The organism is Acinetobacter ihumii (assembly GCF_900625095.1).
In the GTDB taxonomy this organism is placed as follows: domain Bacteria; phylum Pseudomonadota; class Gammaproteobacteria; order Pseudomonadales; family Moraxellaceae; genus Acinetobacter; species Acinetobacter ihumii.
Window position 1 is genome coordinate 465,823 of sequence record NZ_LR130760.1, and the last position, 57,671, is coordinate 523,493.

56 protein-coding genes, 6 tRNA genes and 1 pseudogene (2 of these 63 only partly in view) are annotated in these 57,671 nt (G+C 40.0%); 29 read left to right on the forward strand and 34 right to left on the reverse strand.

Translation table 11 applies throughout. The features are described 5' to 3' along the window. On the reverse strand, positions 1–543 hold the beginning of the coding sequence (locus E0D95_RS02120) for a multidrug effflux MFS transporter (RefSeq protein WP_130802324.1). It extends 663 nt beyond the left edge of the window; the window shows 543 of its 1,206 coding nt (coding positions 1–543); its start codon is at positions 541–543; its stop codon lies off the left edge, out of view. Between the two features lie 160 nt (positions 544–703). Between E0D95_RS02120 and yccS the strand changes: the two genes are divergently transcribed. From yccS to E0D95_RS02140, 4 genes are all read left to right on the forward strand, one after another. After that, complete coding sequence (gene yccS / locus E0D95_RS02125) at positions 704–2,878, forward strand: YccS family putative transporter (protein WP_130802325.1); 2,175 nt, start codon at positions 704–706, stop codon at positions 2,876–2,878. An 85-nt stretch (positions 2,879–2,963) separates the two neighbouring features. After that, positions 2,964–3,524, forward strand: a complete 561-nt coding sequence (locus E0D95_RS02130) for a YcxB family protein (RefSeq protein ID WP_130802326.1) — start codon at positions 2,964–2,966, stop codon at positions 3,522–3,524. A 163-nt stretch (positions 3,525–3,687) separates the two neighbouring features. Further along, positions 3,688–6,354 carry a PepSY domain-containing protein gene (locus tag E0D95_RS02135; RefSeq protein ID WP_130802327.1) on the forward strand — a complete coding sequence of 889 codons (2,667 nt, stop codon included), beginning with the start codon at positions 3,688–3,690 and terminating at the stop codon, positions 6,352–6,354. A 149-nt stretch (positions 6,355–6,503) separates the two neighbouring features. Further along, a complete protein-coding gene (locus E0D95_RS02140) occupies positions 6,504–7,289 on the forward strand; it encodes a YdcF family protein (protein ID WP_130802328.1) in 786 nt (261 codons plus the stop codon). 2 nt (positions 7,290–7,291) lie between these two features. Here the strand turns inward: E0D95_RS02140 and E0D95_RS02145 are convergent, their stop codons facing one another. From E0D95_RS02145 to E0D95_RS02185, 9 genes are all read right to left on the reverse strand, one after another. Continuing rightward, positions 7,292–7,750, reverse strand: coding sequence for a DUF2750 domain-containing protein (locus E0D95_RS02145; protein ID WP_130802329.1), 459 nt, complete (start codon positions 7,748–7,750; stop codon positions 7,292–7,294). 74 nt (positions 7,751–7,824) lie between these two features. Beyond that, positions 7,825–7,900, reverse strand: a tRNA-Val gene (locus E0D95_RS02150). Positions 7,901–8,050: 150 nt separating this feature from the next. After that, positions 8,051–8,127 (reverse strand) — tRNA-Asp (locus E0D95_RS02155). 34 nt (positions 8,128–8,161) lie between these two features. Beyond that, positions 8,162–8,237 (reverse strand) — tRNA-Val (locus tag E0D95_RS02160). A gap of 20 nt (positions 8,238–8,257) precedes the next feature. Next, a tRNA-Asp gene (locus E0D95_RS02165) sits at positions 8,258–8,334 on the reverse strand. 45 nt (positions 8,335–8,379) lie between these two features. After that, positions 8,380–8,456, reverse strand: a tRNA-Asp gene (locus E0D95_RS02170). Between the two features lie 23 nt (positions 8,457–8,479). Next, positions 8,480–8,555: transfer RNA gene (locus tag E0D95_RS02175), tRNA-Val, on the reverse strand. Between the two features lie 225 nt (positions 8,556–8,780). Then, positions 8,781–9,305 (reverse strand): cell wall-recycling L,D-carboxypeptidase ElsL, encoded by a 525-nt coding sequence (gene elsL, locus E0D95_RS02180; RefSeq protein WP_130802330.1) that lies wholly within the window; start codon positions 9,303–9,305, stop codon positions 8,781–8,783. A 369-nt stretch (positions 9,306–9,674) separates the two neighbouring features. Continuing rightward, a complete protein-coding gene (locus E0D95_RS02185; RefSeq protein ID WP_130802331.1) occupies positions 9,675–10,034 on the reverse strand; it encodes a YbaN family protein in 360 nt (119 codons plus the stop codon). 90 nt (positions 10,035–10,124) lie between these two features. On the opposite strand from E0D95_RS02185, the gene E0D95_RS02190 reads away from it, so the two are divergent. The 3 genes from E0D95_RS02190 (at position 10,125) to dapE (ending at position 12,505) form a co-directional block, all read left to right on the forward strand. Continuing rightward, positions 10,125–10,979 carry a DUF1853 family protein gene (locus E0D95_RS02190; protein WP_130802332.1) on the forward strand — a complete coding sequence of 285 codons (855 nt, stop codon included), beginning with the start codon at positions 10,125–10,127 and terminating at the stop codon, positions 10,977–10,979. 128 nt (positions 10,980–11,107) lie between these two features. Further along, positions 11,108–11,251: an entericidin A/B family lipoprotein gene (locus E0D95_RS02195; RefSeq protein ID WP_130802333.1), complete on the forward strand. Its 144-nt coding sequence runs from the start codon at positions 11,108–11,110 to the stop codon at positions 11,249–11,251. 120 nt (positions 11,252–11,371) lie between these two features. After that, on the forward strand, positions 11,372–12,505 hold the full coding sequence (gene dapE / locus E0D95_RS02200) for a succinyl-diaminopimelate desuccinylase (protein ID WP_130802334.1): 1,134 nt from the start codon (positions 11,372–11,374) through the stop codon (positions 12,503–12,505). A 106-nt stretch (positions 12,506–12,611) separates the two neighbouring features. On the opposite strand, the gene omp38 is transcribed toward dapE, so the two are convergent. After that, entirely contained in the window at positions 12,612–13,658 is a 1,047-nt protein-coding gene (gene omp38 / locus E0D95_RS02205) for an outer membrane protein Omp38 (RefSeq protein WP_130802335.1), read from the reverse strand. A gap of 383 nt (positions 13,659–14,041) precedes the next feature. On the opposite strand from omp38, the gene E0D95_RS02210 reads away from it, so the two are divergent. From E0D95_RS02210 to E0D95_RS02220, 3 genes are all read left to right on the forward strand, one after another. After that, on the forward strand, positions 14,042–14,569 hold the full coding sequence (locus E0D95_RS02210; RefSeq protein ID WP_130802336.1) for a GspH/FimT family pseudopilin: 528 nt from the start codon (positions 14,042–14,044) through the stop codon (positions 14,567–14,569). Between the two features lie 101 nt (positions 14,570–14,670). Further along, positions 14,671–15,846: a thiolase family protein gene (locus tag E0D95_RS02215; RefSeq protein WP_130802337.1), complete on the forward strand. Its 1,176-nt coding sequence runs from the start codon at positions 14,671–14,673 to the stop codon at positions 15,844–15,846. Between the two features lie 127 nt (positions 15,847–15,973). Beyond that, positions 15,974–16,420 carry a VOC family protein gene (locus E0D95_RS02220; RefSeq protein WP_130802338.1) on the forward strand — a complete coding sequence of 149 codons (447 nt, stop codon included), beginning with the start codon at positions 15,974–15,976 and terminating at the stop codon, positions 16,418–16,420. 32 nt (positions 16,421–16,452) lie between these two features. On the opposite strand, the gene E0D95_RS02225 is transcribed toward E0D95_RS02220, so the two are convergent. After that, complete coding sequence (locus E0D95_RS02225; protein WP_130802339.1) at positions 16,453–16,995, reverse strand: M23 family metallopeptidase; 543 nt, start codon at positions 16,993–16,995, stop codon at positions 16,453–16,455. 507 nt (positions 16,996–17,502) lie between these two features. Between E0D95_RS02225 and E0D95_RS02230 the strand changes: the two genes are divergently transcribed. Continuing rightward, complete coding sequence (locus tag E0D95_RS02230) at positions 17,503–18,849, forward strand: outer membrane protein transport protein (protein ID WP_130802340.1); 1,347 nt, start codon at positions 17,503–17,505, stop codon at positions 18,847–18,849. A gap of 68 nt (positions 18,850–18,917) precedes the next feature. Here E0D95_RS02230 and thrH read toward each other — a convergent pair whose 3' ends face one another. Continuing rightward, positions 18,918–19,535, reverse strand: coding sequence for a bifunctional phosphoserine phosphatase/homoserine phosphotransferase ThrH (gene thrH / locus E0D95_RS02235; RefSeq protein WP_130802341.1), 618 nt, complete (start codon positions 19,533–19,535; stop codon positions 18,918–18,920). 161 nt (positions 19,536–19,696) lie between these two features. Here thrH and E0D95_RS02240 point away from each other — a divergent pair, with 161 nt between their 5' ends. Beyond that, positions 19,697–20,317: a phosphoadenosine phosphosulfate reductase domain-containing protein gene (locus tag E0D95_RS02240; protein WP_130802342.1), complete on the forward strand. Its 621-nt coding sequence runs from the start codon at positions 19,697–19,699 to the stop codon at positions 20,315–20,317. Between the two features lie 284 nt (positions 20,318–20,601). Further along, on the forward strand, positions 20,602–21,999 hold the full coding sequence (locus E0D95_RS02245; RefSeq protein WP_130802343.1) for a WS/DGAT/MGAT family O-acyltransferase: 1,398 nt from the start codon (positions 20,602–20,604) through the stop codon (positions 21,997–21,999). Positions 22,000–22,032: 33 nt separating this feature from the next. Here E0D95_RS02245 and E0D95_RS02250 read toward each other — a convergent pair whose 3' ends face one another. The 6 genes from E0D95_RS02250 to E0D95_RS02275 form a co-directional block, all read right to left on the reverse strand. Then, on the reverse strand, positions 22,033–22,209 hold the full coding sequence (locus E0D95_RS02250; protein WP_130802344.1) for a PA1571 family protein: 177 nt from the start codon (positions 22,207–22,209) through the stop codon (positions 22,033–22,035). A gap of 138 nt (positions 22,210–22,347) precedes the next feature. After that, positions 22,348–23,802 (reverse strand): ribonuclease G, encoded by a 1,455-nt coding sequence (rng, locus tag E0D95_RS02255; protein WP_130802345.1) that lies wholly within the window; start codon positions 23,800–23,802, stop codon positions 22,348–22,350. Positions 23,803–23,882: 80 nt separating this feature from the next. After that, positions 23,883–24,449 carry a Maf-like protein gene (locus E0D95_RS02260; protein ID WP_130802346.1) on the reverse strand — a complete coding sequence of 189 codons (567 nt, stop codon included), beginning with the start codon at positions 24,447–24,449 and terminating at the stop codon, positions 23,883–23,885. Next, positions 24,437–24,928 carry a rod shape-determining protein MreD gene (gene mreD / locus E0D95_RS02265; protein WP_130802347.1) on the reverse strand — a complete coding sequence of 164 codons (492 nt, stop codon included), beginning with the start codon at positions 24,926–24,928 and terminating at the stop codon, positions 24,437–24,439. The genes E0D95_RS02260 and mreD overlap by 13 nt, the downstream gene beginning before the upstream one ends. Continuing rightward, positions 24,915–25,772, reverse strand: coding sequence for a rod shape-determining protein MreC (gene mreC, locus E0D95_RS02270; protein ID WP_130802348.1), 858 nt, complete (start codon positions 25,770–25,772; stop codon positions 24,915–24,917). Before mreC ends, mreD begins: the two co-directional genes overlap by 14 nt. Before the next feature lie 20 nt (positions 25,773–25,792). Beyond that, the gene (locus tag E0D95_RS02275; RefSeq protein ID WP_130802349.1) at positions 25,793–26,833 is read right to left on the reverse strand and encodes a rod shape-determining protein; all 1,041 of its coding nucleotides are present in this window, start codon (positions 26,831–26,833) and stop codon (positions 25,793–25,795) included. 131 nt (positions 26,834–26,964) lie between these two features. On the opposite strand from E0D95_RS02275, the gene gatC reads away from it, so the two are divergent. The 4 genes from gatC to E0D95_RS02295 all read left to right on the forward strand — a co-directional run bounded on the left by gatC (position 26,965) and on the right by E0D95_RS02295 (position 31,168). Next, positions 26,965–27,276, forward strand: coding sequence for an Asp-tRNA(Asn)/Glu-tRNA(Gln) amidotransferase subunit GatC (gene gatC / locus E0D95_RS02280; RefSeq protein ID WP_130802350.1), 312 nt, complete (start codon positions 26,965–26,967; stop codon positions 27,274–27,276). Between the two features lie 71 nt (positions 27,277–27,347). Next, complete coding sequence (gatA, locus tag E0D95_RS02285) at positions 27,348–28,826, forward strand: Asp-tRNA(Asn)/Glu-tRNA(Gln) amidotransferase subunit GatA (protein WP_130802351.1); 1,479 nt, start codon at positions 27,348–27,350, stop codon at positions 28,824–28,826. Continuing rightward, the gene (gene gatB, locus E0D95_RS02290) at positions 28,826–30,316 is read left to right on the forward strand and encodes an Asp-tRNA(Asn)/Glu-tRNA(Gln) amidotransferase subunit GatB (protein ID WP_130802352.1); all 1,491 of its coding nucleotides are present in this window, start codon (positions 28,826–28,828) and stop codon (positions 30,314–30,316) included. The genes gatA and gatB overlap by 1 nt, the downstream gene beginning before the upstream one ends. An 84-nt stretch (positions 30,317–30,400) precedes the next feature. Further along, positions 30,401–31,168, forward strand: coding sequence for a hypothetical protein (locus E0D95_RS02295; RefSeq protein WP_130802353.1), 768 nt, complete (start codon positions 30,401–30,403; stop codon positions 31,166–31,168). A 293-nt stretch (positions 31,169–31,461) separates the two neighbouring features. On the opposite strand, the gene E0D95_RS02300 is transcribed toward E0D95_RS02295, so the two are convergent. The 4 genes from E0D95_RS02300 to sbmA all read right to left on the reverse strand — a co-directional run bounded on the left by E0D95_RS02300 (position 31,462) and on the right by sbmA (position 35,324). Next, positions 31,462–31,968, reverse strand: a complete 507-nt coding sequence (locus tag E0D95_RS02300; RefSeq protein ID WP_130802354.1) for a hypothetical protein — start codon at positions 31,966–31,968, stop codon at positions 31,462–31,464. An 81-nt stretch (positions 31,969–32,049) separates the two neighbouring features. Further along, positions 32,050–32,820 (reverse strand): hypothetical protein, encoded by a 771-nt coding sequence (locus E0D95_RS02305; RefSeq protein WP_130802355.1) that lies wholly within the window; start codon positions 32,818–32,820, stop codon positions 32,050–32,052. A gap of 97 nt (positions 32,821–32,917) precedes the next feature. Then, positions 32,918–33,922, reverse strand: coding sequence for a hypothetical protein (locus E0D95_RS02310; RefSeq protein WP_228258822.1), 1,005 nt, complete (start codon positions 33,920–33,922; stop codon positions 32,918–32,920). 208 nt (positions 33,923–34,130) lie between these two features. After that, positions 34,131–35,324: a peptide antibiotic transporter SbmA gene (sbmA, locus tag E0D95_RS02315; RefSeq protein WP_130802356.1), complete on the reverse strand. Its 1,194-nt coding sequence runs from the start codon at positions 35,322–35,324 to the stop codon at positions 34,131–34,133. 530 nt (positions 35,325–35,854) lie between these two features. Between sbmA and E0D95_RS02320 the strand changes: the two genes are divergently transcribed. Further along, positions 35,855–36,049, forward strand: a complete 195-nt coding sequence (locus E0D95_RS02320; RefSeq protein WP_130802357.1) for a hypothetical protein — start codon at positions 35,855–35,857, stop codon at positions 36,047–36,049. Positions 36,050–36,503: 454 nt separating this feature from the next. On the opposite strand, the gene E0D95_RS02325 is transcribed toward E0D95_RS02320, so the two are convergent. Then, positions 36,504–37,391, reverse strand: a complete 888-nt coding sequence (locus E0D95_RS02325; RefSeq protein ID WP_130802358.1) for a DMT family transporter — start codon at positions 37,389–37,391, stop codon at positions 36,504–36,506. Positions 37,392–37,537: 146 nt separating this feature from the next. Next, entirely contained in the window at positions 37,538–37,681 is a 144-nt protein-coding gene (locus E0D95_RS02330; RefSeq protein ID WP_130802359.1) for a zinc ribbon-containing protein, read from the reverse strand. A gap of 444 nt (positions 37,682–38,125) precedes the next feature. Between E0D95_RS02330 and E0D95_RS02335 the strand changes: the two genes are divergently transcribed. The 4 genes and pseudogenes from E0D95_RS02335 (at position 38,126) to E0D95_RS02350 (ending at position 40,758) form a co-directional block, all read left to right on the forward strand. Then, on the forward strand, positions 38,126–38,848 hold the full coding sequence (locus E0D95_RS02335) for a CAF17-like 4Fe-4S cluster assembly/insertion protein YgfZ (RefSeq protein WP_130802360.1): 723 nt from the start codon (positions 38,126–38,128) through the stop codon (positions 38,846–38,848). A 6-nt stretch (positions 38,849–38,854) separates the two neighbouring features. Beyond that, a pseudogene (locus E0D95_RS15795) lies at positions 38,855–38,944 on the forward strand (protein tyrosine phosphatase); the annotation flags it as partial. A 101-nt stretch (positions 38,945–39,045) separates the two neighbouring features. Further along, complete coding sequence (locus E0D95_RS02345; protein ID WP_130802361.1) at positions 39,046–39,753, forward strand: DsbC family protein; 708 nt, start codon at positions 39,046–39,048, stop codon at positions 39,751–39,753. A gap of 195 nt (positions 39,754–39,948) precedes the next feature. Next, positions 39,949–40,758 (forward strand): tetratricopeptide repeat protein, encoded by an 810-nt coding sequence (locus E0D95_RS02350; RefSeq protein ID WP_130802362.1) that lies wholly within the window; start codon positions 39,949–39,951, stop codon positions 40,756–40,758. A 45-nt stretch (positions 40,759–40,803) separates the two neighbouring features. Here the strand turns inward: E0D95_RS02350 and E0D95_RS02355 are convergent, their stop codons facing one another. The 3 genes from E0D95_RS02355 to E0D95_RS02365 all read right to left on the reverse strand — a co-directional run bounded on the left by E0D95_RS02355 (position 40,804) and on the right by E0D95_RS02365 (position 45,059). Next, positions 40,804–41,727, reverse strand: a complete 924-nt coding sequence (locus E0D95_RS02355; protein ID WP_130802363.1) for an AEC family transporter — start codon at positions 41,725–41,727, stop codon at positions 40,804–40,806. A gap of 61 nt (positions 41,728–41,788) precedes the next feature. Next, entirely contained in the window at positions 41,789–42,904 is a 1,116-nt protein-coding gene (locus tag E0D95_RS02360) for an NADH:flavin oxidoreductase/NADH oxidase (protein ID WP_130802364.1), read from the reverse strand. Positions 42,905–42,932: 28 nt separating this feature from the next. Beyond that, a complete protein-coding gene (locus E0D95_RS02365; protein ID WP_130802365.1) occupies positions 42,933–45,059 on the reverse strand; it encodes a TonB-dependent receptor family protein in 2,127 nt (708 codons plus the stop codon). 368 nt (positions 45,060–45,427) lie between these two features. Between E0D95_RS02365 and mutM the strand changes: the two genes are divergently transcribed. Then, positions 45,428–46,252 (forward strand): bifunctional DNA-formamidopyrimidine glycosylase/DNA-(apurinic or apyrimidinic site) lyase, encoded by an 825-nt coding sequence (gene mutM, locus E0D95_RS02370; protein WP_130802366.1) that lies wholly within the window; start codon positions 45,428–45,430, stop codon positions 46,250–46,252. Between the two features lie 33 nt (positions 46,253–46,285). After that, positions 46,286–46,573, forward strand: a complete 288-nt coding sequence (locus E0D95_RS02375; protein ID WP_130802367.1) for a peptidylprolyl isomerase — start codon at positions 46,286–46,288, stop codon at positions 46,571–46,573. Between the two features lie 123 nt (positions 46,574–46,696). Here E0D95_RS02375 and E0D95_RS02380 read toward each other — a convergent pair whose 3' ends face one another. The 4 genes from E0D95_RS02380 to E0D95_RS02395 all read right to left on the reverse strand — a co-directional run bounded on the left by E0D95_RS02380 (position 46,697) and on the right by E0D95_RS02395 (position 51,168). Then, on the reverse strand, positions 46,697–47,044 hold the full coding sequence (locus tag E0D95_RS02380) for a gamma-glutamylcyclotransferase family protein (RefSeq protein ID WP_130802368.1): 348 nt from the start codon (positions 47,042–47,044) through the stop codon (positions 46,697–46,699). A gap of 138 nt (positions 47,045–47,182) precedes the next feature. Further along, positions 47,183–47,614: a large conductance mechanosensitive channel protein MscL gene (gene mscL, locus E0D95_RS02385; protein ID WP_130802369.1), complete on the reverse strand. Its 432-nt coding sequence runs from the start codon at positions 47,612–47,614 to the stop codon at positions 47,183–47,185. A gap of 255 nt (positions 47,615–47,869) precedes the next feature. After that, the gene (gene typA, locus E0D95_RS02390) at positions 47,870–49,705 is read right to left on the reverse strand and encodes a translational GTPase TypA (RefSeq protein WP_130802370.1); all 1,836 of its coding nucleotides are present in this window, start codon (positions 49,703–49,705) and stop codon (positions 47,870–47,872) included. Between the two features lie 275 nt (positions 49,706–49,980). Continuing rightward, positions 49,981–51,168 (reverse strand): FAD-dependent oxidoreductase, encoded by a 1,188-nt coding sequence (locus tag E0D95_RS02395; RefSeq protein WP_130802371.1) that lies wholly within the window; start codon positions 51,166–51,168, stop codon positions 49,981–49,983. Between the two features lie 132 nt (positions 51,169–51,300). Between E0D95_RS02395 and E0D95_RS02400 the strand changes: the two genes are divergently transcribed. The 5 genes from E0D95_RS02400 (at position 51,301) to E0D95_RS15645 (ending at position 56,974) form a co-directional block, all read left to right on the forward strand. After that, the gene (locus tag E0D95_RS02400; RefSeq protein WP_165443226.1) at positions 51,301–52,233 is read left to right on the forward strand and encodes a LysR family transcriptional regulator; all 933 of its coding nucleotides are present in this window, start codon (positions 51,301–51,303) and stop codon (positions 52,231–52,233) included. Between the two features lie 128 nt (positions 52,234–52,361). After that, complete coding sequence (locus tag E0D95_RS02405; protein ID WP_130802373.1) at positions 52,362–53,750, forward strand: uracil-xanthine permease family protein; 1,389 nt, start codon at positions 52,362–52,364, stop codon at positions 53,748–53,750. A 62-nt stretch (positions 53,751–53,812) separates the two neighbouring features. Next, positions 53,813–54,832, forward strand: coding sequence for a methyltransferase (locus E0D95_RS02410; RefSeq protein ID WP_130802374.1), 1,020 nt, complete (start codon positions 53,813–53,815; stop codon positions 54,830–54,832). A gap of 13 nt (positions 54,833–54,845) precedes the next feature. Further along, entirely contained in the window at positions 54,846–56,309 is a 1,464-nt protein-coding gene (locus tag E0D95_RS02415) for an amino acid permease (RefSeq protein ID WP_130802375.1), read from the forward strand. A 503-nt stretch (positions 56,310–56,812) separates the two neighbouring features. Further along, positions 56,813–56,974, forward strand: coding sequence for a hypothetical protein (locus E0D95_RS15645; protein ID WP_165443227.1), 162 nt, complete (start codon positions 56,813–56,815; stop codon positions 56,972–56,974). A 137-nt stretch (positions 56,975–57,111) separates the two neighbouring features. Here E0D95_RS15645 and E0D95_RS02420 read toward each other — a convergent pair whose 3' ends face one another. Both E0D95_RS02420 and E0D95_RS02425 read right to left on the reverse strand, forming a co-directional pair. Further along, complete coding sequence (locus E0D95_RS02420) at positions 57,112–57,564, reverse strand: hypothetical protein (protein WP_130802376.1); 453 nt, start codon at positions 57,562–57,564, stop codon at positions 57,112–57,114. A 14-nt stretch (positions 57,565–57,578) separates the two neighbouring features. Beyond that, on the reverse strand, positions 57,579–57,671 hold the final stretch of the coding sequence (locus tag E0D95_RS02425) for a hybrid sensor histidine kinase/response regulator (RefSeq protein ID WP_130802377.1). Its footprint extends 4,557 nt past the window's final position; only the last 93 of its 4,650 coding nucleotides appear in the window; the start codon falls outside the window, past its right edge; it ends in the stop codon at positions 57,579–57,581.

The following is a 57,671-nucleotide window of genomic DNA, read 5'->3' on the forward strand; positions in this document are numbered from 1 at the left end:
TAGACTGATACAACCAATGAATGCCAAGCAAACAAAGACGGCTCGCCAGTTAGAAAAATATAAAATCCACGCGCCGATGGTTGGTGCAGCAATCGGAGCAATACCCATTACAATCATCATGCTGGAGAAAGCCTGAGCTGAACCCTGTATATCCAGCCGATCCCGAATAGCAGCACGCGCAATGACAACCCCAACACAGCCACCCAAGGCTTGAACTACGCGGAGTACAATCAGATTCCATTCACTGCTTGCAAATACACACAACACACTGGCAATCGCATATAAACTCAATCCGACGTAAAGCGGTTTTTTTCGGCCAATTCGGTCACTAATTGGACCATAAATTAACTGCCCCATCGCCAAACCAAAAAAATAGGCCGGCAAGGTATTGGCCATCATTTGGGTACTGACCCCAAAATCGTCTGCCATTTGAGGCAACGCTGGCAAATACATGTCAATTGATAAAGGGCCTAAGGCCGTGAGTAAAGCCAGCAGCATGATCCATGCAAATGAATATTGCTGTCGTGATCCATTTTCAGACATATCTACATTTCTATTCTAAATAGTTCGTGTAAAGACAAACTTACGTGCTCCATAGTATGATTCAAGCTATAGAACAGGTATCGACCAAACATCATGATAAAAGCTTAGTTATACTGATAAATCACTAAGCCTATCTTACATTTGTTATGAAGGATTCACGTTGAAACCCTTATTCGCGCAAGTCAAAAGAGTCACTTATAATACGACATTAATGTATAACCTGCGCATGTTAATTGCATTTGCAGGTACGGCTTTTGTTCCTTATTTTTTGGGATATCAGTTGGCCACCATTCCGCTGACCTTGGGTGTTGTAGCAGCAGGTCTAAGTGATATTGATGATCGCTTTTCTGTGCGGATTATGAATCTGGTCTATACCTATATTGGCTTCTTTATTACCGCAGCATCTGTCCAACTGCTGTTTCCCTACCCTGTTTTGTTTGCCATCGGACTGATTGCTTCTTGTATTGGCTGGATTTTACTCGGCTCTTTAGGACGACGTTATGCCACCATTTCTTATGGTTGTCTGGTGGTTTCCGTATATTCGATGTTAGGCGTGCACCTGTTTGAACAGTGGTATATACAGCCTTTGTTATTGGTCATTGGGGCAGCATGGTATGGTCTGATCTCAACCATCAGTTTTTTACTTTTCCCTGTTCGTCCTTTACAGGATAAACTCAGTGCTTGCTATGAAGCCTTGGGTAATTTTCTATTTGCCAAATCTAATTTGTTTGATGTGGATATGACCCCTGAAAGCTATCAACAAAGCATGATTGATCTGTCGATGGAAAATGGCAAATTGATTGGGATTTTCAACGACACCAAAACAGCACTCCTGACCCGCCTCAAAGGTGACCGAGGTCAAAAAGATACACGGCGTAGTTTACATTACTATTTTGCCGTTCAAGATATTCATGAACGTGCAGATTCAGCGCATATCAATTATCAGGAATTGTCTAAAGTCTTTCAGCATAGTGATATTTTATTTCGCTTTCAGCGTATTTTGTCAATTCAGGGCAAAGCCTGTCAGGATTTAAGCCAGAGTATTCTCAAACGTCAAGCGTATATTCATAATAAACGTTTTAAACACGCCTTTGAAAATCTAAGAGTTTCACTGGAAAAGTTACAACAAGAACAATTTTACGATCAGGTTTGGGTCAATGCTTTGTATGCCTTGTACCAAAACTTAAAATCAATTGATGCTCAATTACGTAATCTGGAAACAGAACGCAATATGAGCCGATCTCATGCCAAACAGATTGAAAATCAACTCAAAGATGATGATCTTAAAGGCTGGAATGACATTGTGGCACGTATTAAACAAAATCTAACGCCAGAATCTGTCTTATTTCGGCATGCGATTCGTTTATCCATCGTGTTGTTTATTGCTTATTTATTTGTACAAATTTCAGGCATCAAATATGGTTACTGGATTTTACTGACGGCCTTGTTTGTCAGCCAACCTAACTTTAATGCCACCAAACGACGTTTAAGACTTCGCGTGGTTGGAACCTTAGTCGGCATTATTTGTGGTCTGGCAATTTTATATTTTGTCCCGTCATTAGAAGGTCAATTACTGTTATTGGTCATCAGTGGCGTATTATTCTTCGAATTGCGCAGTAAACAATATGCCCAAGCGACTGCGTTTATAACAATTTTGGCCCTGATTAATTTTAATCTGGATAGTTCAGGTTTTTCAGCAGGTTTACCACGGCTGATTGATACCCTCATTGGTTGCGCCTTAGCTTGGTTTGGTGTCAGTTTTATTTGGCCCGACTGGAAATTTCGCCGCTTGCCGCGAACCATTCAGCGTTCACTACAAGCACAATGTGATTATCTCAAAGATGTGGTCAGACAGTATCACGAAGGTCGGGATAACGGCTTAAATTACCGTGTCGTGCGTCGTGCTGCGCATAATACCGATGCCGATGTCGCATCACTGATTTCAACCTTGGCGACCGAACCTGATTATGATCCTTATCAGAAAACTCTGGCGTTTGAGTTTCTATGTTTGAACCATACTTTCTTGAGTTATATTGCAGCCTTGGGTGCCCATCGTGAACAAAGTCAGGATCAGGATATTTTGAATTTACTTGATCAGGCACTAGATGATATTCAAGGTGCTTTATTGCGAGATGAAATGCCTGATTTAAGTTCACAAAAAATGCTGCAAGCCATTCGCCAGCGCTTGAAACAGAACAGTCAGGAAGATCAGACCTCTTTAATTATTCTGCAACAGCTCTCATTGATGCTCAGTATTTTAAATCAGTTGAGTCGGCTGAAACAAAGTTTGAGTCATGATCGGGATAATGATGCGACCGAACTCGCTTCACTATAATTCGCATGAAAATGGCAGAATATATTCACGAGATTGGCTAAATTAATGCTAAACTCCGATCAGTTTGAAACTCACTATTTGTACTATGACCGCGAAAACCATATACGCTTATACTTTACAGCCTGTTATCTACGAAGTGTCTGAAACTGAACAACGTCACGCTCAGCTCATGATCTGGCGTAGTACCAATAAAATCAGTACCAAAGCATGGATCATTATGGCGGCTGTTGTTGCCCTTTCTATTGCAGGCATTATTTTTCTCAAAAATTACTCCACGATTTTTTGTTGGGTCGCCATTGTCTGTGTGGTCTTGTATTTTCTTATTCGTAAATACGGTCTGGAATGGTACGTAAAACGCAAGATGAATGAATTTCCAGTTCAGGAAATTAAAGGGATTCGTTTAGGCGTACAACCTCATGGCATCGTGATGCGCCAGCAAATGGGCACACAAGAAGGTGTCGGCACAATTGGCTGGAAAGATATTTATGAATGGTATAACACCCCTGATTTTATCCTTATGAATTTTAAGGTAAAAGGTCAGCAAGGTGCCTATATTTTACCTAAACGTATGGATTCGAGAAATTTTTCGTTTAACACGATTCGTAAGCATTTAACTGAAAGTGTCGGCGAACCTAAAACGATTTAAGTTTTAGCCTTCATCTTCAAAAAACCTCCGCATATGGAGGTTTTTTTACAGACCAATAAACAAATGATAATGAAAATTAATATTAACTTCAAAATCCATATTATCTTCTTAATGTTCGGCTATAATTCAATAATTCACTTTTCTTAAAATATTTTCTACAGCCATGTTTAAAAAAACGTTTTTCCAGATTCACTGGTTTTTAGGGATTACTGCCGGTCTAATACTTTCATTGATGGGCGTTACAGGGGCGATCTATTCTTACGAGCAACAGATTCTAAAATGGATCAATCAGGACAGTTATGTCGTTCAGGCACAGAGTCAACCTAAACTCTCCCCTGTTCAACTTTATCAACATTTCACAACTCAAGACCCTGCACTTAAAATCAATAGTATTACCATTGCTAAAGATCCAACTGCATCATCCACGGTGAATATTGCCAAAGAAGGTGAACGCCGTGGCTATAACATGATGGTTAATCCTTATACAGCTCAAGTGTTACCTGAAATTAAAGGTCGTGACTTTTTCCAGTTTATACAACAACTACATCGTACCCTTACTTTAGGTCCTGTAGGAAAACAGATTACAGGCGCATGTACCCTTATGCTGATTTTCTTCGTGTTGAGTGGACTATATTTGCGCTGGCCGAAGAAACATTCTCTACGCCAATGGCTATTTGTGAAACCCAAACTCAAAGGACGTAATTTTATTTGGGACTTACACGCAGTGGTTGGTACATGGGTGGTGGTATTTTATCTGATTTTGGGATGTACAGGCTTATATTGGTCTTATGACTGGTGGCGCAGTGGGATGTTTAAGGTCATGGGAGTTGAGCAACCTAAACCTCAGATGCAGGAAGGTGGTAGAGAACGTGCAGACGGCTCAGGTCGCCAGAATCAACAACGCAGTGGTCGTCCTCAATCTGCGAATGACGCGCCACAAATGGGCCAACAAAACCATCGTCAAGCAGGTGCAGCAAGATCTGCTGATCGACAAAGAGGTCGCGAAGAATCCGCTCTATCTCCAGTTCAAATCCAGCAAGCATTGAATTTAAGCTGGACAGAATTTAATCAAAAAATTGGGCGTGATTATTCAACACTCACCATCAATCTTCCTAAAAAAGCCGATGGTTCAGTCGAACTCAGTTTTGTCGATGTTGTCGCGCAACATGAACGCGCACGGAATAGTGCAACTTATAATTATCAAACCCACCAAATTGAAAAACTTGAACTTTATGAAGATAAAAAGCTCAATGAAAAAATCATGAGCAGTATGTTACCTGTGCATCGTGGTAGTTTCTTTGGACCTGTTTATCAATTTTTTGCCTTATTGGCGTCACTGGCAATGCCATTATTTTTTGTGACAGGCTGGATGCTTTATCTCAAACGCCGTAAACAAAAACGATTGACCCAAGCCGCACGTCATCAGCTTGCCGATCACTATATTGATCCTGATGCAACTCCATGGCTCATCACCTACGCCTCTCAGACGGGTGTTTCCGAACAACTGGCATGGCGTACAGCCACCAGTTTGCAAGAAGCGCATCAACCTGTGACGGTTAAACCTGTACAACAACTCACTCAGGATGAACTTAAAAACGCTTCACAAATTTTATTTGTGGTGAGTACTTATGGCACGGGTGAAGCACCTGACTTAGCCAGTGGTTTTGAGAAAAAGTTTTTAGAATCGCAGTTAGATTTAACTCATGTGCGTTATGCCGTATTGGCTTTAGGCTCACAAGAATATCCGGATAGTTATTGTTACTTTGGGCATCGAGTGAATAATTGGATGAAGCAATGTGGCGCACACGCTTTGTTTGACCTGATTGAGGTCAATAATGCCAATAATGAAGATATTCAACGCTGGAATCATGCTTTAGCCAAAGCCAGTCAACTTGAGCTTCAATCCATGAGTATCGAAAAGACATTTGATACATGGATACTAGATAAACGTACCTTACTCAATCCTGACAGCCTTGGAACGCCTGCTTACAATATTGAACTCACGCCAAAACACGAAGTGCATTGGCAGGCTGGTGATATTGCAGAGATCCAACCTGGTAATAGCGCAATACGTATTGAACAATTTCTACAAAAACATCAAGTGCATCCTGAAACATGGGTAGATTCTTTAGCAATCTCGATTCAACAAGCCCTTTGGGATAAAGACCTGACAGTAGAGATTGAACCTTTTGGCAACATGGAGCATTTACTTGAACAGTTACCAACCTTGCCAACACGTGAATATTCGATTGCCAGTATCCCTACACAGTTGTTTTTAAGACTCACAGTCCGCCAGCAATATAATCAACAGGGTCAACTTGGATTGGGTTCTGGTTGGTTAACAGAGCACACACAACTGAACGACCCGATTGCCTTACGGATTCGAACCAATGAGTCTTTCCATTTAATTGGAGATAACCGCCCTATCATCTGTATTGGCAATGGTACAGGGATCGCTGGTTTAATGAGTTTATTACATGCACGTACCCGTCAGGATTATTCCGAAAACTGGCTGATCTTTGGTGAAAGACAACGTCAGTGCGATTTCTTTTATCAAAGTACGATTGAAGCATGGCAAACTATGGGCATGCTGAAACGACTGGATTTAGCCTTCTCCCGTGACCAAGAACAGCGCGTTTACGTACAGGACATTTTAAGACAACAGGCAACTGAGCTTAAAGCATGGATTGATCGTGATGCTGTGATCTACGTCTGCGGTAGTATTGAAGGCATGGCAAGTGGTGCCGATCAGGTACTTAATGAGGTTCTAGGGGAGGCTCAAGTGGATGAGTTACGTTTAAATGGACGTTATCGCCGAGATGTTTACTAGTTCCACTCAAGACCAATAACATAGACCATAATTCAAAAGGATATTCCAAACTGTAGGAATATCCTTTTTTTTATTCGACTCATCTAAGTGAAATTGCTAAAGTTGATTGCATTCATATAAACATCTTACTTCGCAGCAGAACATTTGATATGTCCGCAACTTTTTTTATACGTCTTGGTTTATTTATTATCGGTTTGATTTTATTTGCAGATGCAATCTTACTATTATCCTATCGAAAAATTCATTTAGGAGTGATTTTACCTCTGCTTATCGGCTTTATCTTTTGCATTTACGCTTTGTTTTATGCCCAAATTCAACGATGGTTGCACCAACATACCCAGCTTAAAAAACTTTGGCAGGTTGGATGGGGAATATTCATTGTCTGGTTCGTGACCCTTTTTGCATTTTTTAGCTTTCTCACTATACAAATCCAAAATAGCCCATCTATCCCGTCTGTAAAATCCATCATTGTACTGGGCAGCGGTATTGAAAATGGTCAACCATCAGCCGCACTGGCCAAACGACTCGATACCGCCGCTCCAATTGCCCAAAGCCAACCTCATGCGTTGGTGATCCTGACTGGAGGATTAGACTTTGGAGAAACACAAACCGAAGCCGCGATTATGGCGAAGTATTTACAACAACAGCATAGGATATCATCCACACAACTCGCACTGGAAGACCAAAGTACCAGTACCGAGCTGAATTTAAAAAATAGTCAGATGATTCTAAAGCAGCATCAAATTCAGTTAAATGATCCAATTGCCATTGTCACCAGTGATTTTCATACTGTTCGCGCCAAAGCCATCGCCCAAAAACAAGGTTATACGAATGTTTATATGATTTCTGCACCCACGCCACTTCTGATCCGTTACAACGCATGGTTGCGAGAATATTTTGCTTACTTAAGTGGTTGGATCTTGAATGAATACTGAAATTAATTTAGCCGAATAGAACGTGGCAAAGGCAACTGCAAATCAGCAAAAGCTTCAGGCTTTTGTAGATAAAGCTGATAGAGAAACTTTTTAATATCCGCCAAAAAACTTTCGGGCTTAATCAATAAATTCTGCCCTTCTGGCGTTAAGTTTAAAGAAAGTAAGGTATTTTGTTCACGTAAATACGGAATAAGATTTTGTACCAGCGTTAAGAGTGAAATTTCTTCCACCTGATAAGCCTGCCAACTTCCTTTTTGCAATAACTTGGCTAGATTTTTACTGTGCCAGACCGCACATGCTTGTTGACCACTGGGTGTAGAACATAATGCCCAGCCATCATCATACAAACCAATAACATGCTTTTGTAAAACAATGGTTTCAATAAATTGTTTATATAAATCTTTAGGATTCAATGCAGCACTGGATTGAGTCAATGAATGACGGTGATAAGGATTTCGCATATTCTAATAATAATAGAGCAGAATAAAGCTCAAGCTTATGAAAAACAAAGATTAAAATCAAGATAAAGAAGATATGGTGGGCGCTGACGGGATCGAACCGCCGACATTCTGCTTGTAAGGCAGACGCTCTACCAACTGAGCTAAGCGCCCTGAGTGAGGATTAGAAAAGCATCGCTTTTCCCGAACGCAAGAGAAAAATCCAAGATTTTTCTGACCAATTTCGACTCATTTGTTGACCAAGACCACAAACAAAATATCGTAATCTTGAAATTCATTTTCTTAAACAGGGAATTAAGAAAATGGCGCAGCGGACGGGGCTCGAACCCGCGACCCCCGGCGTGACAGGCCGGTATTCTAACCAACTGAACTACCGCTGCACATAATACTTTTAAAAAGTATAGGTCACATATATGGTGGGCGCTGACGGGATCGAACCGCCGACATTCTGCTTGTAAGGCAGACGCTCTACCAACTGAGCTAAGCGCCCTCAAGAGTGTTTGTAAAAAGTGGCGCAGCGGACGGGGCTCGAACCCGCGACCCCCGGCGTGACAGGCCGGTATTCTAACCAACTGAACTACCGCTGCACTTTCACAAAGTCACTATTGTGGCAAACGATATTAAAACTTAAGTGGCGCAGCGGACGGGGCTCGAACCCGCGACCCCCGGCGTGACAGGCCGGTATTCTAACCAACTGAACTACCGCTGCACTGAAGTCTTAACGTAAAGGCTTGGTGGGCGCTGACGGGATCGAACCGCCGACATTCTGCTTGTAAGGCAGACGCTCTACCAACTGAGCTAAGCGCCCTTAACGTCTTCATCGTTTGTGAGGTGCATTATAGAGAATCTAATCAGCGTGTCAAACGCTTTTCCTGTTCTTTTCTCAAAATCCAGCTTGAATGATTAAAAAATAGGTGATTCGATAGAAAAACCTGAAAATTCTGTGTTTTATTTAAACATCAAATGCTTATTTGACATCTTTTCAAAGCAATACTTCACTGCAGATGACCTTTAAAATACTTTTTAAAGAACATCAATCCTGATATCTGGGCATAACTTGTTCAATTTTCGATTCAGATAAATAAACCAACGCCCCCTGTTCAATCAATTCAAACACATCTACCACATCTTGATTACGCATACGGATACAACCATGGGAAACAGGAATACCCATAGGTTCAGTATCTGGCGTTCCATGAATGTAAATATATCGCTGTTTACTATCACAGCCTTGACCTTGATTAAAGCCTAACTCCAAGCCGTCTAACCACAAAATTCGAGATAAAATCCAGTCACGCTGTGGATATTGTTGCGCCAAAACAGGCGAGTAAATTTCACCTGTTGGCTGTCGGGCGATAAAGACCATATTCACAGGTAAATTTTCACCGAATTTTTCTGCAATTTGATGCCAACCACGAGGTGTTTTACCTGAATTTTCCTGTTCACCTATTCCATTTTTACCTGAAGAAATCAAATACAATTTATGATGTTTGGGCAAATATAAAAGCTGTTGTTCTAAATCAATCAGAATATCTGCCTGTTCTAAGCTATACGACATTGTATTTCTCTATCTGGATATCCAAGCATAAAAGTTTGTAAGGGCGGACGCACCTCGAAAGCCTTAAAGCAATGCTTTAAGTTTTTTTAACAGTTTCTCTCGGACATAGTCCTCGCCTTGCGCACCCAAGAAAGCCTTAAAGCGGTACTTTAAGTTTTTTTAACAGTTTCTCTCGGACATAGTCCTCGCCTTGCGCACCTAAGAAAGCCTTAAAGCGGTGCTTTAAGTTTTTTAACGGTTTCTCTCGGACATAGTCCTCGCCTTGCGCACCCAAGAAAGCCTTAAAGCGGTACTTTAAGTTTTTTAACAGTTTCTCTCGGACATAGTCCTCGCCTTGCGCACCTAAGAAAGCCTTAAAGCGGTGCTTTTTTAACGGTGCTCAGGGCGTAGCCATAACCATATAGCCACCATCAACATGATGCTATCAGTAAAAACTTTTACCCAAAATGGTGCATTGGTAAACAACATCACAATGCCACTGATGAGCATCATGATACTAGCAATCCATTTAGCTCTACGAGGAACCGTACCATGTTCACGCCAATTTCTTAAGGTTGGACCATATTTAGGATGATTAAGTAACCATGCATCCATTTGTGGCCAGCCTTTTGAAGCTGCCCATGCGGCAAGAATCAGAAAAACAGTTGTTGGCATACCTGGTAAAATTGCACCAATAATACCAAGTGTGATAAATATCACTACTAGGCTTCGCCAAAACAACGTTTTCATATTGAATCCTAAAATCGCTTACGCGCGCCTAGTATAAAAGTTTTAGATCATGTTTGCTTAGTCCCCTTTCAATTATTACATCAGGTGGTTATGCCCCACTCTCTTTTTATGACTGAATATTTTGAACCGTGGTTGCAGTTTAAACAACCAGATGTAAGACAACTCGCATTTTGTATTGCCAGTCCAAATATTCTTCAACGCATCCCAGACCAACTTGAGGTAAAGCAGGATTTTAGCCTGCATTCACCGCATTTCTGGCGCGTACAGTTTGAACATTATTATCCTCGTTTAATCCATCTGGATCGTCATCCTAAAGCATTGCTGGATTTCCTTCATCAATTGAAAAGTACTCGCTTAGGCTTACGCTTTGAATATTTGCTCTGGTTTTGGTTACAGGATCATGACTATCACCCTTACCAGCTCATTGGTCATAGCATCCAAAAGATACAAGGCTCCAGAACATTAGGTGAACTTGATTTTGTGGTTTTAAATGGTGTTACCAAGGAAATTGAACACTGGGAGGTCGCCTTAAAATATTATTTAGGTGAAGCAGACCTTTCTTTACCGTATTGGTTTGGGCTCAACCGCGATGACACATTATCTAAAAAACTTACTCATTTTACTCAGCGACAATTTCAGTTTGAACAAGTTGATCAGTACCAAATTCAAAAACGCTATGCAGTACTTAAAGGTCAGCTTTATATGCCAGAAAATCGGTTACAAACGGATATGAATTTAGCATGGATTCAACCGCAAAGACGACTTGGGCAATGGGGAAATCAGATTAAACAAGGTTACACCCGTCTGACTCGGCAAGAATGGTTATGTCCTCATCAATTCCAATCCTCAACGGACGCAATTTGGTGGACCAACGGATTATATTTTAACCCGACGTCTCAAATTCAATATTATATGTATCGACAACATTTACTGACCTATAAATAACTTATTTACAAGAAAAATTAGTTCTTGAAACACTTTTTAACACATTTACTATCAAACACTCATGTTTATTTTTACGATTAGTTTTTAATCTTTTAAGTACATCAGAATTAAATCTAAAGTGGAGATAGATGATGAAAAAAATCTTAGTTGCATCAGTCATGGTTGCTTTTGTTTTAACGGGTTGTAATACTTTTAAAGGTATGGGTCAGGACGTGTCTAAAGCAGGCGACGCTGTATCTAATACTGCCGAAAAAACACAGAATAAGATGTAACTATCTCTATTCTAAAAAAACCTTATCTCTTGATAAGGTTTTTTTATTTTTACATATCTATCAAGATCAGATTAGCCTATTATAACGTCCAGTTTTATTTCAACTGCTTATAAATTTGCTATGACTTCTTCAGCCACCTTAGACCTCAGTTTAGAACTTCTTCGTCAGCCTTCTGTCACTCCCATTGACCACAATTGTCAAAATATTATGGCCAATCGGCTTGCTCAAGTGGGTTTTAACATCGAGCATATGCGCTTTGAAGACGTTGATAACTTATGGGCACGTCGTGGTACTCAAGATCCCGTATTTTGTTTTGCAGGACATACAGATGTAGTTCCTACAGGCGACTTACAGGCTTGGCAATCAGCTCCATTTCAACCTGAAATTCGCGATGGAACGCTGTATGGACGTGGTGCAGCAGATATGAAAACGGCCTTGGCTGCCATGGTCATCGCGACGGAACGTTTTGTAAAAAAACATCCAGATCATAAGGGTTCAATTGCTTATCTCATTACCTCAGATGAAGAAGGTCCGTCTATTAATGGAACGGTAAAAGTCATTGAAACATTAGAAGCGCGCCAAGAAAAGATTACATGGTGTTTAGTTGGTGAACCTTCTAGTACGCAGCAACTCGGTGATATTATCAAAAATGGACGCCGTGGTTCACTCAATGGCGTTTTAACGGTTAAAGGTAAACAAGGACATGTTGCTTATCCGCATCTGGCGCGTAATCCAATCCATTTAGCCGCTGCAGCAATCTACGAACTATCAGAAACGGTTTGGGATAAAGGTAATGAATACTTTCCAGCAACCACGTTTCAAATCTCGAATATTCATGCTGGAACAGGGGCAACCAATGTGGTTCCTGGCACAGTTGAAGTCACTTTTAATTTTAGATATTCAACTGAGTTAAGCGCAGATCAACTCAAGCAACGTGTCACTGAGTTATTGGATCGTCATGGTCTTGAGTATGACATTGTCTGGACATTATCTGGTTTACCATTTCTTACACCTGTAGGTGAGTTGGTCAATGCAGCAAAAAATGCAATTCATCAAGTTACAGGCGTTACAGCAGAACTATCGACAAGTGGTGGAACTTCAGATGGTCGTTTTATCGCACCTACTGGCGCGCAAGTTCTAGAATTGGGTGTGTTGAATGCTTCAATTCATCAGATTAATGAACATGTCAATGTGGCTGATTTAGAACCTTTGGCTGAAATTTACGAAGAAATACTCGTTCAATTATTAGCCTAGTTTTGAATTTAAGAGAATCTTCTTTAGTTTATTTCTAATATTCATTTCCATAGTTAAAAGTCATAAAAAAAGCAGCTCGAGAGCTGCTTTTTTTCACAAACTCAAATTATTGAGCTTGTTGAGGTTGAGCGACTACTGTACGGCTACCAGTAATTGTAGCGAATACACGGCGGTTCATAGCGCGACCTTCTTTCGTGCTGTTGTCAGCAATCGGTTGATCCCACGCGAAACCTTGAGTAGATAAACGAGCTGCATCGATGTTGTATTCGTTTACAAGAGCTGATTTAACAGAGTTAGCACGAGCTAGAGATAAACGTTCGTTCAACTTACGAGGACCAGTGTTATCTGTGTGACCATCGATACGAGCAGTTGCGTTAGGGTATTCAACTAACTTTTCAGCAACTTTCGCGATTTCTGGCTTATATTGATCTTTGATGTTTGATTTGTTTGTATCAAAGAATACACGAAGTTCCATGTTAAGGTCTTCAGTCAACTCTTGTGGTTGAGGTTGAACTGGAGTTGGCTCAACTGGAGCAACTTCAACAACTGGAGCAGCTGGTTTCAAATGACCACCAAGAACTACGTTCAAACCTGCAAGTGCAGTATAGTTCCAGAATTGTTCATCAAAGTTATATGTACCACGAGCTTCAGTACGAAGTGACAATGCATCGTTTAAGCGCCAGAATGCACCAACACCAGCATTACCTAAAGTACCTTCTTCGCTATTGCCTTTCCATGGAGCACCACGGTATACGCCATCATCAAATTCATATTTGTAATGACCAGCACCTAACAACACATAAGGTTTGATTTTGCTGTCATAGTTTTTGGTGATCAAATCAGAAGTTACATAAAAGTTACCATTGATTTGTTTTTGTTTGTATTCAGCACCAGCGATAGAACCGTCTACATCACCTTTTACTTGGTTATATTCAGCTTCGAAACCTAACCAAGGCGTTAATTCAACACCCAGTGCCGCACCAACGAATAAATCGTCTTGAAGCTCTGGTCCGTTAGTTAGCTTGTTGTTGTTGTGCTCCGTGTCTTGGAATGTATAACCAAGCAATAAAGGAGTTACGGTAACGCCAGCATTTACAGCAGCGAATGGAACAGCAGCAAGCATAGTAGCAAGTGCAATACGACTCAATTTCATGGATATCCTCCAGAGATAAACAAATTGTTTGTTATTCAAGCTCAGCCTAAAATTTTTATGGCCCTGAGATAACTTTTTATATACCCCAGTATTATTTTTAAGCTACTCACGTTGAATCATACAAACACTTAAACTGATTTCCAAGTGCTTGATAACTTTAATCAAGTAAATTATTGACAAAATTACTTACAATTTCCGTTGTAATTCCGTAACGATTTACTCAACGTGTACTCATGAATAGCTTATCTTCACGCTTTCTTTATTTTAACAGTATTAAAACGCTTAGGTAATAAATATTTCAACTTAATAATTTTTTCAATACAATGTGCTTAATTGACTGTTAAAAAACAAAAAAAGTTACAGAAGATGGACGTATCTTTACCATGAACAATAAAATTTTCGGATTTTCGCTTGTAGAAATGAGCGTTGTAATGACAATTATCGCCATTATTACCAGTCTCGCATTGCCTTCTTATCATCGATATATGGCATCTCAAGAAGCAAAACAGGTGCCTCAAACCCTCACACTTCATATACAAAAAGCAAAACAAGAATCTTTGCTTTATAGACAGAACATCATTTTGTGTGCAACCAGCACGTTTGATGAATGTAATTCAGACTGGTCAAATGGCTATATGCTTTTTATCGATCAAAATAAAAATCGTAGCTATGACCGTGATGAACAAATTCTTTCAAGCATGACGATGCCATTAAAATATGGTGCATTAACTTGGCGCGGTGCAGGCACTAATCAAAGAATGAGGAGTTCTATGCTGGTGTTTGAAGGTAGTGTTGGCTTACCGATTGCTTCAAATGGCACTTTCCGTTACTGCTCATCATATAATCATCATCAAAATTTAGTTCTAAGTAGAATGGGACAATCCAGAGTTGAGCAACCCAACGCTTGCTAAATGAACTGATGAGTCTAACTAGTCGTCTATTCTAAAGCCATGAATCCGTTATTTTTTGAATATACTAATGTCAAAATCTAAAGTGCATATAGGAGAGGATTGTGACTGATATTGTCATCGTTAACGGCGCACGTACTGCAATGGGTGGTTTTCAAGGTTCATTGACAAATTCAACAGCCCCTGATCTTGGTGCAGTAACAATTCGGGAAGCAATTACTCGTTCGGGTTTACAAGTCACCGATATTGAAGAAGTCATCATGGGCTGCGTCCTTCCTGCGGGTTTAAAACAAGGTCCAGCACGTCAGGCAATGCGTAAAGCAGGTCTACCAGACTCTACGGGCGCGGTCACTATTAATAAACTTTGTGGTTCGGGAATGAAAGCGGTTATGCAAGCTTCTGACATGATTCGGGCAGGTAGTGCTGAAATCGTAGTCGCTGGTGGCATGGAATCGATGAGCAATGCACCCTACATCTTACCAAAAGCACGTGCGGGTTACCGTATGGGACACGGTGAGATTAAGGATCATATGTTTCTGGATGGTCTTGAAGATGCAGAAACAGGTCGTCTGATGGGTTCTTTCGCTCAAGACATGGCCAATACCCGCGGTTATACACGCGAACAAATGGATGATTTTGCGATTCGTTCATTAAAACGTGCCCAAACTGCAATTACCGAAGGTTACTTCAAAGACGAAATTGTGGCTGTAACACTTTCAACGCGTAAAGGCGAAGTCTCAATTGATCAAGATGAACAGCCGCTGAATGCTAAACTAGATAAGATCCCAACTTTAAAACCAGCATTTGCAAAAGATGGAACGATTACTGCTGCAAATGCAAGTTCAATTTCAGATGGAGCATCTGCTTTAGTATTAACTTCCAGCGAAGTTGCTCATCAACGCGGATTAGAACCATTGGCGAAAATTGTTGCAACAGCTTCAAATTCACAACATCCTTCTGAATTTACCATTGCCCCTGTTGGAGCAATTGATAAAGTACTTAAAAAAGCAGGCTGGGATGCTCAAGACGTTGACCTTTGGGAAATTAATGAAGCCTTCGCTATGGTGACCATGTGTGCGATTGATGATTTTAAACTTGATGTAGAGAAAGTTAATATCCATGGAGGCGCATGTGCATTAGGTCATCCAGTGGGTTCTACTGGTTCGCGTATTATTCTGACGCTTATTCATGCTCTAAAACGCACTGGTGGTAAAAAAGGTGTTGCTGCACTTTGTATTGGTGGCGGTGAAGCAACAGCCGTTGCAATTGAATTGATCTAAAGCTTTTTATGTTATCAATCCCGCTTAAGCGGGATTTTTAATTTTCTGGATACAAAATTAGACGTTTCTTCAGCCATTTTTTGATTAAATTAATCCTGTGTTTAATAAAAATAATCAGGATAACATCATGCAATTGAATCATTATCTCAATTTCGATGGCGAAACAGAAGCCGCTTTTAATTTTTATCAATCTATTTTTGGCGGACAATTTTCAATGCTGACTCGTTATGGCGATCTTCCCACAGAACAAGCAGTAACCCTCTCTGAATCTCAAAAAAATCTAGTGTTACATGTTTCGCTGCCCATTAACGACTCAACAGTTCTCATGGGTTCTGACATGAATGAGCAATTTTGTAGTCCAGCAAATGCAGTGCTAAACAAAGGTAACAATCACTATATTTCGATTAATTTGGTCAATGATGAGCTCGAAGCCCGACGTCTATTTAATCTCCTATCAAGAGGAGGACAAATTGAAATGCCTATGCAAAAGACCTTCTGGGATGCATTATACGGCGCATTTACAGATCAATTTGGTGTGAAATGGATGGTGAATTGCCAGCTTTTTGACGAATAAGATCATTCAGCTTTAGAAACAAGTTGTACATTTTAGTTATGTGTGGTCATTAAATAAGGATAGGGATTGACCGCACCCTGCCCTGTTAAATAAATACCATAATGTAAATGTGGTGGAGTAGCTTTTGCATTTCCTGTGTTGCCAACATAGCCAATTAACTCCCCAGCTTCAACCCAATTTCCCACCGAAATTTGCTCGGCATATCCATCAAGATGAGCATAATAATGTCGACTTAAATCAGGACCTAGAATCCATACGACCTGCCCACCCAAACTATTTGTCCCAATATTTGAGACAATTCCCTGAGTTGCACTCATAACTGGAGTACCCCGTTGAGCAAAAATATCGACACCTTCATGTTTACGATTTTCACTGCGTGCAGCTCCCCATGTATCTTGAATTTGACGTGAATTCACCCCTTGAACTGGAATCATGACTTTATCTGGTAAATCTGATTGCATTAACTGCATATATTTGAGTGGATACTGCACACCAACAGATTCACCTGAAGCAATCGGTTCACATCCTGTAAGAAAAACGATCAATAAAAAGCTAAAAATTTTTATATTTGACATTTTAAATAGCTAAAATAAATTACTCAGAAATTCATCTTAACGTTATTCTAAGCAATACCGCATACGCAGATACATATTAGAAAACTTAATATAAGCTTAAACATAAACCTGAAATAGTCGAAATCAAGCTTAGAATGTAAAATTCAAACTTTCTTTCAGGCTAAACGTTCATACTTTTTACACAAAAACTTTGACTGTAGCGTCTATTTTTTTTGACAAAAAAGATAAAGTAATTATTACAAAAATATTTTAATTAATTGTTTTTAAAAAAATATTTTATTGAAAATCCTTTTTTTAATAAAATCATTAAATAAGCTTGCAAATAAAAAAATTCACTTTTTTGTTCTACAAAACCCAATAGAGCATTTACTCTTATTTTAATTGTGTTATTTTTGTTGCATGGAGTAAATTTGGCTTCTACATTTAAATCAACTACTTCTGAGTAAGTAGTGTAAATGCTTGGAAATAAGCAATAAAACTTTTTTAAAAGTTCAAGGAAAGATTAGAATGAAATTAAAGTATTTAACCACAGCCATTGTTTTGGCATCACTGCCTGCGACAGGGGTTTTCGCAGCAGCTTTGGATCGTTCAGGTCAGTCCATATCTTCATTTCTACAGCCGGGTAATTATTTTGAGGCAGGCATTTCTATACTAGATCCAGATGTGTCTGGTAAAGAAGCTGGCAGTTCTTTAACCCGACGTGATGTCAGTGATATGGGCGATGATTATCAATTTTATAATGCAGCCCTAAAATTACAGCTCACCCCTCATTTTTCTTTTGGTGTGATATATGATCAACCATTTGGAGCAGATGCAAAATATTCGGGTGATAACGTTTTTGTCGCCAACCCAAATGACCGACTTCTAAGTTCTTTGCCTGTAACCACTTCAGCAATTAACGGCTCAACAACAGGTTCAACAAAAGTTGAAGTAGATACTCAGAATCTTTCTATGATTGTTGGCTTCCAACCAACTGAAAATTTTAATATTTATGGTGGTGGAGTTTATCAAACCATTAAAGGAAATGTAAGTTTAAGAGGTTCTGCTTACAGTGTTTTTAATGGTTATGATGCAAATATTAAAGAAGATTCATCTGCTGGCTGGTTGGCTGGAGCAGCATTTCAAATTCCAGAAATTGCTTTAAAAGCTTCGATTACATATCGCTCAGAAATCGACCACAACTTCGTAGCTGATGAAAATCTTGGTCTTGCCACTCCGTTGGGCATTGCTGCTGGATCTGGTGCACTAAATGGTGTTTTAGGTAGCCTACCACCTCAGCAACAAGCTGCAATCGCTAATGCTATTGGTAAATTTGTTGTAGCTAATGGTACATCTGGCAAAACCAAAATTACCACACCTCAATCAGTTAACCTTGATTTCCAAACAGGTATCATGGCTAATACTGTTGCATTTGCTAACGTACGATGGGTGAACTGGAAAGATTTCTCTATTCAACCTTATAAATTTGGTAAAGCTTCAGAAGCAGTTGGACCATTAGTAAGCCGTCCGAATGGTTTTAACTTAGTTGAATATTCAGATGACCAATGGTCTGCTAATGTCGGTGTTGGTCGTAAACTTAATGACAAATGGGCTGGGAATGTTTCAGTAGGTTGGGACTCTGGTGCAGGCAATCCTGTCTCGACTCTAGGACCAACAGAAGGTTACTGGAATGTTGGTATAGGCATGCAATTTAGTCCAGCGCCAAACTACTTTATTGCTGGTGGTGTTAAATATTTCTGGTTGGGTGATGCTAAAGCTCAAACTGGTGCACAAGCAGGTGGCAGTGATTATGTCGCAGAATTTACAGACAATGATGCTCTTGCGTATGGCTTAAAAATCGGTTATCGCTTCTAATCCATTGACTTCTATTACTTAAAACAAAAGGCGCTAAATGCGCCTTTTGTTTTATCAAAGTAGAATGATCAAACTGGAATATCACGTTGAGAAACTGAACGAATGGCTTGTTTTAAAGCATCATAACCATGAATCGCTGGAAATTGTGGAAACTCAGCAATCACATTCTCAGGTGCATCAAACAGAAAACCATGATCAGCTTCACCCAGCATGGTCGTATCATTATAAGAATCCCCTGCTGCAATCACACGAAAATTCAAACCATGTAAGGCTTTTACTGCTTCACGCTTTTGATCAGGCTGGCGAAGTTTATATGCATTAATCATCCCACTTTCATCTGTCTCTAATTTATGACAGAAAATTGTTGGCCATCCCAGTTGTTGCATCAATGGATGTGCAAACTCATAAAATGTATCGGAAAGAATGATTAACTGAAAATGTGTTCGTACCCACTCTACAAACTCTTTGGCACCCGGTAATGGTCCCATATCAGCAATTACCGCTTGAATATCATTTAAGCCTAAACCATGCTGTTTTAAAATATTTAAACGTTGCGTCATCAAAACATCATAATCAGGAATGTCTCGTGTCGTCGCTTCTAATTCTTTGATTCCTGTTTTTTTTGCAAAATTAATCCAGATTTCAGGAACTAAAACACCCTCTAAGTCTAAACAAACAATTTCCATGCTTACTCCAGCCGATTTTAAAATTGCATTAGTTTAGCATGTTGTAAACCGAGTACGTCCGATCTTTTCAGCCGAAATTAGTGCTTTATTGCAGGTGGCACTTGTAAAATGGATTATAATAGCCCATGAAATAAGTTGACATCTGATAAGGCAACCTTGCAATGAGTTTAGATCTAGATCGTATCAATGCTGAATTGGGCAATGATGCTGAGAAAATAATTGAATGGGCATTAAGCCTGAATGAAAAAGCAATTGTTACGACCAATTTCCGCCCATTTGAAGCTGTAATTCTACACATGTTGACTCGTGTTAAGCCTGACATTCAAGTGGTGTGGATGGATAATGGCTATAATACGGAAACAACCTATCAATATGTGGATGAAATTAGTAAATTACTCAATCTTAATCTACTCACCTATTTACCAAAGCGTTCTCGTGCACATCGTGAAGCCTTAGAAGGGTCTGTACCTGCACTTGATGATCCTAAACATGAAGCTTTTACTGCTGAAGTAAAATTAGAGCCTTTTGAGCGTGCTCTACGTGAAACAGCGCCTAAAGTCTGGTTTACAGCTTTGCGTGCAACGGATACTGCTGTTCGTGCAGAAATGGATGCAATCAGTATTAATCCAGATGGTTTAATTAAAGTTGCACCTTTACTCAAATGGACATCAAAAGATCTTTGGGAATATATGCAAAAGCATAATCTACCAGACAATGAAGACTATTTTGATCCAACCAAAGGTGAAGAGCATCGCGAATGTGGCTTGCATTTAAGTCATTAAGTGCTCACCGTCAAGCAGCCAATATTTGGCTGCTTGTGGTTTAAGATATTAAAATGATCTTTTAATTTTCCTACATTGTCTCAATAAAAAAACTGATCAATCACGAATGCTTGATAAAATCGCTTTTCACGCTCATAAACCAACCATTCCTCACATTTTATTGGCTTTAAGTTTATTTTTGCTTATATACTAGTCATACACATCTATTAGACACACGTTTTATAATTCTAAAAACGTAGCTCATCAAGGGTTATTGATATAATTGCAGTGAGGCAATCAAGGCTATGCGACCACTACATCCAATCGACTTCATTTTTTTGTCATTAGAAAAAAGACAACAACCTATGCATGTAGGGGGACTATTTTTATTTGAAATCCCCGAAAATGCCCCCGAAACTTTTATGCAGGATCTGGTTGATGATATTCGCAAATCAAAATCGATTCCTGTCCCACCGTTTAATAATCGGCTCAATGGGCTGTTTTGGGATGAAGATGCAGAATTTGATCTGGATCATCATTTTCGTCACGTTTCTTTGCCTCACCCGGGTCGTATTCGTGAATTACTGGTTTATATTTCTCAGGAACATAGCACCTTAATTGATCGTGCCAAACCGCTATGGACCTGTAATATTATTGAAGGAATTGAAGGCAATCGTTTTGCAATGTATTTTAAAATTCATCATGCCATGGTGGATGGTGTTGCAGGTATGCGTTTGATTGAAAAGTCACTGTCGCATGAACCGACTGAAAGAAGTATCGTTCCACCATGGTGTGTTGAAGGCAAACGGGCAAAACGTTTAAAAGAACCCAAAGCTGGAAGAATCAAAAAAATCCTCACCGGTTTGAAAGGACAACTTGAAGCTGCACCACGTGTCATGCAGGAACTTTCACAAACCTTACTTAAAGATATTGGTCGTAATCCTGATTATGTTTCCAGCTTTCAGGCACCAAGCTCGATACTCAATCAGCGTGTGAGTTCTGCACGTCGTTTTGCAGCGCAATCATTTGAACTAGATCGTTTCCGTAATATTGCCAAGGCACTGGATGTCACCATTAATGATATCGTGTTAGCAGTATGTTCCGGTGCTTTGCGTGAATATCTCATCAGTCATCAAAGTTTGCCTAACAAACCATTAATTGCGATGGTGCCTGCCTCATTACGCAGTGATGATTCTGATGTGAGCAACCGAATTACCATGATTCTTGCGAATCTCGCCACGCATAAAGATGATCCTTTAGAGCGTTTGGAGATCATTCGTCGCAGTGTACAAAATGCCAAACAACGTTTTAAACGCATGACCAGTGATCAAATTCTAAATTATAGTGCTGTGGTGTATGGCCCAGCGGGACTTAATATTTTATCGGGTATGATGCCGAAACATCAGGCTTTTAATCTGGTCATTTCTAATGTTCCAGGTCCAAGAGAACCACTTTACTGGAACGGTGCAAAGCTGGATGCGCTCTACCCTGCATCCATTGTACTGGATGGTCAGGCACTTAATATTACCATGACCAGCTACCTAGATAAACTGGAAGTCGGTTTAACGGCTTGTCGCAATGCCTTACCTCGTATGCAAAACTTATTGAATCACCTTGAAGATGAAATACAACGGTTTGAGCAATTGATTGCAGAAAAAGAAAGTATGCAACAAAGAGAACGTGAAATGATTGCAGCAAGCTGATTTGAAAAATAAAAAAGAGGCTAATTAAGCCTCTTATTTTTTAATAGTACGACATTGTTTTAAAAGCTGATGACACACAGATCGAATCATCGCGGTGGTAATTTGTACTTCTTTACCTTGATCGTCCACCATATAACATGTATTTGCCACATTGCTGCTGTCAATCACATGTTTTAAACCTTGACCAAGTAATCTTTCACTTACATTCATGCTAGAGAACCTCTACTTGCTAAGACCTTTAAAAGGGAGAAAATGTCTTTGGCTACTGGATGTCTCTAGTATTTAAAATTCGCGCACGAAAGTAAAATTTCAGTTGTAACAAGGATTAAGCGAAATCCTGTTACAATTTCAGCTTAAAATGATGTCATATTGCTCTTGCGTATACAAATTTTCGACTTGAAATTTTATGACACGATTCACAAAATGCTCTAAATCCGCGACAGCAGTAGCTTCCGCAGTTAATAAGCGATCAATGACTGCAGGATGCGCAACAACAGTAAAGCCACTCTTAGATTCAAATGCGCGGGTATAACGTAATATTTCTCGAAATATCTCGTAACACACTGTTTCTGCTGTTTTCACATATCCACGTCCCTGACAGGTTGGACAGGATTCACATAAAAGATGCTCAAGTGATTCACGTGTACGCTTACGGGTCATTTCGACCAAACCAAGTTCAGACACCTGTGTAATTTTAGTCTTAGCATGGTCGCGTTCCAGCATTTTTTCAAGCTGACGCATGACTTCTTCGCGATGCATGGCTTCTTGCATATCGATGAAATCAATAATAATAATGCCACCCAGATTACGCAGTCGTAACTGACGTGCAATGACCTGTGTGGCTTCCATATTGGTTTTGAATACCGTATCCTCCAAACTGCGACCACCGACATAAGAGCCCGTATTGACATCAATCGTGGTCATGGCTTCGGTCTGGTCGATCATTAGATATCCGCCAGACTTGAGTGCAACGCGAGTCTGTAAGGCTTTTTGAATGTCTTCTTCGACATTATACAAATCAAACAGTGGACGCTCACCCGGATAATGAATCAGTCGATCTTTGATATTCGGAACAAATTCATCAATAAATTCAACTAACTTGGCATGAATTTCACGTGAATCAACATAGACTTTAGCCGTTTCTTCATTGGCCAAATCGCGAATAACCCGTTGTGGCAAAGGCAATTCTTCAAAAATCAAATTCGGGACTACGCCACCTTTTTGTTTACGTTGAATAAACTCCCACAGCTTGGCGAGGTAGCACATATCTTGTGCGATAGACGCCTCATCAATGCCTTCCGCCGCAGTCCGTACAATAACACTGCCCGGTAATTGATGCTCTTTTTGAATGCGCTCAATCATGGTTCGCAGTCGATCACGTTCTTCTTCGGATTCAATTCGTTGCGAAACGCCAATATGATTACCATAAGGCATAAGGACAAGATAGCGTGAAGGAATGGAGAGATCAGTACTTAGACGCGCGCCCTTAGTGCCCAGCATATCCTTCATCACCTGAACAGTAAGGATCTGTCCAGGATGTAATAATTCAAAAACATTAGGCGTTGGTTGTGAACGCGACCAAACCATATCATTGATATGTAAAAAAGCCGTTCGTGATAATCCAATATCGACGAAAGCCGCCTGCATACCCGGCAATACACGCACCACTTTTCCCGTGTAGATATTGCCAACTAAGCCACGTTTTACTGTGCGCTCAACAAATAATTCATTGACCGTTCCGTTTTGAATTAATGCCACCCGACACTCCATGGGTGTAACATTAATAAGTAGTTCTTCCGACATACTAAAGCTCAAAATGTTATAAAAATTCTTGTTACAGAGTTAAAGGGCGTCAGCAGAAATTTAATATCTCAATGCAACATTTACCCTATTGCCTTAACTCGTTTTAATAACTGTACTGTTTCAAACAACGGTAAGCCAACCACATTACTATAACTGCCTTCAATACGAGGAATATATTGAGCAGCAATCCCCTGTATGGCATATGCTCCAGCCTTACCCAACGGCTCACCTGTTGACCAGTAGCTTTGCATCTCTGCATCGCTTAAAGTTTGAAACTCAACACGTGTTTGTACCACTTCACTAAAAAAATCGCTTGCTGTTGCCACGCAAATTCCAGAAAAAACATCATGCCAGCGTCCAGATAACGCTGCCCATATTTCAAAAGCATGGGCTTTAGATTCTGGTTTGCCAATGATCTTATCATCAAGACCTAAACTTGTATCAGCCGCCAATACAATTGCTTGAGGATACTGATGCAAAATGGCCTGCGCTTTTTCTCGTGTCAAACGCTCAACATAATTAGATACAGATTCATGCTGGAGGGGCGACTCATCAATATCTGGACGAATCACTTCAAAATCCAGACCTAACTGCTCTAAAAGTGCTTTGCGTCTGGGCGAACTTGAGGCCAAAATTAAATGCGCCATTTTCGCAAACTATAATAAATGATCGGCCAGCACAAAATACTGGTGAGTAATGGCTGCCAATGACGCGCAATCGAAAAGTGAAAACCACCCATAATTTGCGCCATCCATAGAAAAAATAGATGTGCGATGAGGGCAAGAATCACAATAGTCCAGAGATTCCCAAAGGTTAAGATTCTTCGTTCACGGGTAAAATAGCGCACAATAAAGCTGATCAATACAAAGCTTAGCGCATTAAGCCCTAAGGGCGAATCGACCAATAGATCTGTAAACAACCCCATGGCAAAAGCAAACCAGACCCCACACCATGTTGGCTGACATAGCACCCAAAACAGCATCACCATAAACATCATCATCGGTCGCCAGCCTGAGACATCATAGGACAAAGGATAGACCACTAAAATCGAACTAATCACGATCGAAATAATAATAATGATGAGTGGATCTTTACGCTTTTCAAATTTTAATTTAGCGATCGGCATACGGTTGCTCCATCGCTAAGGACTCAGAAAATAAAACCACAACATGATGTCCGCTGGCTAACTGTGCTGCGGGAGTCACATCAATTTCAGAAAACTCACCTGAATTATGTCGACGTACCTGTGACACCGTTCCAACTAAATAGCCTGCTGGAAAATGCTCACCCAGACCAGAACTATAGACCTTATCGCCGACTTGAACATTGGCACTGGTCGGTACATATTCCATTTTTAAACGACCAAGATCACCCGTTCCTGACACAATCGCACGCATTCCCGTACGTTCCAGACGCACCGAAAGTGAATGCTCTTTGTCCGAGAGCAACATGACACGCGAACTATGAGGATAAACATTAATGATCTGCCCCATAATGCCTTTATCATCCAGTACAGTTTGTCCTACTTTAATCTGATTGGTCGCACCCCGATTAATAATAATGATATGACGTAATGGATCAGCATCCGTTCCTATCACTTCAGCAATTTCCATACGTCCATCAATAATTAAAGGCGTATCTAAAAGTCCACGCAAGCGCGTATTTTCAGCAGATAATTCAGACAGTTTTTGTAGACGAACTTGTGCCTGAAGCAATTCTGCCTGCATCGCGGTATTTTCACGACGCAGTTGAGCCTCAGATTTGGTTTGTTGGTTCAGCCATTCTCGCGACAGTACAGGATAACTTGCCAATGCGTAAATCGGATTATACGCAGCGTAAACAACATCCCTCGCTGGCTTAATGACATCTGGCATGCGCCAATTTAAAAAGAGCACTACCAGACATGTAATGACCGCGATGATAAACGAGCGAAAAGATGGCGGTTGTCTTGAAAAAAGATTCGGTTGCACCGCCTCGTCCTTAAAAAGTATTAACCAACAAACAACATGTCATGGTTTGGATTATCAAAAAATTCCAGAACTTTACCACCACCACGAGTCACACACGTGAGTGGATCTTCGGCCACCACAACAGGCAGACCTGTTTCTTGGGCAAGAAGTTTATCGAGATTGCGAAGCAATGCACCACCACCTGTCAGGACAATACCACGTTCAGCAATATCTGATGAAAGCTCTGGCGGTGTTTGTTCAAGGGCAGATTTCACTGCACTTACAATATTTTGCAGTGGATCAGAAATCGCTTGCATGACTTCATCAGAAGTGACAGTAATTGAGCGAGGCACACCTTCGGCAAGATTACGACCACGCACTTCAATTTCTAAAGTCTGACCATCAGAAACCGCCATACCGACTTCTTTCTTGATGATTTCTGCTGTGGTCTCACCAATTACGCAACCATGCGCCTTACGCACATAATGAATGATCTGTTCATCAAATACATCACCACCGATACGCAGTGAGTCGGCATAGACACAGCCTTGAAGCGAGATAATCGCAATTTCTGTGGTACCGCCACCCACATCGACCACCATTGAACCACAGGCTTGTTCAACTGGCATACCAGCACCGATTGCAGCGGCCATTGGCTCTTCAATCAAACGGACATCACGCGCGCCAGCATTAAATACTGCTTCACGAATCGCACGGCGTTCAACTAATGTTGATTTACATGGCACACATACCACCACACGTGGTGCAGGTGGGAATAGACGTTTTTCATGGACTTTACCAATAAACTGGTTCAGCATGGTTTCAGTGACTTCAAAATCAGCAATCACACCATCTTTCATTGGACGGATTGCAGAAATATTCGCTGGCGTACGACCTAACATTTGTTTAGCATCGAGACCTACAGCAGCCACAATTTTTTGCGAACCACTGTGACGAATGGCCACAACAGTCGGTTCATTTAATATAATGCCTCGGCCTGGTGCATAAATAAGTGTATTTGCTGTACCTAAATCAATGGCTAGATCTGGCGAAAACAAGCCAATTAGTCGTTTTAGAATCACGGGTCGTTCTCAGTTAAACTTTATATGGACGCAAGTTGGCAACTTTAACTAAATGTGATGCTTTGAACAAGTCAATCGCTTATTATAAGCCACATTATTTGCAAATTTTTAATACTGACTTAGGTGATGTTATGTCTACATCGGATGCTCAGCATTCAGATTTAAATGCACAAACCGTATCTCAAATTGCCAATCTTGCTCGATTGTCACTTAATGATACGCAATCTAGCGACTATGCTCAAAGTCTAAATAAAATTTTAGACATGATGGAAAGTCTAAAAAGCATTAATACTGATGGTGTTGAACCGCTAAAAAGTCCGTTTGACCATCCACAACCTTTACGTGTGGATGTGGTGACTGAAAGCAATCATCGTGATGAATATCAGGCAATTGCACCTGAAACGCAGGATGGGCTTTATCTGGTTCCACGCGTCATTGAATAGTGAAAAACAGATGAATTATTTTGTATTCATCTCCCATATTTTTAGAATTTGAAGATAAAGAATTTTTACTTATGACAGATTTACATCGCTTATCCATTCGTGAACTTTCCGAAGGCTTAAGCCAGACTCAATTTTCTTCACGCGAATTGACCCAGCATTATCTGGATCGTATTGCCAAGATTGACGGACAGATTCAAAGTTATGTGACGGTTACTGCTGAGCAAGCATTGGCTCAAGCGGATGCAGCAGATGCAGTCCTAAAAGCAGGTCATGCGACCGCTTTGACTGGTATTCCTTTAGCACATAAAGATATTTTTTGTACCCAAGGCATTAAAACCACTGCGGGTTCAAAAATGCTGGATAATTTTATTTCACCATACGATGCCACGGTGGTCGCCAAAGCTAAAGCAGCAGGCTTAGTCACTTTAGGTAAAGTGAATATGGATGAGTTCGCGATGGGCTCAACCTCAGAAAGTTCATATTTTGGTGCGACCAAAAACCCATGGGCGCTTGATCGCGTACCCGGCGGTTCATCAGGTGGTTCTGCTGCTGCGGTTGCAGCCGATCTTGCACCGTTTGCCACAGGTACAGATACGGGCGGTTCGATTCGTCAACCTGCATCATTCTGTGGTCTTACAGGCTTAAAACCGACGTATGGGCGTGTTTCGCGTTATGGCATGATCGCCTATGCATCTTCACTGGATCAAGGTGGTCCAATGGCACGTTCTGCTGAAGATTGTGCTTACTTGATGAATATCATGGCAGGTCATGATGACAAAGATTCAACCTCGGTTGAAAAAGATGTTGATGACTATGTCGTAAACTTGAATGCCACATCAGTTAAAGGTCTACGCATTGGTATTCCAAAGCAATACTTTAATGTGGCAGGTTTAGACGCTGACGTAAAAGCACGTGTTGAAGAATCGCTCAAAAAACTCGAAGACATGGGTGCGATTCTGGTTGAAATTGATCTCACCATGACTGAAAGCTATGTGCCAACTTATTACTTGATCGCACCTGCGGAAGCATCATCAAACTTGTCACGTTATGACGGTGTACGTTACGGTTATCGTTGTGAAAATCCTGTCGATTTGATGGATTTATATAAGCGTTCACGCTCTGAAGGTTTTGGCGCAGAAGTACAACGTCGTATTTTGATCGGTACATACGCGCTCTCCGCAGGCTATTACGATGCGTATTATGTCAAAGCCCAAAAAGTTCGCCGTTTGATTCAACAAGACTTCCTAAAAGCTTTTGAACAGGTTGATGTGATTGCCGCACCTTCTGCACCGACTACGGCGTATAAGATCGGCGCAGATTTAACCCCTGTTGAAATGTACTTGGGTGATATTTACACTCTTGCTGTGAACTTGGCGGGTTTACCTGCGATCAATGCACCTGTAGGTTTAGACAGCCAGAATCTGCCTGTCGGTTTACAATTGATTGGGAACTATTGGTCAGAGTCACAATTGCTTTCAATCGTGCATCAATACCAACAAGACACTCAATTCCACACTCAACGTGCGGCGATTGCTGAGGAGACTGCATAATGAACAATACTGCAAACGTAGCTCAGAAAAAGCCTAAATCAAAACTGATTGATGGTTGGGAAGTGGTGATTGGGATTGAAATTCACACTCAACTTGCCACCAAGTCTAAAATCTTCTCAGGTTCATCGACTGAATTTGGTCAAGACCCGAATACGCAAGCGAGCCTAGTTGATTTAGCCATGCCGGGCGTGCTGCCAGTGCTAAATGCCGAAGTCGTGAATCTTGCGATCCGCTTTGGTTTGGGCATTGATGCTTATATTGATCAAGCTTCAGTCTTTGCGCGTAAGAACTACTTTTACCCAGACTCACCAAAAGGCTATCAGATTAGCCAAATGGACAATCCAATTGTCGGTTTAGGTCATATCGACATTCAGCTTGATGATGGTGAAATCAAACGTATTGGCGTGACCCGTGCCCATCTTGAAGAAGATGCAGGTAAATCGATTCATGATCAATTTGAAGGTCAGTCAGGCATCGACTTAAACCGTGCAGGTACACCGCTGCTTGAAATCGTATCTGAACCCGATATGCGTTCGGTAGAAGAAGCGGTTGCCTATATCAAATCGATTCATACCCTTGTGCGTTGGCTCGGTATTTCGGATGGCAACATGGCGGAAGGTTCATTCCGTGCCGACTGTAACGTGTCATTACGTCGTCCGGGCGAAGCGTTTGGAACCCGTTGTGAGCTGAAAAACCTCAATTCCTTCCGTTTCATTGAGCAAGCAATCAATGTTGAAATTGAACGCCAAATGGAAATTTTGGAATACGGCGGCACGATTGATCAGGAAACCCGTTTGTTTGATCCAAACAAAATGGAAACTCGTTCAATGCGTTCCAAAGAAGAAGCCAACGACTATCGCTACTTCCCTGATCCAGATTTGTTGCCTGTGATCATTGCGGATGAACAGATTGAAGCGATTAAAGCCACTATGCCTGAATTGCCTGCTGCACGTCGTGAGCGTTTTATTGCGGATTTTGCTGTGACCGAGTACGATGCGCACGTCCTGACCCTTTCACGCGAAATGGCGGATTTCTATGAAGCAGTTGTAGCTGCATCTGGTGGTGCTGCGCAAGGTAAGATTGCGGCAAACTGGGTGATGGGTGAGTTCTCAGGTGCGTTGAACAAAGCAGGCTTAGAGCTTGCAGATTCGCCTGTGTCTGCTGAGCAATTAGGCGGCATGATTGCGCGTATTGTCGACAACACCATCAACGGCAAAATCGCCAAGCAAGTGTTTGGCTTTATGTGGGAAGCAGAAGGAAAATCTGCCGATGACATTATTAGCGAAAAAGGTCTGAAACAAGAAACCGATACAGGTGCGATTGAAGCGATTATCAAAGACGTACTGGCAGCCAATGAAAAAATGGTTGAAGAGTACAAGTCCGGTAAAGAAAAAGCCTTCAATGGTTTGGTTGGTCAAGTCATGAAAGCTGCAAAAGGTAAAGCCAACCCTGCGCAAGTGAATGAATTAATGAAGAAATTGATTGGTTGATTTGAACCATTAATTTGATTTAAAAGCCTCGATTTATCGGGGCTTTTTTTATAAAATACATTTTTTCAATATAAGTAAAAAAAGATGGACAAAGAAAGCGAAGTCAACTCAGATATAACAATAAAAAAAGAACTAACTCCTATAAACTCTACTAATTTACTTAAAGAAAACTTGAGTATTTTAGTCATTATTCCTGCTTTAATAGGTGGTTTATTTCAACTAGTAAAATTAGCCTCACTTGACACATCATACATAAGATTTTTTTCAGTTTCTCAAGTTGTACCTGATGGTCTAACTGTGCTTTTCTGTATTATCTTAGTTGGCTTAATTATTACTATTTTCAAATTTGGTATTAATGATTATCTGCCCTTACATACTCAAAAATATAGTTACCGAACATTCATTCAATTTATTGTAATATCGATTTGTATATATCTAGGGTATGAGTTTATTATCAATGAAAATCCTTTAAAATTTTCGTCTATAATTCTGGCCACAAGTACAAAAATTGGATTATCATTATTAGGCTACTATATTATTGCCTTTACCATAAAGAGACATTTTACTTTTTTGACAAATATTCTAGACTCTATAAAAGTAATTCTGATACTAGGCATATTTTATTTCTGTATAAAATTTATTGGATCCATTAGCTATATATACTCTAATTTTACAAACTTAGAAAATACTGTAATTTTGACTAATAAATTACAGTCCTCTCTAAAACTTAAAGAAAAACCTAATTTTGTGTATTTTAATAAAGATTATGTTTTCTTCCAATATAAAGAAAATGGGCAAGAAAAATTCATTGTAATAGATGGAAATGAATTAGTTATTAAATTGGAAAAATAAATTTCAACTTAATAACTAATTTTTACAAAAATTACTCTTTTTAATTTTTTAGAATGCATTCATTTTTTTTAATATTCGATTTAACTAAATCTCTCTAAGTTTCTCTTTAATAAAGGAAGACTTTGTGATCTGAGCAATTTGTTTCGTGGTATTCTTTCTCCTTTTGAAAGAATGAGCGTTATAACGCGTAAAAGAATTTTTTAGAAACCCTCATCCTCCACCCTTTCCCAACGGAAGAAGGAATTTCCACTACAAATCATATAACGATATCAATTTAATATTTAAGTTTAAAATTACAATCCAATCTTATTTAACAATCCTGGCGTCAAAAAGGTCATTGCAATTTTATTTAAATCAATATAACGAAGCGTCCCTTGCAACTGCTGACTCACCGCAGGGTCTTTAATAATACTTTCCCCTGCATCACGCCCTAACTGCTGAAAACTCTGCCCAACCGCTTGTAAACCTTCAGTCTGAATCACCGCTTTGGTCTGTGCCGAACATTGCTCAACAATAATCCTTTGTAATACTTGCGCCAGTTTTTGATCCAACTGATCTTTTTGTGTAGGCGTAATATTACTAAACGCTTTTAAATCTGGATGTACCGATAACGCTGCATACGTCCACTGTAAGACAGTTGTTTTATCTGCTGCGGTGGTCGATTTCACCAGACAATCACTGAGTTGATCGACAGTGGGGCCAGCACTCGCGATTTGAGTTCCACCCAAGCTACTTAACAAAACAAGTGAAGTTCCAGCAATTGAATATTTACGGCGAATCACAGCATACAAACGAGACATTGTTCTAACTCCAGTCAGCAATGCTCTATTTCTATCACAATTTTAATCGTTGTATCTGTTACTAGGCTGTAAATAAAAAGCTTAGCCCTGTCCTGCATAATTCCAATTATCGGGGATATTAGGCTGTTTGGGAACGTGATTTAAATCAATCTTTAGGTTGCGACTGCCCTTATAAGATTTCTCACCCAAGTCAGAGACAGGAGATACCTCTAAATGATAGTGATAGCGGAATTGCCACAGCATCGGTTTAAGCGGACGAATATCCAGACTTAAACCATCTTCATCATGACATCGATCTTTAGCCTGTTCATAGTCCTGCTCAGAAAAACAGGCTCGAACCATACGACTAAAACTAAATGGATAATCTTGTATAAAGCGATGTGTTTTTCCATGCTCAAGTAACTCAAAAAAACTGGCGCGTTCGATACTCGCCCCACCACCTGAATACATTTCTGAAAAAGGTGCAATCACAGCAACCGCATAACGGGTGGATGTCATTGGAAAAAGTTTGGGGAAAATGAAGGATTGATTTTCAACATTTGTATTTTCATCGCTGAGCGAAAATTGCCATTGATCATCCAGTTTTAATCCTGTCTGAGACGGTCTAAAAGCAGCGATATGATTTTTATTAAATATCCATAATTTTTGATCAGGTGTTTTTGTACTTTGCCATTGAGCTGGCTGCTCACAAAGTGGTTTGAACTGTTTGCAAATTTGCGTTTGCTCAGTTTTACTTAACTGATCTTTTTTAAAATCCAGAATGCTAAAGGGTGCAGCAAAAATCCTCAGGCTAATCGCACTACCTAAGGTGATCATAAATAATGGATTATAAAATTGCCGACTAAATTTCATTTTAGCGATCTCTGGATTAATGAACACGATACATGAGCTTGTTTTATACCATTAAGACTTGATAATGCTCTTGCTGCGAAAACAGATTTGATAAAAATTATTGAATCTGTTTAAGCATGTATTTCGCACCTGCATGATTCTGATTAGTCGCCAAATTTTGTAAGATGCCCACCGCACGTGCTTTCGGATTGGCAAAACGATTTTTATACGCCGAGACATGGGTTAAACATTTAGCGACTAATACGCCCGATTCCGCATATACATTACTGCCGTTGGTATTATAAAGCTTTCCGAAGCTATATGCTTTTTCAGCATTATTACAAGCCGCAATCTGATTTTGATTTTTACTCAAATCTTTACGTGCATCGACATAATATCTTAATTGCTGTGATTGAGGCGTTTCAGCTCGTTTCTCTGTCAATTTTGTAGCTATTTCTGTATTTAATTTATGCTCTTTCTTGATGTCTAATTCTTTTTTAAGATCAGACTCCTTTTTAGATTCAGTCTCTTTTTCAGACCCATGTTTATTATTTTTAACTGCAATGCTTTGCGTGACTATTTTCTTAGACGTAACGGTTGAATTTGTGATCTTGCCATAAAAGTTTTTGCTTTCTTCCAATGACATTAAACGTGTTTGCAAACTCACAACTCGACTACCATCATGACCTTGCATTAACTGATGTTCTGCAACAGGTTCAATCGAAACAATCCAGTTTTGAGCTTGATTGGTCTGACATTGATATGCACCAATGCCTTGTTTGACATGACGATGCGCTGCCAAAGCTCTCTTAGCCGCAGGATCTTTCACGAGACTCAGATTACTTTTATACAATAACGAAAATTTACCGCCAGTGGCATGGCAATATTGACTGAGATATTTTCGGGGATACAGTGATTCAGGTTCAAGCTCTCCCTGCTGTTGTCCCCCATCATAAATATAGTCTTTAGCCGACCCATCGCGATTATTTAATTGTTTTTGGGTAATCAATGCCTGTGCTGAAGCAAAGCTTTGCAATGGTTCTGGCTGATTTTTTTGTACCGATGCGCAGCCATGCAAAGCTAATGTAATTATTCCCCACCCAATAATTTTTTGAATATTCACGTCCAATGTCTCAATTCTTTTTTTATGGGTTAATATAGCTTAAAACATTTCTAAAAATAAACATAAGATCATGATTTTACATGAAATAAATTTTAAAGAAATTTGATCTTGTTTTCAAATTAATTAATAAATTGCCAACTTTATAGATATTTTTAAATGAATAAACAAATACAGCATTGTTAAAAAAACCTGCTTTCGCAGGCTCATTTTATTTATCCAAAATAGACTCAAAGGCCTTGAGACGCTTGTAAATAGAAAGAAGCTCAATAATCGTCGGCCACGAACTGATTAAATACTGAAATGAACTTCTAACTTGATCAAAAACATTATTGATTTGTGTCATTAGCCCCAGAGTCATTTTTCCTGCTGCAATACTTGGAAACAGCACAAATAAGCTATATATATTATCCAGTTGTAAATACCAGACCCGTGCAAAATTGAAATACACATAATGAAAATATAAACGGAAATAATTAAATCTGACTTTAGAAAAGAGTTCCTTTAGGGTTTGAGGCTGGGCTCGATCAACATGATCTTCTCCATAGACCAACTCTTTACGATATGCGGCTTCCACCTTTTGATTATTAAACTCCAAACCGGGAAGTTTAATACCAATGATTGCTAATAATAGTGTTCCTAAAATTGCCCAAACTATAGCAGCCCAAACCAGTGAATGATTGACCTCTCCAATAAAAGGCAAACTAGGTACATATTGAGAAAGTTTAAATAAAATAGGCAGAAATGCAATCAAGGTCATAATTGCTTTAATAAAATTTACACCAAGGCTTTCCATTGTTGTCGCAAACCGCATGGTATCTTCCTGTACACGCTGCGATGCTCCTTCTACATGCCTTAATTTGTCCCAATTTGCAGTGTAATAATCGCTCATCGCAGTACGCCAACGAAACACATAGTGACTTACGAAAAATGTATTAAACACAGATAAACATACTGCAACAGCTGCAATATAAAAAAAGGTCAATGTGCCTGTATAGAGTAAATTGATATCTCCTCCACCATTAAACATCTTTTGTATCAAATCATAAAACGGGTTATACCATGCATTGACCAGTACACCTGCTTGCACCCCGAACCAGATATTAAATAAAATAAAAGCAGAGCCCCAAACCGACCATTTTTGCCATGGGTGATCGGAAAGTATTTTCCAGAACATTGCAAATAAAGCAGTGGCAACAAAAAACCATAGATAAAACCATAAAAACGCAGGCGACCAAAAGCGACTCACTCCCACTGGAAGTTCTGCATCAGCATAACCTTGAGCAAATCCGAAAAACACTCCCCATCCTTTGCCCCCTGAATACCATAAGACCAAATTGATGATCAACCAGAGCATCAGTGACAAAAAAAACCACTTTGGTTTTGGAAAAAATGACTTGAACATAAAGCTGCGATGTTCCTTGTATACACTATCGTTGGGATAGAACTTAAGTCACGAATCTTAAATTCCGCCTAAATAACCGTCTATTTTCTGTTATTTAACAAATTTCTATATAGCTCTTTTAGGTCAAGTGATACAAGTACATCGCGATGTTCTGCAAATAGAACTGTTTTAATAATCCAACACTCACAATTAAAAAATTCGTTATGACTCAATTAATAATAGATGGACTTGATCGCAATCAAATCCATTTTAAGTTTAGAGCCTGAATCAATTTTCAATGTTCAAAGACCTGATGCGTTCAAAAAAATCCCGAACATCTAGCATGTAATGAACTCACCAATATTTTGGTAAAAAATAGCAGTTGAGTGATTATTTTACGCAAACATAAAAGGTTTTTTTATTTATAAACAATATCTTAAAAAGCCAATATTGACACAAAAAAACAACATTATGGTCGAATATGTCTCAGCATTTTTAACAAATTCGGATAAAATAAAGATTGAATAGCTTAGCGTTTAGAAGATGATCTGATGGATTTAAAAGCAATTGAACTGATTGAACCAGTGACTTTAACCAAAGACAATTTTGCACCTAAAGTTTTTGATAAAGGCACCATACTTAAAGTCATTATGCCCACTCCTACTTCTTTATTGGTTTCGGATGATGATGGCTTTTCTTTTACGGTTGCTTTCGATCAGGAAAATAAAGTCTGGCGTAAATTTTAAATAATTGGCTTGATCATAAATTTAAGCTTTATCGTTGTGATTGCAATTTATCTTTTTATATTTTTTAAAATTTTTCAGGATCAAGGGAAAACTTGAATTGTTACTTCAACATTCATGACTTTGTAAGCCATCAACTTTGCCTATAAACTTTTGATCTATAGCGTCCTAAGCCGAATCGAGACCTTTTGGGTAAGTACATACTTGCTTTATAAGCATCGATGCATGCCACTCTTTTCGATTCCCTTGTAGAGCTTGTGCTCCATATCCTTGAAATATAGTTTAGGTCAGTTAGAGTGGGATTGTTTTCCTTAAATGGGTTATTTTTCACCATTAATAAAATATTTTTTCATAGATACAGAGATTTATCATAAAATCTATCAAACTAATTCAAATGATCGACTTATATTTTCAATTAATATTCATTTAACGCTTATTTTTCGCATGGGAACTTTATTTAGGCCCAAATCACCATGATGGCAGCAATAATGACTAATCCCAGTCCCAAATGATCTGTTGCTGCAAGTTTTTCTTTAAAGAAGAATGCTGAAATGAGTAGGCTAAATAAGATTTCAATCTGACCAAGAGTTTTCACAATTGCAACCGTTTGCATACTCATGGCACTAAACCAGCCGAGTGAAGCTAAAAAGCTACAAACGCTAACTTTAAATGTAGTACCAATCCGTTGCCACATGGCATACAAAGTATGTCGACTAAATAACCCCAAATATAACAACATGATCAAACATTGAAAGCTAATCAAGCTACATAGTACCCATGCAGCCCGATGTAAAAAAGGCAACATGCTGAGTTCTAAACTGGCTTCCCGTACCAACAGCGAAGTGATTGCAAAACACAATCCACTTCCTAATCCCATAAACAAAGTTGCCATTGAAAGTTGTGTATGCGCGCGACCTTTACTGAGTAAAAATACCGCAACCGCACCGATCAATACCCCCAGCCAGCCCCACATACTTAGATGTGCCTGTAAAAATATAACGCCCACTATTGCAGCCAAGATGGCTTCGCTTTTCGCCAGTCCAACCCCGATTGCATAGTTCCTTTGTTGAAAGAGTTTAACCATCAAAGCAGTGGCATAAATCTGACTCACGCCTGCAATGATGATGTAGAGCCAAAATTGAGCTGAAAAATATACCTGCACCTTGACAGGCTGGTGTAGATAGAGCAGTCCGAGATAGCTAAATGCAAAAATAGGTGAAAAGATGAATCGGGCAAGTGTCGTGCCATAGACATCTACAGTCGTGCTTAACTGTTTTTGAAATGCGTTACGCCAAGCCTGCATAAATGCAGCCATGATGGTAAATAAAATCCATGTCATTGCCATCGGATTCAGCTGAGATAGAAAAAACTGAGCTAATTTACGCGTTTCACACAAATTTTTCGAGATTTAATTGATCAAAATGAAAAAACCCTATCTAAAAAGATAGGACTTTTCTTCAAGACAGAGGATAACTGTTTGAGGTGTGCGGCTTAGGCAATTTTGCTGTTAAATTGATTGCCAAGGCATTTGGTACACGGGGGTAAACGATCTGTACCAATTTCTAAGTAAGTGCGATGTCCACATTGGACACAAAAATAGAAGCCTGTTCCCGGTTTATCGCCAGCAGTAACCATTTTCGCTCTCCATATTTTTTAGAAATGGTATTCATATTATAACTTGATAGTGCTGCCGATCTATTGTCTTTTCTGACAAATGGTGACGGCAAGTGAGCAATTAAAAATCAAAATTAAAAATATTGAATGAAACAAATGTTCAATCTTCCCTCTTCTTAAATTCAAAGTGAGCCCAGCGCTTAAGCGATATCAATGTTTTCAGCATGTTATGACACTTTTATTTTAAAATGATGGTTTATATCTCCATATTCATCCGAGTCTTTGAGTATCTAAAAAACAAAAATCAAATAAATCATTATATTTCAAAATATTAAGTTAAAATAAAACTATCATCCATGTTAAATTCTACAGGTTAGGACTTGAGATTAAAGCTGATTTTTTTTAAGAAATGGCGCAGAATAGAACTCATTTCTTGGGATTCAATGATGAGTTCAAAATTATCTTATGAGTAATTTAGCTTTCGTATCATTTTCACTTCAGGGTGTGGATGCACAAAAATTTTTACAGGGTCAAGTGACCATTAATGTAGAGGCTTTAGTAGAAAACACCACCCGCTATACCGCAATCTGTGATTTAAAAGGCCGTATCCATTTTGGTTTATGGTTAAAAAAACAATCTGCTGAAAGCTTTCAAATCGTCACAACGCAAGATCAAAGCGAAGAATTTGCCAAACATATTCGTAAGTACGGTGCGTTTTCTAAAATGAAACTTGAAGACACAGGCATGGTATTTCCAACCCTGATTGAAACAAGTAGCGAATTTTCAAGTATTGAGACCGATGTGACCGCTTGGCAGTTACAAGCCATTGAAGCAGGTCAGGCATGGATTGCTCAAAATACCGAGCATGAGTTTCAACCACAAGAGTTACGTTTGCATCAACGTGAAAGTGTGCACTATGACAAAGGTTGTTATTTAGGTCAGGAAATTATTGCGCGGTTATGGTTTAAAGCCAAACCAAAGCATTGGCTACATTTAGTATCTGGCCAAGGGGACGCTCCTGCTCCTGCAACAAAATTAAGTCCTGATGTTGAAGTCGTGAATAGCATTGCGGTTGAAGGTGGCTATAAAGCTTTGGTCGTCGCTAAACCTGTTGCGATCCAAGAATTAAACTTAACTATGCTGGATTTACCAGAATATTTAAGTGGCGATGTCGCAAGACCGCAATAACTTGTTATGAATGCCCTATTGATTTGTAGTAGAAATCAATGGCGTAGCCCAACAGCAGAACGTGTATTTTCAAAACACATGAATACGCGCTCTGCTCGAATCCATAGCTAAGCCAAAGCTGTCATTAAACATTTCTTTACTATTGTTTTTCATGATTTTTTGGCATGATCAAGCTGCTTATTCTTATGGAATATACAATGAAATTTTTATTCAGCGCATTGACTTTAAGCTTATTCGGTATGAGCTTGGCACATGCCAATATCGCCACTGTTCAAGAAAATTTAAAAAAGAATTTTCCAGATATTCCAGTTCAGTCAGTTCAAAGCACACCGTTAAAAGATATTTATGAAGTCTATATGGGCGGGCAAATTGTCTATACCAATGATGATGCCAATTATTTTTTTATTGGCAATTTAATTGACAATAAAAACCAGAAAAACTTAACTGAAGACAGCTTACAAAAGCTTGAGAAAATTGATGTATCTGCTCTGCCACTGAATCAAGCCATTAAACATGTCAAAGGCAATGGGCAACGTGTCATTTATCTGTTTAGTGACCCTGATTGTCCTTATTGCCAACGCTTAGAACAGCAAATGACCTCGATCGACAACGTGACAGTTTATCTGTTTTTATATCCGCTCAAAGGCTTACATCCGAATGCTGAACATATCGCCAGCCAAATCTGGTGTGACAAAGATCCTTATGCAGCATGGGAAAATTATCTGTTAAATAAAAAGCAACCTGCCAAGTCTGCCAGTTGCCAAACACCAATTCAAAAAAATCTGGAATTAGGTAAACGCTTAAAAATCAATGGAACACCGACCATGTTCCTCAAAAATGGTAACCGTATTACCGGTGCTGTACAGGCAGATGATTTAAATCAGCTCTTGGACGAAAACAAGTAAATGTGAGGGAAGTTTTAAATGCTTGAACTTCCCAGATTTAATCTATGATTAAGCAATCCCCTGTAAAAAATGACACATTCCATCGCAATTTTTGTATTTACATTCCAGACAAAGCTTTTATGATGATGGTTCACCATGTAACACCGATATTGTGCATCAATGGAATGATGTCAGTATGACAACAGGATTTTTAAAATGAAAAAACTTCTTCTCGCTGGTCTTATTGCTTTATCTTCAACCACTTTCGCTGCGGAAACAGCAACTCCTACAAGTGCAACTAATAATCCTTTTGCAAAAGCAGAGCAATTGTATAAAGACAAAAATTATAATGCGGCTTATCAGGAAATGGATCGTTTAGCCAAAACAGGCAATTCTCAAGCCATTTACAATCAGGGCTTCATGAGTGAATTAGGTCAAGGCACAGCCAAAGATCCAAAAAAAGCCTTAGCGGCTTATCAAGAGGCTTCAAATAAAGGCTACTCGGTTGCCACTTATCGTCTTGCTCAAATTTATATGGCGGGTGATTTGGGTGTCACTAAGGATGAGACAAAAGGGCGTGAATATTTGGAAAAAGCCTCGAATGCTGGACTTGATGAAGCAACTATTGAGCTTTCAGTGCTATTATTTGCTCAAAACACAGATGCATCAAACAAGCTGGCTCTACAAAAAATTCAACCTTTAATTAATAAAAATAATTATCGTGCCATTCATTTAAAAGCCATTTATGACATTAGTAATGGTTTTAAAACCAAGAATGAAGCAGCCATTAAAGTCGGCTTAGCCAGCATCGAAAGTTTGGCCAAGAAAGGTTATATTCCTGCATTGATGGCGGTAGGAAATATGATGACCAACGGCAATATCGTGCCGCAAAACTTACCTGAAGCGCGAAAAATATTTTCGGCATTGGCTCAGGACAATGTGCCTCAAGCCAAAGAATCACTGGCGGTAGTAGATAAACTAATTGCTGAAAAAGCCAAAGCACCAGCAGCAAAAGCCAAAAGTTAAGTCAGTTCCATGATGACTTTGTCTCAGATGTTGAGGCAAAGTCATTTACCACCACAACATGATCAAAGCACTTATTCCGACAAACCCCAAAATCGTGCTTAACATTAACGGGGTTAAAGCGCGTTCGTTCAGACCATAAGCTTGACCAAATATACCAAACGCAATCGGCATCGGTAATGCCGCCAAAATGGTTCCTGCATACAGCATTTCTTGGCTCACATTAGGTAAAACCCGAAGTAAACCATAAATGACCAAAGGCATCATTAGCACTTTAAAAGCGACCAATAAACCCGATTGTAGATTTAAAGCAGTTATACCCATGCCCACCAAGCTCCCCCCAATCACGAACAAAGCCAATGGTGAGGCAGTTTTACCCAATAAAGCCAAAGATTGATCGACCAGTACAGGCAGTCGAATGTCGAATAAGATGCAACTCATGCCTAAAATAATCGCAATAATTACTGGATTTTTAAGTAAATTTTTCACTGTTTTTTTGATAAGTGAACCAATATATTGCTGCTCTTGTTGCCCCGCTTCTGCCAATGCAAGCACCAAAGCCAAAATCAATAAATTTTCTAAAATGAGTGTCAGTGAAATATAAATGGCTGCGTGTGATCCCATCAGCAAACTTAGAACGGCTGTCCCTATAAAGCCTGTATTAGACATGGATGCACCCATTGCAAATACCGCAGTCGGGGTCAGTGCATGATTAAAACAATAACGATAACAATAAAATGCCAGTGCAAAAATAATCAGTGAGCCGCCGCCATAAGCAATAAAATAAGACGGATGCCAAATATCATTCAGGCTTTTGTTAGACAGGGCATAAAGTAAAAACGCGGGTAAGGCAATTTTAATGATAAAAGCACTGAGTGCCTTAATTTGATCGGATGTGATCAGTCGGATAGAAACGCTCAGATAACCTGCTAACAAAAGCAGAAAAATCGGAACAATCACCTGTACAACCACTTCAACATCCTTTTTAAAAATTAGAAAGGCACATCTCAGATTGCGCCTTTCTGGTACTTCATTACTCGCTAAACGGTTTAAACAGTTGTTTTAAACCATGCGGCTGACAACGCAAATATTGTGGTGAAATTTCAATTTCTGCACCCAAAGCCGCGGCAGCATGCCACGGCCAGCGTGGATCGTATTGAATCGCTCTGGCCAGTGCAATCGCATCGGCCTGATCATGTTGCAAAATTGCTTCGGCTTGTTCAGGCTCAGTAATCAAACCGACTGCAATCACAGGAATTGAAACTTTGGCTTTAATTTGTTCAGCAAAAGGCACTTGATAATTGGCACCAATTTTAATGTCCTGAAGTTCATGCAAGCCGCCACTAGACACATGAATATAAACCGCGCCTAATTGCTGCAAAGCCAAAGATAAACCGATACTGGATTCCACATCCCAGCCATGTGCAGGTTGCATCCAGTCTGTCGCAGACAGTCGTACTCCTACTGGAAAATCTTTCGGTATCGCCGATTTAATGGCTTGAACCACTTCCAAAGTCATCCGAATACGATTTTCAAATGAACCGCCATATTCATCTGTACGCTGATTCGACAATGGCGACAAGAATTGATGCAACAAATAACCATGTGCCGCATGTATCTCAATCAGTTGAAAACCAGCATCAACCGCACGAACTGCCGCTGCTGCAAAATCTGCCTGAATCTGTTTAATTTCTTCAATACTGAGCGCATGCGGTGGTAAATCATGCGTAGCAAAAGCAATTTCGCTGGGTGCAACTGTTTGCCAGCCATGGGCATGATCTGGTGCAATTTGACCTTTGCCTAGCCATGGTTTATCGGTGGATGCTTTACGACCTGCATGCGCCAATTGTATAGCAAATGGAACAGGAGACAGTTGCTGGATTTTTTCCAGTACTGCCTTAATTTTGTCTCTTTGACTATCATTCCAGAGTCCAACATCGGCATAACTGATACGCCCTTGTGCTTGTACCGCAGAGGCTTCAATAATACACATGCCAGCACCTGACAGCGCATAATTCGCCCATTGTTGTTCATGCCAATAGGTAATTTCACCGTCATCTGTCGCTGAATATTGGCACATCGGTGCAATCACAATTTTATTGCTCAAATTTAATGAACCGAATTGTATATTTTCAAATAGTTTTGCCACTTATCACCTCAATGTATCTTGATGTTTATTAAAATTGTTTACTGACACGTAATCCTGCGCTCCAGTTACGCCCATCCGCAGGTTCAAAGAAACGTGAATTACCATCATTGACAATGACAGAACCGACATAGTCTTTATCCAACAGGTTATCTACTCGACTGAAAATATTGACTTTCCAGTCCTGTAAGTGCCATGCATAGCCTGCATAGGCTGCGACAACCGTATAGCTGGGTGCGGCATCAGAGTTTTGATCATCAACGTAGATTTTATCGTTATACTGCGCATCAACACCGCCATAAAAACCGGTTTGCGGTTTCCATGACAATGCAAGGTAGGCTTGATTCTGGGCAATACCAGGAATTTTATTGCCAGATGGAATCATCGCTAAAGAACCCGTTGCAGGGATATCTGCATCAAAAGTTGCATCCAAATAACTGTAACTGGCATTGGCTATCAAATCACGCCAAAGCTGTTTGTTCCAAGATAACTCAATGCCCTCGCGTAGAGTTTTATCTGCATTACGGAATGTTGAACGTCCATACTGACTTCCCGCTGAAACAATATCATCTTTGGTTTTGGTCTGAAAAACAGCAACAGTAAAATCACCCAATGGATTTTGTGACTTTAAACCCGCTTCATACGTATCACTACTAGAAGCATCCAAAGCAAAATTGAAGCCGCCTTGTCCATCTGGACGGTAAGCCATTTCGGTAAATGTCGGCGTTTCGAACCCTTTGGCATAACTGACATAAGCCAAAAGCTCAGGAATAATTTGCCAGCTTAATGCGGCTGACGGTAAAACTTTAGAATAATCGGTCTTACCACTATCATCTGGATTGCTAGCGGTAATGTAATTATCCTCTGATTTATAATGAACATTACTATAACGTACGCCAGTATCTAGTCGCCATGTCGGTAAAAATTGCCATGAAGCCTGCACATAAGGATCAATATTCCACAAGGTATTGTCCTCATCACGACGTAATTTGCCTTTTACCCCGTAACTCGGTTGATTATTGACTAGAGTGAAATTTTCATAGCCCTGACGGTCTTCATCCATCGCATCCAAGGCGACCCCCACACTCAAAGTGGTGTTGGGTAATAATTCCTTACCCGTCCAGCGCAGATCAGCACCATAATAATTCCGCTCAAAATCAATCACACCACCTGCATGACGAGGATTTTTTTGAGCTGACTCAGGAATAGATTGATACTGCGTCACCTCACGATGGCCAAAGTATGTCATCGCATACAATTCATTTTTATCATTCAGTGGTTTTAACCATGTTAATCCAGTTTGGGTCTGTTCGATGTCTTTACGCACATCATAGGTATTATTGGCATCATTGACCTGTTTCGGATTGGCTTTCCATTGATCACGTGTCAATCCCTGCGGATCATCGGCATTAATTTTTAAGTAGTTGGTAATCCAGTTAATCTTAGAGCCATCATCCAGATTCCATGTGAGTTTGGCATTATTCGACACTTTATTGGCAGCACTATGATCACGATAACCATCGGTATCAAAATAAGATGAACTAATCACATAGCTCGGTTGATTGGTTTGTTGTGCACCACCTTGCAATACTATTCCCGCGCGATTTTTATCGTGACTACCGCCTGAATAACTCAGCTCAACGGAGTCTTTCCCCTGACCTTCTTTTGTGGTGGTCAGCAAAGTACCGCCCGATGAATTACCATACAGTGATGAAAAAGGCCCTGTTAAAACTTCAATATGATCCAGACTACTCAAATCAATATTCGAGGTTTGCCCCTGACCATCTGGCATGGTGGCAGGAATACCATCTACATATAAACGGATACCTCGCACTCCAAAGGTAGAACGTGCACCAAAACCACGCATGGAAAGCTGTAAATCCTGTGCATAATTTTCACGGTTATGCAGTTGCAGACTCGGAATACCTTTGACGACTTCTGTCAAATTGACCTGTGAGCTTTCATCCTGCTTAGGCACATCAATGCGAAAAACGGATGCAGGTGTCTGCAAATAAGTGGTATCGGTACGTGTTGCTTCTACTTTAATCGTCGGTAATGCAACTGTATCTTGCGTTTCAGCCCATACTGCACCACTACTACTAAGCCCAGAAAGTAAAAACATGGAAGAGTACAATGTATTGAATTGCATCAAGCGCATTCATTTATCCTTTTATATCAGTCATTAGCCCAAAAAAATTGTTATATAATTTAGTATGTAAAGTTTATCATATCGACAAAAAGCGATTTTACCGAAACATGCCAATTTTCAATATAGGAGTTTGGTTATTTCTAGGCATTAATCACGCTATAAATATTTTAAATTTAGATGATCTTTTCCGTAATTTATAGTGTCATTTTAGAATGATATATCACTCTAAAACTATGTGAATAGTAAAATTTTTCATATCCCGTTAGTATGAGTGAAGGATGGGAAATGACGCAGTTGTGACCAATCATATCACTGCTTAAATTTTGTTTCATGCGATCACCCCCATATCACCCTAGAATCATTTTATTGAGCTATAAATGCCAGAATTACCCGAAGTTGAAACCACCAGAACCAGTTTATTGCCGTTATTGGAACAACGCGTTCAAAGCGTTGAAGTGCGTGAATCTCGTTTGCGATGGCCCATTCCAGAGGATATTGATCGTCTAAAAGGACAATATTTATTGGGCTTAAAAAGACGCTCTAAATATATTCTGGCTGAGTTTGAACAAGATCATATGCTCTGGCATTTAGGCATGTCGGGGAGCTTTCGACTAGCTACAGCTCAGGATGAATTACGTAAGCATGACCATTTGATTATTGGTTTTGAAGACGGTACGCAATTACGCTATCACGATCCACGTCGTTTTGGATGTATTTTATGGCTCAATAATGAATCACAAACAAAATTGCTCAATCCACTGGGGCCAGAACCGCTTAGTGACGAATTTAATGCCGATTATCTTGGTCAAAAACTTAAAAATAAACACGTCGGCATAAAAATTGCAATGATGGATAATCATGTGGTGGTGGGTGTTGGGAATATTTATGCAACTGAAAGCCTGTTTAATTTAGGCATTCATCCCGCACAACCTGCGCACAGTTTGAGTAAGCAACAGATTGAGCAATTGGTCATCGAAATCAAACGTATTTTAAAGTTTGCGATTGAGCTGGGTGGTTCAACTTTGCGTGACTTTACCAACGCGGTCGGTGAAAACGGCTATTTTCAACAAACCTTATTGGCTTATGGTCGTGCTGGTGAAATGTGCGTAAACTGTGAAACACCGCTTGAAAATCTCAAACTTGGGCAACGTGCCAGTGTATTTTGCCCACAATGCCAACCGTTACAACGTGTTAAAGTTTAAAATTTGTTCTCAACAGGTTCGGGAGTTTTGTCCATGCAGACTGCAATTGTTCGGCATATTTTAGTGAAAGATAAAGATCTTGCTGAGCAACTTAAAAAGAAAATCTTATCAGGTGCTGATTTTTCCAAAATCGCCAAACAATATTCAACCTGTAATTCTGCCAAACGTGGTGGCGAACTGGGGGAGGTCAAAAAAGGTCAATTGGTTCCTGTCATTGATAAACTGGTGTTTAGCGCAGCAGAACGAATTTTACATGGTCCAATCAAAAGCCAATTCGGTTTTCATTTAATCGAAGTTAAATTTAGAACTGAATTTGTCTGATCATCTTTATTCAAAACGATAAGATTTAGGGCTCAAACATTAGATTTTTTATTTTTCTCTCATAGAGAGAAAATAAAAAGGGCTTATGAAAGAAATCTAATGAGTTTATTAAGTCTCATCCTTTTAAAATTCTTTGTTTTTTGCCGCTGGATTCATCTGGTATGTCCAGCTTTCAATCTTCTCACCTGTTTCCAATTCCACCATCACTTTCACGCGTTGATATTGAAAACCCTCAAATTCATCCAGCATTGACCAATGTTCTGCGAGCTTGTCGGTACTAAACACCAACCCTGCTACTTTTGGGGCATTTTCATCCAAAACCAGTGCCGGTAAACCCTGATCTGGTCCCCAGTCCAATATATGTACCACGCCATGAACAAAGCCTTTTTGCCACGTTCCACCAATATTTCCCAAAATATGCGCATTTTCACGACCAGGACAAAGTGTGCCATAAGCAAAAAGTCGATTCATTCCCCATTTTCCCCTCAACAAACTTTGAAATATTTTAAACGCTGAACTGAAAATCTCAAAAATATTAAAGTCGATTTTATGGTTTCATCATAAAAAAAACGGTAACTTAGTACCGTTTTTAGTTTCACTTTATTTTACTTAGGCTTGTGGACGCTGTTTAAGTTCATCACGAATTTCACGAAGCAATTGAATATCTTCTGGGGTTGCTGCTGGTGCTTCCTCTTCTTTACGACGCATACGGTTGATTAATTTCACCATCAAAAATACCACCCATGCCAAAATCAGGAAGTTAATTAAAATAGTGAGGAAGTTACCATAGGTCAGTACATTGACACCTGCTTTTTGCAAAGCATCCAGAGACTGTAAATTGTTAGGGTTGGCACCTAACACAATATATTTTTGGGTAAAATCAACACCACCGCCTGTAATCACGCTGATTAACGGCATAATGATGTCTTTGACTAATGAATCGACAATTTTACCAAATGCACCACCGATGATGACACCGACAGCCAGATCAATCATGTTGCCTTTGACAGCGAATTCTTTGAATTCTTGAATAATACTCATATCAATTTTCTCCAGTCGGGAACCGCTATTCCCTTGATTTTTGTTCTCATTACGGCGAATTAATGCTGTGAATGGATGCTGTACTAATGTCTGTTAATTTAATATTTTTTCATAAAAAAGAAAGCTATTTCACACTTTAACAACATTTTATATGAATAAAAATATGAACTTAAGCATAGACAATAAAGAATTTTATTGTAAATAAAAAACCGCTAAATGAATTTAGCGGTTTTTGCATTTTTCGGTGAAGAAAAATTATTTATCACGATTACGTTTACGTTCATTCTCAGTCAAATAACGCTTACGAATACGGATCGATTTTGGTGTTACTTCAACTAACTCATCATCTTCAATGAATTCAAGCGCTTGTTCAAGCGTATATTCAATTGCAGGAGTTAAAGTCAACGCATCATCTGTACCAGACGCACGAACGTTAGTCAGCTGTTTCGCTTTGGTTGGGTTCACGACCATATCGTCTGAACGCGAGTTAATCCCCACAATCATGCCTTCGTACACTTCAAGCTGTGGCTTAGCAAACAAACGACCACGGTCTTGTAAGCTGAACAATGCATAGCCCAAGCAAGTGCCTTGAACCATTGAGATCAATACACCATTTTGACGTTTCGCAACAGTCCCTTGTTTCACAGGACCATAATGCGAGAAACTTGAGGTCATGATGCCTGTACCAGAAGTCATGGTTAAGAATTCTGAACGGAAACCAATCAAACCACGTGAAGGAACAGTCGCTTCAATACGGATACGGCCTTTACCGTCCACTTCCATATTGGTCATTTCGCCTTTACGGTGACCCATTTGTTCCATCACCGCGCCTTGATGTTGTTCTTCAACATCAAAAGTCACGTTTTCGTAAGGCTCTTGTTTTTCACCATCGACTTCTTTGATGATCACTTGCGGACGTGAAACGCCCATCTCAAAACCTTCACGACGCATGTTTTCGATCAAAACAGAAAGGTGAAGTTCACCACGACCCGATACTTTAAAACGGTCTGGACTGTCTGTATCTTCGACACGAAGTGCCACGTTATGGATCAATTCACGATCAAGACGTTCACGAATATTACGTGAAGTCACGAACTTACCTTCTTTACCCGCAAACGGTGAGTTGTTCACTTGGAAAGTCATCGATACAGTTGGTTCATCGACAGACAATGGCGGTAATGCTTCTACATTTTTCGGATCACAAATCGTGTCAGAAATGTTCAGTGCATCGATACCTGTAATACATACGATGTCGCCCGCAGATGCTTCGTCAACATCAATACGCTCTAAACCGTGATAACCCATAATTTTTAAGATACGACCATTACGGGTCTTACCTTCTTTATCAATCACAGTCACAGGCGTATTGGTCTTCACTGAACCACGCTGGATACGGCCTACACCGATTACACCCACGAAGCTGTTATAGTCAAGCGAAGAAATTTGCATTTGGAATGGGCCATCTGCATCAACTGCTGGTGGCTCAACGATATCTACGATCGTTTCAAACAACGGTGTCATGTCTTCAGCTAATTCTTCTGGTGCTGGACCTGCAACACCACGTAAACCTGAAGCATACACAATTGGGAAGTCTAACTGTTCGTCAGTTGCACCCAAGTTATCAAACAAATCAAATACTTGATCAATTACCCAGTCTGGACGCGCACTTGGCTTGTCCACTTTGTTAATGATCACGATTGGCTTCAAACCACGCGCAAACGCTTTTTGCGTTACGAAGCGAGTTTGCGGCATTGGACCTTCTTGAGCATCGACCAGAAGTAATACGCAGTCAACCATAGACAATACACGTTCTACTTCACCACCGAAGTCGGCGTGTCCCGGGGTGTCTACGATGTTGATACGATACGTAATATCAGTACGTTTATCTAACCACGTGATCGAGGTATTCTTTGCAAGAATGGTAATACCACGTTCGCTTTCAAGCGCATTCGAGTCCATGACACGCTCAATCTCGCCTGCACGATCACCCAAAGCACCTGATTGTTGAAGAAGTTTATCGACAAGCGTGGTTTTACCATGGTCGACGTGTGCAATAATTGCAATATTGCGGAGATTTTTGATATCTGACATGAAAATTCGATAAGCCTAAAACTTGAGGGCAAATTATACAGAAAAATCCTACATAAAAGTAGTGACAGTTTATTGACACAGGAATTTTTTTAATCTTAAACCGATTACTTGTTAAAGATTTCGCTGTTTATTCTGGTTGCATGCTCATAAATGTTCGATAAATCTTAATGTATGCAAGAAACTTAAAACGAAAGACTTGAGAACAAATCTCTCGATGATTTACAAATGACCTATTTTAAAAACAACATTTAATGGTTTGTTTCAAACCATCTTATTTAGGAAAACTCTGATAATTTTCCATAAAATTCATCGACTTTAGACTGTGAATATTTCAGCATGTTTGCATTGCGAATCTGGCAATCTTGTAAACTTTCAGTTGCACCACTTTGACCGACAGACCGTGATACATCCTGAACAAATTTGCACATCGCATACCTCTTTTCAGAAAACTCCTGCAATTTTTGTTCAAGTTGTGTATCTGCATCAGGATTATTTTCAAAATGTTGCAACATTTCTGATAATTCAACAGCATCTTGTACCGCCATTGTTCCGCCTTGTCCCATAAAAGGGGTGGATGCATGCGCAGCATCACCAATGATAATGGTTCGGCCTTTATTCCATGGTGGAGGCATGTGAATTTCCTCAACAGCCGTATATAAAATATCTGTTGCTGGATTTAGTTCCTCAAGCAATCGTGCGACTTCACCGCCAGTAAAATCAGAAAATTCATGACGCATGTATTGATGCCATTGTTCTTTAGGCTTCCAGACTTTATCGGTATCGACCACCGTGCCAAACATATACATTTTGTCATGACTAATCGGCAGGATTCCAACACGCTTTCCGACTCCCATTTGCATAATCTTTTTGGTTACATGTTTGGGACGTTGATGCACACTGCGCCATACACAAAAACCTGTATACGTCGGTTCTATTTCTGGATTTATAAAATTACGAATGTGTGATCGGACACCATCTGCTCCAACAATCAAATCAAAAGTTGCAGTTTTTCCATTGGAATATTCTACTTGTATCGGTTGGATCGAATCTATTTCATGAAGCGTTTCAAGCGTCGTTCCCATTTCAAATTCGATACCAAGCTCCTGCATTCGCTCCACCAATACCCGATGCAATTCAGCACGTTTAATACCTAAAATGCCCGGAATATCCGGTTGCATACGAGGATAATGCGTATTAACAATGGTCTCTCCGGTATGCGTGAAATATTGATTTTCATCCTGCTCAATTTCAAAACCATTTGCAATTAGAGCAGACAATACCCCTAACTTTTTAAAATGTGCCAATCCATTGGAATAAATAAAAATCCCAGAGCTGTTAAATTGAATCTCTTTAGCTTTTTCTAAAATTGTGACTTTTTTACCCATCTGACTAAAAGCAATCGCAGCACTACAACCTGCAATACCCGCACCTACCACCAAAATACGGTCAACCTGATGTGTCATTTTACTGACCTCCCATTCATTTCGTTCACTTAGAGCACACATTTACAAATTTTTATGATTATTTGCTGCTTTAAATTTGATTCGCAAAAAAAAGTGTTTAACCTAAAGTTAAATGTAAAAAGAGGTCGACATTTGAAAGATTTGGAGCAAATTACTGCTCGTCAATTAGAAGTGTTTAGTGTGTTGATGACCAGTAAAGGCTTAAAGGAATCGGCATTAAGACTGAATTGTTCGATGGCCGCGATTAGTAAAACCATCAAGAGCTTGGAACAAATCACGCAAGTAGAACTGTTTACACAAATTGGTAATCGGTTACAGCCAACACAGGCCGCCAAACAATTGTTACCCATGATTCAGCATAGCTTGCGTCAGTTTGATTTAGCACGTCATGCTTTTTTAACTTTAGGCAAACAACAGCAAAATTATCTTCGGATTGGTGTGGGTGGTGGAGCATTACCAGCTCTAGTGCCACAAGCGATTAAACATTTTAAACAATCTTATCCAGAGATTCGTTTTGAGATCATTTCAGAACCCACGCAAAAATTGTTAAACCTGATTTCAAATCATCAACTTGATCTTGCGATTGCGACACCCGCTCCTCAAGATACTGCGCCCGAAATACTGGCACTGTGCCATATTCATGAATTGACTGAAACTGCGCTGGTTGCAGCCGTTCATCATCACCATCCCTTGGCGAGTAAAAATTTGATTACGCCCCATGATCTTGCTGATCAAAAGCTCATTACCATCTATTCAAGCTCTCCAACGACTCTCATGCTCCATGCTGCATTTCGGGAACATCAGATTGAACCTCATTTAGACATCACCGTCAGCAACAGTACGAGTGCCTGCTATTTAATTCAGGCTCAACTTGGCATTGGTCTCATCCATCCTGAAGCTCTTGCAACAGATGCATTTCCTACCATTCAACGCATCGCTTTTGCGCCGCGTATTTCAATGCGAACTTATGCTTATGTGCCTCAACATAAATCAGATTTGTCCATAGTGGAATTATTTCTAAAAAGCATTAAAACAATTTTAAATCTGGAAACTCATGCCCCCTAATCAGAATACTTTTCAATGAATTTCAACGCCTAACATATTGATTCAATATGTAATTATTTATTTCATTTTGTAAAAATGTCTAGCTCGATTAGAATAGCCCCAATTTGAAGTTTTAGATTTATCCTCCCATGTCTGATTTACAAGACTCTGCACCAAAATCAGGTGAAAAACTGGATCTGATTTATGGTCTGAATGATCGTCCTGCACCTTTTGTTGCCTTTCTTGCCGCATTACAACATCTTTTGGCGATTATTGTTCCGATTGTGACACCCGGACTGCTTATTTGTCTGGCACTGGGCGTTTCTCGTGAAGAAACCAACATGATTTTATCCATGTCATTGGTCATTTCAGGCATCGCGACTTTTTTGCAATGTAAAAAAGTCGGACCTTTGGGCGCAGGTTTATTGATTGTTCAAGGTACCAGTTTTAATTTTATCGGCCCGATTATCGGGATTGGTAGTGCAATGGTGGCAGCAGGTACACCTGTCAATCAGGTGATGGCAGCCATTTTTGGCGTGGTGATTGTAGGATCATTCATTGAAATGGGCGTGTCGCGTATTTTACCATGGGTCAAAAAGCTGATTACGCCTTTGGTGACAGGCATTGTGGTGCTGATGATTGGTTTAACCTTGATTAAAGAAGGTTTAATCAGTATGGGTGGTGGTTATCAGGCGATGCAGAATCAGACGTTTGCCAGTACAGATAATCTCATCATGTCCTGCACTGTACTTGCGATTATTATCCTGCTCAATCGTATTCAAGTGGTTTGGATTAAAAGCTCTGCGATTTTGATTGCGCTGATTGCAGGCTACGCTTTAGCCGGGATTATGGGGCATCTGGATTTTTCAGCGCTACACGATACACCTTGGGTACAGATTCCAACACCGATGCATTTTGGTTTAAGCTTTTCATGGAGCTTATTTATCCCAATGGCATTTATTTATCTGGTAACGTCATTAGAGGCAATTGGTGATATTACTGCCACCAGTAAACTTTCTAACCAACCCGTCAATGGTCCAACATGGATGGAACGCATTAAAGGTGGTGTACTGGTCAATGGTGCTAATTCATTACTTGCTGGTTTATTTAATACCTTTCCAAGTTCGGTGTTTGCACAAAATAATGGTGTCATTCAATTAACAGGTGTTGCCAGTCGTTATGTCGGGATCTGGATTGCGATTTTACTGATTATACTGGGTTTGTTCCCCATGGTTTCGGGTGTAATTCAAGCCGTACCGCAAGCGGTCTTAGGCGGTGCAGTCATGGTGATGTTTGGCGCGGTGGCTGCCTCTGGTATTAATATTTTATCCAGTATTCATCTGGATCGTCGTGCGCTGTTAATTATTGCGATTTCACTGGCTTTGGGCTTAGGCGTTGCACAAGTGCCACAAATCCTTGAGCATTTACCAGAACTGTTTAAAAATATCTTTAGCTCAGGTGTAGCAACAGGTGGTATTGCTGCTTTAATCTTAAATATTGTATTACCTGAACATCAAGATCCTGAAAATCAAGCTTAATTCAGGCAATTAAAATGAATTTGCCCAGTTTGACTGGGCTTTCTTATTGATGAGAGAGAAACATGGATCCACGTAGTGAAGTGGTGCTGCGCCAACAACAATTTTTATCAGGCAAAGTTTTACTGATTAATGCGCCTGCTGACGATTTGGCTCAGGCATTACCCCCAAATGTCTCTGTCTCTATCTGGACATGGAACTTTGCTGATCATCAATATTTCGAGCAGCAGCGGTTTGATACCCATTTTTCAGTGGAATTTCCGAAGGCTGAGTTTGATCAGGTCATTATTTTTGTTCCTAAATCTAAAGAATTACTCAGCTACATTTTGCATGTTGTGACCAGCCATCTCCCACAAGGTCAATCTATTTTCTTGGTCGGCGAGAAAAAAGGCGGGGTGGAACGCGCCGCTAAACAATTACAAGTCTTAGGTAAAACTTTAAAATTGGATAGCGCACGGCACTGTCAACTTTGGCAATGTGTTTTGGCAAAAACCGAAAGCCTAAAACCACTACGACACTGGATAAAAAGCTATAAGGTACAAGTCAATCAGATCGAACTTGAAATTTGTGCATTGCCCGGCGTATTTAGTCAAAATCATCTGGATGTGGGCACTGCCATTCTTTTACCTTATCTAAATAATATAAAATCAGGTAAACTTGCCGACTTTGGTTGCGGTGCTGGGGTGATTAGTGCCTATCTGGCAAAATTAAATCAGAAAAATGAGATTTATGCGCTAGATGTCGATGCCTTTGCCCTACGCTCTACTGAACTGACATTTCACCACAATGGACTTGATTTAGACCAGCTTCGTATTCAAGCCGTCACGGGGATTCATGACGCGCCACCACAACTGGATGCGATTGTCAGCAATCCGCCTTTTCATCAAGGCATTCATACTGACTATGCTGCCAGTGAAGGTTTATGTCAACAAGCCAAACGACATTTAAGCGTTCATGGTGAATTGTGGATGGTGGCAAACCGTTTCTTAAATTATCCATTTTTGATTGAGCAACAATTTGGTCATTGCAATACCCTTGCTGACCAACAAGGATTCAAAGTGCTCTATGCCCATGCGTCCCAATGACTAAGGAATTTTCATGAGTGAAACCATTCAACCTGAAAAGCTTCAGCGTAAGCTCGGTGCTCGTCATTTAAATATGATCGCCATTGGCGGTTCAATCGGTACAGGTTTATTTCTGGCTTCAGGTTCAACCATTGCCAATGCAGGACCAGGCGGCGCATTGCTTGCCTATGCCTTGATTGGCATCATGATTTACTTCCTGATGACCAGTTTAGGCGAATTGGCGACCCACAACCCCACTTCAGGCGCATTTTTTACTTATGGTAGCCGTTATGTCGAAGACGGTTTTGGTTTTGCGCTGGGTTGGAACTATTGGTACAACTGGGCAATTACTGTAGCGTTTGAATTGGTCGCTGTTCAGTTGATTATGAAGTTCTGGTTTCCAGACTTACCCGGATTTTACTGGAGTGCCATTTTTCTGGTGGTGATCTTTGCCATTAATGCCATGACAGTCAAAGGCTTTGGCGAAAGTGAATTCTGGTTTTCCATGGTGAAAGTGGTCGCGATTATTGCCTTTATCATCATTGGTTTTTCCATGATCATCAAAATTATGATGACACCGGGAATGGCGACATTTGGTAACTGGACTTATAAAGATGCCCCATTTGTCGGTGGATTACAGGCCATGATTGGTGTGGCCATGATTGCCGGGTTCTCTTTTCAGGGTACTGAAATGGTGGGCGTGGCAGCAGGCGAATCTAAAGATCCCAAGAAAACCATTCCGCTCGCGATTAAACAGATTTTCTGGCGGATTTTGCTGTTTTATATCGTGTGTATTTTCATTATTGGCACTTTAATTTCCTATGATGACCCACGTCTTTTACAAGCTGCATCGAGTGGTGACATTGCTTTATCGCCTTTCACCTTACTTTATGAAAAAGTCGGTTTCGCCTTTGCTGCAAGCTTGATGAATGCTGTAATTTTAACTGCGATTTTATCGGCTGGGAATTCAGGTATGTATTCCTCCACTCGTATGTTGTTTGACATGGCACGTGAAGGGCGTGCGCCTAAGTGGTTTTCCAAACTGGATACCCGTGGTGTACCCATGAATGCCTTATATGCCACCACAGCCGTTGCTGCACTGTGCTTTCTGACCACCTTTATTGGCGAACAAGCTGTGTTTAACTGGCTGTTAAACATGTCAGGCATGTGTGGTTTTATTGTGTGGTTGGGTATTGCCATTTCACACTATCGTTTCCGCAAAGGTTATATAGCACAAGGTCATCAACTCGAAGATCTGGCTTATCGAGCCAAATTTTTTCCATTTGCACCCTGGTTTGCCTTTATTTTGTGTTCGATCATTATTTTGGGACAAAACTATCAAGCGGTTTTAGGCGGAAAAGTCGACTGGTTGGGCTTACTCTCGACCTATATCAGTATTCCACTATTCTTGGTGATCTGGCTCGGCTATAAATGGAAACACAAGACCAAACTGGTCTCGTATCAAGAGATGAATATCAAACCCGATCAGGATGTGTGATTTTTTTCGTCTGGATACACCATAATTCTCTCTGTTGACTTTTAAAAAGAAAGGATTAAGATGACGAACAAGATTCAAGCATTGGCGCAGTGTACATTTTAAACTGCCATTTTATATAGGATGATAGAGGAGCCACAATATGCCAGCTTTACAGGATAAACATTACTAATCATTGGCACGTTGTCAGCTCACGGACAAGTGTCAAAGATCACTTGTCCGAATGCATTCAGACCTAGCATTCGCTAGGTCTTTTTCTTTCTGTTCAGACAAATTTAATTCATAAAACGGACAGCTTAAATGGGCTTACAAAAAATTTAAAATGCAGATGTAGCCTATAGAGTGCCTGTAAAGATCTTTATTACAGAGATTGATCAAGATCGTATTTAACAACTCAGCAAAAAGACATTGACCAAGTCGTAACTCATTAGACTGATCTGGTTGATGTTATTTATATGCTTTAACAAGTCCTTTGCTTTAAGGGACAATTTAACTCCGAGGTAAACATGAAACTTGCCAAGTTATCGAAAGTCAAAGTCCGAAATCAGGTGGCTTTATCACCGTTGCTACATAAAGGAGGACTACATGAAACTGAGAAGCCCAAGGCACAGCATCGACGTGAACGCAAGCAAACCCGACACTGGCTAAAATCTACAGCTTGGGACTAACCATTGAATCTTCAACACTGATAAGGAATACAACATGAAAAACTTTATAGATTTCCATCCACCTTTCGATTTAAGCCATCGAGATAAAACAAACCCCAGTTATAGCAACTGGGGTTTGTCATTTAGGGCAGATCAAATTATAAAATGCCCAGACTTTTTTGAATATTTTCCAGATGCGGTACATAAAAAGATTGCTCTGCAATTTTTACCCGCTTAAATACCATTGGATCAGACTCAACACCTTCTTCATCCACCACTTCAGAAATACGCAAGCGAATGGACTGTGGCATGCTGTTACACATTAAAGCAAATCGCTGCGCGACATCATCGCCCTCAATCACCAGCGCGACTCCGTCCTTGACGACAGGATGATTGACTGCATAAACTGGAAGCTTAAGATCGTGCCATTCAATAGAACGAACATCCGTTGGCGTATCCAAAGCAGATAAGACAATGTTTTGCGGTAACAACATTGGAACCTGATCATGACACTCAATCATATAAGCATCGATAAACCCCGTTGAAACGGTAATTAAATGCTGAAGTTCCTGCTGGTCAATTTGAGCAGCTACAGCTTGATGATGACTCATCTCTCCCTCCTCGCTTAATTTGTTTCAAGCAATGCTTCGATATTGGCTAACAATTCAGCTTCCTGAAATGGTTTACCCATGTAATGACTGACACCCAGAGATAAAGC

Bases quoted from the DNA above. Each gene is read 5' to 3' on its own strand.
- E0D95_RS02130 (WP_130802326.1), top strand. From the start codon at position 2,964: ATGACCGCGAAAACCATATACGCTTATACTTTACAGCCTGTTATCTAC.
- E0D95_RS02135 (WP_130802327.1), top strand. From the start codon at position 3,688: ATGTTTAAAAAAACGTTTTTCCAGATTCACTGGTTTTTAGGGATTACT.
- E0D95_RS02140 (WP_130802328.1), top strand. From the start codon at position 6,504: ATGTCCGCAACTTTTTTTATACGTCTTGGTTTATTTATTATCGGTTTG.
- E0D95_RS02145 (WP_130802329.1), bottom strand. From the start codon at position 7,750: ATGCGAAATCCTTATCACCGTCATTCATTGACTCAATCCAGTGCTGCA.
- elsL (WP_130802330.1), bottom strand. From the start codon at position 9,305: ATGTCGTATAGCTTAGAACAGGCAGATATTCTGATTGATTTAGAACAA.
- E0D95_RS02185 (WP_130802331.1), bottom strand. From the start codon at position 10,034: ATGAAAACGTTGTTTTGGCGAAGCCTAGTAGTGATATTTATCACACTT.
- E0D95_RS02190 (WP_130802332.1), top strand. From the start codon at position 10,125: ATGCCCCACTCTCTTTTTATGACTGAATATTTTGAACCGTGGTTGCAG.
- E0D95_RS02195 (WP_130802333.1), top strand. From the start codon at position 11,108: ATGATGAAAAAAATCTTAGTTGCATCAGTCATGGTTGCTTTTGTTTTA.
- dapE (WP_130802334.1), top strand. From the start codon at position 11,372: ATGACTTCTTCAGCCACCTTAGACCTCAGTTTAGAACTTCTTCGTCAG.
- omp38 (WP_130802335.1), bottom strand. From the start codon at position 13,658: ATGAAATTGAGTCGTATTGCACTTGCTACTATGCTTGCTGCTGTTCCA.
- E0D95_RS02210 (WP_130802336.1), top strand. From the start codon at position 14,042: ATGAACAATAAAATTTTCGGATTTTCGCTTGTAGAAATGAGCGTTGTA.
- E0D95_RS02220 (WP_130802338.1), top strand. From the start codon at position 15,974: ATGCAATTGAATCATTATCTCAATTTCGATGGCGAAACAGAAGCCGCT.
- E0D95_RS02225 (WP_130802339.1), bottom strand. From the start codon at position 16,995: ATGTCAAATATAAAAATTTTTAGCTTTTTATTGATCGTTTTTCTTACA.
- E0D95_RS02230 (WP_130802340.1), top strand. From the start codon at position 17,503: ATGAAATTAAAGTATTTAACCACAGCCATTGTTTTGGCATCACTGCCT.
- thrH (WP_130802341.1), bottom strand. From the start codon at position 19,535: ATGGAAATTGTTTGTTTAGACTTAGAGGGTGTTTTAGTTCCTGAAATC.
- E0D95_RS02240 (WP_130802342.1), top strand. From the start codon at position 19,697: ATGAGTTTAGATCTAGATCGTATCAATGCTGAATTGGGCAATGATGCT.
- E0D95_RS02245 (WP_130802343.1), top strand. From the start codon at position 20,602: ATGCGACCACTACATCCAATCGACTTCATTTTTTTGTCATTAGAAAAA.
- E0D95_RS02250 (WP_130802344.1), bottom strand. From the start codon at position 22,209: ATGAATGTAAGTGAAAGATTACTTGGTCAAGGTTTAAAACATGTGATT.
- rng (WP_130802345.1), bottom strand. From the start codon at position 23,802: ATGTCGGAAGAACTACTTATTAATGTTACACCCATGGAGTGTCGGGTG.
- E0D95_RS02260 (WP_130802346.1), bottom strand. From the start codon at position 24,449: ATGGCGCATTTAATTTTGGCCTCAAGTTCGCCCAGACGCAAAGCACTT.
- mreD (WP_130802347.1), bottom strand. From the start codon at position 24,928: ATGCCGATCGCTAAATTAAAATTTGAAAAGCGTAAAGATCCACTCATC.
- gatC (WP_130802350.1), top strand. From the start codon at position 26,965: ATGTCTACATCGGATGCTCAGCATTCAGATTTAAATGCACAAACCGTA.
- gatA (WP_130802351.1), top strand. From the start codon at position 27,348: ATGACAGATTTACATCGCTTATCCATTCGTGAACTTTCCGAAGGCTTA.
- gatB (WP_130802352.1), top strand. From the start codon at position 28,826: ATGAACAATACTGCAAACGTAGCTCAGAAAAAGCCTAAATCAAAACTG.
- E0D95_RS02295 (WP_130802353.1), top strand. From the start codon at position 30,401: ATGGACAAAGAAAGCGAAGTCAACTCAGATATAACAATAAAAAAAGAA.
- E0D95_RS02300 (WP_130802354.1), bottom strand. From the start codon at position 31,968: ATGTCTCGTTTGTATGCTGTGATTCGCCGTAAATATTCAATTGCTGGA.
- E0D95_RS02305 (WP_130802355.1), bottom strand. From the start codon at position 32,820: ATGAAATTTAGTCGGCAATTTTATAATCCATTATTTATGATCACCTTA.
- sbmA (WP_130802356.1), bottom strand. From the start codon at position 35,324: ATGTTCAAGTCATTTTTTCCAAAACCAAAGTGGTTTTTTTTGTCACTG.
- E0D95_RS02320 (WP_130802357.1), top strand. From the start codon at position 35,855: ATGGATTTAAAAGCAATTGAACTGATTGAACCAGTGACTTTAACCAAA.
- E0D95_RS02325 (WP_130802358.1), bottom strand. From the start codon at position 37,391: ATGGCAATGACATGGATTTTATTTACCATCATGGCTGCATTTATGCAG.
- E0D95_RS02330 (WP_130802359.1), bottom strand. From the start codon at position 37,681: ATGGTTACTGCTGGCGATAAACCGGGAACAGGCTTCTATTTTTGTGTC.
- E0D95_RS02335 (WP_130802360.1), top strand. From the start codon at position 38,126: ATGAGTAATTTAGCTTTCGTATCATTTTCACTTCAGGGTGTGGATGCA.
- E0D95_RS02345 (WP_130802361.1), top strand. From the start codon at position 39,046: ATGAAATTTTTATTCAGCGCATTGACTTTAAGCTTATTCGGTATGAGC.
- E0D95_RS02350 (WP_130802362.1), top strand. From the start codon at position 39,949: ATGAAAAAACTTCTTCTCGCTGGTCTTATTGCTTTATCTTCAACCACT.
- E0D95_RS02365 (WP_130802365.1), bottom strand. From the start codon at position 45,059: ATGCGCTTGATGCAATTCAATACATTGTACTCTTCCATGTTTTTACTT.
- mutM (WP_130802366.1), top strand. From the start codon at position 45,428: ATGCCAGAATTACCCGAAGTTGAAACCACCAGAACCAGTTTATTGCCG.
- E0D95_RS02375 (WP_130802367.1), top strand. From the start codon at position 46,286: ATGCAGACTGCAATTGTTCGGCATATTTTAGTGAAAGATAAAGATCTT.
- E0D95_RS02380 (WP_130802368.1), bottom strand. From the start codon at position 47,044: ATGAATCGACTTTTTGCTTATGGCACACTTTGTCCTGGTCGTGAAAAT.
- mscL (WP_130802369.1), bottom strand. From the start codon at position 47,614: ATGAGTATTATTCAAGAATTCAAAGAATTCGCTGTCAAAGGCAACATG.
- typA (WP_130802370.1), bottom strand. From the start codon at position 49,705: ATGTCAGATATCAAAAATCTCCGCAATATTGCAATTATTGCACACGTC.
- E0D95_RS02395 (WP_130802371.1), bottom strand. From the start codon at position 51,168: ATGACACATCAGGTTGACCGTATTTTGGTGGTAGGTGCGGGTATTGCA.
- E0D95_RS02405 (WP_130802373.1), top strand. From the start codon at position 52,362: ATGTCTGATTTACAAGACTCTGCACCAAAATCAGGTGAAAAACTGGAT.
- E0D95_RS02410 (WP_130802374.1), top strand. From the start codon at position 53,813: ATGGATCCACGTAGTGAAGTGGTGCTGCGCCAACAACAATTTTTATCA.
- E0D95_RS02415 (WP_130802375.1), top strand. From the start codon at position 54,846: ATGAGTGAAACCATTCAACCTGAAAAGCTTCAGCGTAAGCTCGGTGCT.
- E0D95_RS15645 (WP_165443227.1), top strand. From the start codon at position 56,813: ATGAAACTTGCCAAGTTATCGAAAGTCAAAGTCCGAAATCAGGTGGCT.
- E0D95_RS02420 (WP_130802376.1), bottom strand. From the start codon at position 57,564: ATGAGTCATCATCAAGCTGTAGCTGCTCAAATTGACCAGCAGGAACTT.